The 54,558-nt window shown below is 63.7% G+C and carries 56 protein-coding genes, 1 tRNA gene and 1 pseudogene (2 of these 58 running past the window's edge); 25 read left to right on the top strand and 33 right to left on the bottom strand.

Translation table 11 applies throughout. The features are described 5' to 3' along the window. From ACZ9C1_RS17165 to ACZ9C1_RS17140, 6 genes are all read right to left on the bottom strand, one after another. Positions 1-7, bottom strand: partial view of a hypothetical protein gene (locus ACZ9C1_RS17165; RefSeq protein WP_277502266.1) — the beginning only. Its footprint begins 437 nt before the window's first position; only the first 7 of its 444 coding nucleotides appear in the window; its start codon is at positions 5-7; its stop codon lies beyond the left edge, outside the window. An 89-nt stretch (positions 8-96) separates the two neighbouring features. Next, positions 97-1,107 (bottom strand): polyphosphate kinase 2, encoded by a 1,011-nt coding sequence (gene ppk2, locus ACZ9C1_RS17160; RefSeq protein WP_258599713.1) that lies wholly within the window; start codon positions 1,105-1,107, stop codon positions 97-99. Positions 1,108-1,292: 185 nt separating this feature from the next. Then, positions 1,293-1,368 (bottom strand) — tRNA-Phe (locus ACZ9C1_RS17155). A 90-nt stretch (positions 1,369-1,458) separates the two neighbouring features. Then, a complete protein-coding gene (locus ACZ9C1_RS17150; protein ID WP_139674262.1) occupies positions 1,459-1,731 on the bottom strand; it encodes an oxidative damage protection protein in 273 nt (90 codons plus the stop codon). Beyond that, positions 1,728-2,795: an A/G-specific adenine glycosylase gene (gene mutY / locus ACZ9C1_RS17145; protein WP_217867970.1), complete on the bottom strand. Its 1,068-nt coding sequence runs from the start codon at positions 2,793-2,795 to the stop codon at positions 1,728-1,730. Before mutY ends, ACZ9C1_RS17150 begins: the two co-directional genes overlap by 4 nt. Then, the gene (locus ACZ9C1_RS17140) at positions 2,792-5,041 is read right to left on the bottom strand and encodes an AsmA family protein (protein ID WP_476254198.1); all 2,250 of its coding nucleotides are present in this window, start codon (positions 5,039-5,041) and stop codon (positions 2,792-2,794) included. Before ACZ9C1_RS17140 ends, mutY begins: the two co-directional genes overlap by 4 nt. A 391-nt stretch (positions 5,042-5,432) precedes the next feature. Between ACZ9C1_RS17140 and ACZ9C1_RS17135 the strand changes: the two genes are divergently transcribed. The 6 genes from ACZ9C1_RS17135 to hisF all read left to right on the top strand — a co-directional run bounded on the left by ACZ9C1_RS17135 (position 5,433) and on the right by hisF (position 10,384). After that, the gene (locus ACZ9C1_RS17135) at positions 5,433-7,091 is read left to right on the top strand and encodes an OFA family MFS transporter (RefSeq protein WP_277502264.1); all 1,659 of its coding nucleotides are present in this window, start codon (positions 5,433-5,435) and stop codon (positions 7,089-7,091) included. A 254-nt stretch (positions 7,092-7,345) separates the two neighbouring features. After that, positions 7,346-7,939, top strand: a complete 594-nt coding sequence (gene hisB, locus ACZ9C1_RS17130) for an imidazoleglycerol-phosphate dehydratase HisB (RefSeq protein WP_028688464.1) — start codon at positions 7,346-7,348, stop codon at positions 7,937-7,939. After that, positions 7,940-8,578 (top strand): imidazole glycerol phosphate synthase subunit HisH, encoded by a 639-nt coding sequence (gene hisH, locus ACZ9C1_RS17125; RefSeq protein WP_046853802.1) that lies wholly within the window; start codon positions 7,940-7,942, stop codon positions 8,576-8,578. It begins immediately after the preceding gene. After that, positions 8,579-8,839 (top strand): DUF2164 domain-containing protein, encoded by a 261-nt coding sequence (locus tag ACZ9C1_RS17120; protein ID WP_139674252.1) that lies wholly within the window; start codon positions 8,579-8,581, stop codon positions 8,837-8,839. A 27-nt stretch (positions 8,840-8,866) separates the two neighbouring features. Then, entirely contained in the window at positions 8,867-9,604 is a 738-nt protein-coding gene (gene hisA / locus ACZ9C1_RS17115) for a 1-(5-phosphoribosyl)-5-[(5-phosphoribosylamino)methylideneamino]imidazole-4-carboxamide isomerase (protein WP_102681808.1), read from the top strand. Between the two features lie 9 nt (positions 9,605-9,613). After that, positions 9,614-10,384, top strand: coding sequence for an imidazole glycerol phosphate synthase subunit HisF (gene hisF / locus ACZ9C1_RS17110; RefSeq protein ID WP_023629858.1), 771 nt, complete (start codon positions 9,614-9,616; stop codon positions 10,382-10,384). 116 nt (positions 10,385-10,500) lie between these two features. On the opposite strand, the gene choV is transcribed toward hisF, so the two are convergent. The 3 genes from choV to ACZ9C1_RS17095 form a co-directional block, all read right to left on the bottom strand. Further along, the gene (choV, locus tag ACZ9C1_RS17105; RefSeq protein ID WP_102681807.1) at positions 10,501-11,679 is read right to left on the bottom strand and encodes a choline ABC transporter ATP-binding protein; all 1,179 of its coding nucleotides are present in this window, start codon (positions 11,677-11,679) and stop codon (positions 10,501-10,503) included. Beyond that, complete coding sequence (gene choW, locus ACZ9C1_RS17100) at positions 11,676-12,524, bottom strand: choline ABC transporter permease subunit (protein ID WP_172670914.1); 849 nt, start codon at positions 12,522-12,524, stop codon at positions 11,676-11,678. Before choW ends, choV begins: the two co-directional genes overlap by 4 nt. An 81-nt stretch (positions 12,525-12,605) precedes the next feature. Next, a complete protein-coding gene (locus tag ACZ9C1_RS17095) occupies positions 12,606-13,553 on the bottom strand; it encodes a choline ABC transporter substrate-binding protein (protein WP_111531993.1) in 948 nt (315 codons plus the stop codon). A gap of 444 nt (positions 13,554-13,997) precedes the next feature. Here ACZ9C1_RS17095 and ACZ9C1_RS17090 point away from each other — a divergent pair, with 444 nt between their 5' ends. From ACZ9C1_RS17090 to ACZ9C1_RS17075, 4 genes are all read left to right on the top strand, one after another. After that, a complete protein-coding gene (locus tag ACZ9C1_RS17090; RefSeq protein WP_277502263.1) occupies positions 13,998-15,374 on the top strand; it encodes an L-serine ammonia-lyase in 1,377 nt (458 codons plus the stop codon). A gap of 389 nt (positions 15,375-15,763) precedes the next feature. After that, positions 15,764-16,870 carry a choline metabolism transcriptional regulator GbdR gene (gbdR, locus tag ACZ9C1_RS17085; RefSeq protein WP_476254197.1) on the top strand — a complete coding sequence of 369 codons (1,107 nt, stop codon included), beginning with the start codon at positions 15,764-15,766 and terminating at the stop codon, positions 16,868-16,870. A gap of 234 nt (positions 16,871-17,104) precedes the next feature. Further along, positions 17,105-17,878 (top strand): hypothetical protein, encoded by a 774-nt coding sequence (locus tag ACZ9C1_RS17080; protein ID WP_457378473.1) that lies wholly within the window; start codon positions 17,105-17,107, stop codon positions 17,876-17,878. Positions 17,879-18,104: 226 nt separating this feature from the next. Further along, positions 18,105-18,878 carry a hypothetical protein gene (locus ACZ9C1_RS17075; RefSeq protein WP_457378472.1) on the top strand — a complete coding sequence of 258 codons (774 nt, stop codon included), beginning with the start codon at positions 18,105-18,107 and terminating at the stop codon, positions 18,876-18,878. 149 nt (positions 18,879-19,027) lie between these two features. Here the strand turns inward: ACZ9C1_RS17075 and ACZ9C1_RS17070 are convergent, their stop codons facing one another. Next, positions 19,028-19,285 (bottom strand): hypothetical protein, encoded by a 258-nt coding sequence (locus ACZ9C1_RS17070; protein WP_277502260.1) that lies wholly within the window; start codon positions 19,283-19,285, stop codon positions 19,028-19,030. 326 nt (positions 19,286-19,611) lie between these two features. Between ACZ9C1_RS17070 and ACZ9C1_RS17065 the strand changes: the two genes are divergently transcribed. Next, the gene (locus ACZ9C1_RS17065; RefSeq protein WP_476254196.1) at positions 19,612-20,940 is read left to right on the top strand and encodes a hypothetical protein; all 1,329 of its coding nucleotides are present in this window, start codon (positions 19,612-19,614) and stop codon (positions 20,938-20,940) included. A 279-nt stretch (positions 20,941-21,219) separates the two neighbouring features. On the opposite strand, the gene ACZ9C1_RS17060 is transcribed toward ACZ9C1_RS17065, so the two are convergent. The 4 genes from ACZ9C1_RS17060 to choX all read right to left on the bottom strand — a co-directional run bounded on the left by ACZ9C1_RS17060 (position 21,220) and on the right by choX (position 24,642). Continuing rightward, complete coding sequence (locus ACZ9C1_RS17060) at positions 21,220-21,693, bottom strand: thioesterase family protein (RefSeq protein ID WP_277502258.1); 474 nt, start codon at positions 21,691-21,693, stop codon at positions 21,220-21,222. Positions 21,694-21,703: 10 nt separating this feature from the next. Next, complete coding sequence (locus ACZ9C1_RS17055; RefSeq protein WP_277502257.1) at positions 21,704-22,669, bottom strand: L-carnitine dehydrogenase; 966 nt, start codon at positions 22,667-22,669, stop codon at positions 21,704-21,706. Positions 22,670-22,689: 20 nt separating this feature from the next. Continuing rightward, the gene (cdhC, locus tag ACZ9C1_RS17050) at positions 22,690-23,574 is read right to left on the bottom strand and encodes a 3-dehydrocarnitine:acetyl-CoA trimethylamine transferase CdhC (protein ID WP_139674226.1); all 885 of its coding nucleotides are present in this window, start codon (positions 23,572-23,574) and stop codon (positions 22,690-22,692) included. Positions 23,575-23,697: 123 nt separating this feature from the next. Then, a complete protein-coding gene (choX, locus tag ACZ9C1_RS17045) occupies positions 23,698-24,642 on the bottom strand; it encodes a choline ABC transporter substrate-binding protein (RefSeq protein ID WP_476254195.1) in 945 nt (314 codons plus the stop codon). A gap of 146 nt (positions 24,643-24,788) precedes the next feature. Between choX and ACZ9C1_RS17040 the strand changes: the two genes are divergently transcribed. Then, the gene (locus ACZ9C1_RS17040; protein ID WP_277502256.1) at positions 24,789-25,736 is read left to right on the top strand and encodes a GlxA family transcriptional regulator; all 948 of its coding nucleotides are present in this window, start codon (positions 24,789-24,791) and stop codon (positions 25,734-25,736) included. A 79-nt stretch (positions 25,737-25,815) separates the two neighbouring features. Here the strand turns inward: ACZ9C1_RS17040 and ACZ9C1_RS17035 are convergent, their stop codons facing one another. Next, complete coding sequence (locus ACZ9C1_RS17035) at positions 25,816-27,012, bottom strand: class I SAM-dependent rRNA methyltransferase (protein WP_046853814.1); 1,197 nt, start codon at positions 27,010-27,012, stop codon at positions 25,816-25,818. A gap of 231 nt (positions 27,013-27,243) precedes the next feature. Between ACZ9C1_RS17035 and ACZ9C1_RS17030 the strand changes: the two genes are divergently transcribed. Together ACZ9C1_RS17030 and mutM are read left to right on the top strand one after the other, a co-directional pair. Then, positions 27,244-28,062 (top strand): HDOD domain-containing protein, encoded by an 819-nt coding sequence (locus ACZ9C1_RS17030; RefSeq protein ID WP_173862409.1) that lies wholly within the window; start codon positions 27,244-27,246, stop codon positions 28,060-28,062. A 3-nt stretch (positions 28,063-28,065) separates the two neighbouring features. Beyond that, a complete protein-coding gene (gene mutM, locus ACZ9C1_RS17025; RefSeq protein ID WP_023631621.1) occupies positions 28,066-28,878 on the top strand; it encodes a bifunctional DNA-formamidopyrimidine glycosylase/DNA-(apurinic or apyrimidinic site) lyase in 813 nt (270 codons plus the stop codon). 117 nt (positions 28,879-28,995) lie between these two features. Here mutM and ggt read toward each other — a convergent pair whose 3' ends face one another. The 6 genes from ggt to ACZ9C1_RS16995 all read right to left on the bottom strand — a co-directional run bounded on the left by ggt (position 28,996) and on the right by ACZ9C1_RS16995 (position 35,167). Beyond that, a complete protein-coding gene (ggt, locus tag ACZ9C1_RS17020; RefSeq protein WP_457378470.1) occupies positions 28,996-30,678 on the bottom strand; it encodes a gamma-glutamyltransferase in 1,683 nt (560 codons plus the stop codon). Further along, the gene (locus ACZ9C1_RS17015) at positions 30,678-30,929 is read right to left on the bottom strand and encodes a YfhL family 4Fe-4S dicluster ferredoxin (RefSeq protein ID WP_011531711.1); all 252 of its coding nucleotides are present in this window, start codon (positions 30,927-30,929) and stop codon (positions 30,678-30,680) included. Before ACZ9C1_RS17015 ends, ggt begins: the two co-directional genes overlap by 1 nt. Before the next feature lie 109 nt (positions 30,930-31,038). Next, positions 31,039-31,518, bottom strand: a complete 480-nt coding sequence (gene coaD / locus ACZ9C1_RS17010) for a pantetheine-phosphate adenylyltransferase (protein WP_023631729.1) — start codon at positions 31,516-31,518, stop codon at positions 31,039-31,041. A 111-nt stretch (positions 31,519-31,629) separates the two neighbouring features. Further along, positions 31,630-33,228, bottom strand: coding sequence for a GMC family oxidoreductase (locus tag ACZ9C1_RS17005; protein WP_139674217.1), 1,599 nt, complete (start codon positions 33,226-33,228; stop codon positions 31,630-31,632). 23 nt (positions 33,229-33,251) lie between these two features. Beyond that, positions 33,252-33,737, bottom strand: a complete 486-nt coding sequence (locus ACZ9C1_RS17000) for a twin-arginine translocation pathway signal protein (protein WP_102681796.1) — start codon at positions 33,735-33,737, stop codon at positions 33,252-33,254. Beyond that, the gene (locus tag ACZ9C1_RS16995) at positions 33,737-35,167 is read right to left on the bottom strand and encodes a coniferyl aldehyde dehydrogenase (RefSeq protein ID WP_476254194.1); all 1,431 of its coding nucleotides are present in this window, start codon (positions 35,165-35,167) and stop codon (positions 33,737-33,739) included. The genes ACZ9C1_RS17000 and ACZ9C1_RS16995 overlap by 1 nt, the downstream gene beginning before the upstream one ends. A 145-nt stretch (positions 35,168-35,312) precedes the next feature. On the opposite strand from ACZ9C1_RS16995, the gene ACZ9C1_RS16990 reads away from it, so the two are divergent. Next, a complete protein-coding gene (locus tag ACZ9C1_RS16990) occupies positions 35,313-35,978 on the top strand; it encodes a TetR/AcrR family transcriptional regulator (protein ID WP_102681794.1) in 666 nt (221 codons plus the stop codon). Positions 35,979-36,012: 34 nt separating this feature from the next. Further along, positions 36,013-36,867, top strand: coding sequence for a sulfurtransferase (locus ACZ9C1_RS16985; protein ID WP_476254193.1), 855 nt, complete (start codon positions 36,013-36,015; stop codon positions 36,865-36,867). Positions 36,868-36,937: 70 nt separating this feature from the next. Here the strand turns inward: ACZ9C1_RS16985 and ACZ9C1_RS16980 are convergent, their stop codons facing one another. Genes ACZ9C1_RS16980 through ACZ9C1_RS16965 form a run of 4 tightly spaced genes read right to left on the bottom strand, consistent with a single transcriptional unit; the run spans position 36,938 to position 41,446 of the window. Beyond that, the gene (locus ACZ9C1_RS16980; RefSeq protein WP_476254192.1) at positions 36,938-37,930 is read right to left on the bottom strand and encodes a hydrolase; all 993 of its coding nucleotides are present in this window, start codon (positions 37,928-37,930) and stop codon (positions 36,938-36,940) included. 60 nt (positions 37,931-37,990) lie between these two features. Beyond that, a complete protein-coding gene (gene rsmD, locus ACZ9C1_RS16975; protein WP_476254191.1) occupies positions 37,991-38,605 on the bottom strand; it encodes a 16S rRNA (guanine(966)-N(2))-methyltransferase RsmD in 615 nt (204 codons plus the stop codon). After that, positions 38,605-40,098 carry a M16 family metallopeptidase gene (locus ACZ9C1_RS16970; protein ID WP_476254190.1) on the bottom strand — a complete coding sequence of 498 codons (1,494 nt, stop codon included), beginning with the start codon at positions 40,096-40,098 and terminating at the stop codon, positions 38,605-38,607. The genes rsmD and ACZ9C1_RS16970 overlap by 1 nt, the downstream gene beginning before the upstream one ends. Further along, positions 40,091-41,446 carry a M16 family metallopeptidase gene (locus ACZ9C1_RS16965; RefSeq protein ID WP_102681789.1) on the bottom strand — a complete coding sequence of 452 codons (1,356 nt, stop codon included), beginning with the start codon at positions 41,444-41,446 and terminating at the stop codon, positions 40,091-40,093. Before ACZ9C1_RS16965 ends, ACZ9C1_RS16970 begins: the two co-directional genes overlap by 8 nt. Positions 41,447-41,680: 234 nt before the next feature. On the opposite strand from ACZ9C1_RS16965, the gene ftsY reads away from it, so the two are divergent. From ftsY to rpoH, 4 genes are all read left to right on the top strand, one after another. Next, positions 41,681-43,255 (top strand): signal recognition particle-docking protein FtsY, encoded by a 1,575-nt coding sequence (gene ftsY, locus ACZ9C1_RS16960; protein ID WP_476254189.1) that lies wholly within the window; start codon positions 41,681-41,683, stop codon positions 43,253-43,255. Continuing rightward, entirely contained in the window at positions 43,252-43,923 is a 672-nt protein-coding gene (gene ftsE, locus ACZ9C1_RS16955; protein WP_011531723.1) for a cell division ATP-binding protein FtsE, read from the top strand. The genes ftsY and ftsE overlap by 4 nt, the downstream gene beginning before the upstream one ends. Next, on the top strand, positions 43,920-44,948 hold the full coding sequence (gene ftsX / locus ACZ9C1_RS16950; protein ID WP_476254188.1) for a permease-like cell division protein FtsX: 1,029 nt from the start codon (positions 43,920-43,922) through the stop codon (positions 44,946-44,948). Before ftsE ends, ftsX begins: the two co-directional genes overlap by 4 nt. Before the next feature lie 111 nt (positions 44,949-45,059). Beyond that, on the top strand, positions 45,060-45,914 hold the full coding sequence (rpoH, locus tag ACZ9C1_RS16945; protein ID WP_023630664.1) for an RNA polymerase sigma factor RpoH: 855 nt from the start codon (positions 45,060-45,062) through the stop codon (positions 45,912-45,914). Positions 45,915-46,006: 92 nt separating this feature from the next. On the opposite strand, the gene mtgA is transcribed toward rpoH, so the two are convergent. Further along, a complete protein-coding gene (mtgA, locus tag ACZ9C1_RS16940; protein WP_476254187.1) occupies positions 46,007-46,717 on the bottom strand; it encodes a monofunctional biosynthetic peptidoglycan transglycosylase in 711 nt (236 codons plus the stop codon). Positions 46,718-46,781: 64 nt separating this feature from the next. Between mtgA and ACZ9C1_RS16935 the strand changes: the two genes are divergently transcribed. The 5 genes from ACZ9C1_RS16935 to ACZ9C1_RS16915 all read left to right on the top strand — a co-directional run bounded on the left by ACZ9C1_RS16935 (position 46,782) and on the right by ACZ9C1_RS16915 (position 49,609). Continuing rightward, the gene (locus tag ACZ9C1_RS16935) at positions 46,782-47,153 is read left to right on the top strand and encodes a DUF423 domain-containing protein (protein ID WP_198754712.1); all 372 of its coding nucleotides are present in this window, start codon (positions 46,782-46,784) and stop codon (positions 47,151-47,153) included. Between the two features lie 102 nt (positions 47,154-47,255). After that, on the top strand, positions 47,256-47,456 hold the full coding sequence (gene thiS / locus ACZ9C1_RS16930) for a sulfur carrier protein ThiS (RefSeq protein ID WP_038707614.1): 201 nt from the start codon (positions 47,256-47,258) through the stop codon (positions 47,454-47,456). Between the two features lie 53 nt (positions 47,457-47,509). Beyond that, complete coding sequence (locus tag ACZ9C1_RS16925; RefSeq protein ID WP_046853827.1) at positions 47,510-48,322, top strand: thiazole synthase; 813 nt, start codon at positions 47,510-47,512, stop codon at positions 48,320-48,322. A 9-nt stretch (positions 48,323-48,331) separates the two neighbouring features. Beyond that, positions 48,332-49,054, top strand: coding sequence for a tRNA (guanosine(46)-N7)-methyltransferase TrmB (gene trmB / locus ACZ9C1_RS16920; protein ID WP_139674188.1), 723 nt, complete (start codon positions 48,332-48,334; stop codon positions 49,052-49,054). 393 nt (positions 49,055-49,447) lie between these two features. Further along, a complete protein-coding gene (locus ACZ9C1_RS16915) occupies positions 49,448-49,609 on the top strand; it encodes a hypothetical protein (RefSeq protein ID WP_158539545.1) in 162 nt (53 codons plus the stop codon). 78 nt (positions 49,610-49,687) lie between these two features. Here the strand turns inward: ACZ9C1_RS16915 and ACZ9C1_RS16910 are convergent, their stop codons facing one another. The 7 genes and pseudogenes from ACZ9C1_RS16910 to ACZ9C1_RS16880 form a co-directional block, all read right to left on the bottom strand. Beyond that, entirely contained in the window at positions 49,688-50,014 is a 327-nt protein-coding gene (locus ACZ9C1_RS16910) for a DUF3392 family protein (RefSeq protein ID WP_011531731.1), read from the bottom strand. A gap of 9 nt (positions 50,015-50,023) precedes the next feature. Then, positions 50,024-51,203, bottom strand: a pseudogene (gene hemW / locus ACZ9C1_RS16905) (radical SAM family heme chaperone HemW). After that, complete coding sequence (gene rdgB / locus ACZ9C1_RS16900; protein ID WP_367857693.1) at positions 51,200-51,796, bottom strand: RdgB/HAM1 family non-canonical purine NTP pyrophosphatase; 597 nt, start codon at positions 51,794-51,796, stop codon at positions 51,200-51,202. The pseudogene hemW and the gene rdgB overlap by 4 nt, the downstream one beginning before the upstream one ends. Continuing rightward, positions 51,793-52,227: a DUF4426 domain-containing protein gene (locus tag ACZ9C1_RS16895; protein ID WP_110697351.1), complete on the bottom strand. Its 435-nt coding sequence runs from the start codon at positions 52,225-52,227 to the stop codon at positions 51,793-51,795. Before ACZ9C1_RS16895 ends, rdgB begins: the two co-directional genes overlap by 4 nt. A gap of 22 nt (positions 52,228-52,249) precedes the next feature. Further along, a complete protein-coding gene (gene metW, locus ACZ9C1_RS16890; RefSeq protein ID WP_110697353.1) occupies positions 52,250-52,870 on the bottom strand; it encodes a methionine biosynthesis protein MetW in 621 nt (206 codons plus the stop codon). Positions 52,871-52,877: 7 nt separating this feature from the next. Further along, positions 52,878-54,017 carry a homoserine O-succinyltransferase MetX gene (metX, locus tag ACZ9C1_RS16885; RefSeq protein WP_476254186.1) on the bottom strand — a complete coding sequence of 380 codons (1,140 nt, stop codon included), beginning with the start codon at positions 54,015-54,017 and terminating at the stop codon, positions 52,878-52,880. Between the two features lie 88 nt (positions 54,018-54,105). After that, on the bottom strand, positions 54,106-54,558 hold the 3' portion of the coding sequence (locus ACZ9C1_RS16880; protein ID WP_023630880.1) for a YggT family protein. Its footprint extends 138 nt past the window's final position; only the last 453 of its 591 coding nucleotides appear in the window; its start codon lies off the right edge, out of view; its stop codon occupies positions 54,106-54,108.

Raw genomic sequence — 54,558 nt, 5'->3', positions numbered from 1 at the left:
TGGCCATGGGTGGATCCTTGGGCTGACTGGTAAAGGCGCGTATTGAAGCGTAGTTGCGCGAGAAACCCAAGAGGCCGTCCAACGGCCCCAAAGTGTTCAGCTCACCAGCGCCTCCGGCTCATCTTCCTCGAACCCCCGCGAAGCCCGCCCGACCAGCAACGGATCCGGCGCATGCGCCACGCTGTGGTCCTTGCCTGGATAATCCAGCGAGTGCAGGAAGTGACGAATGCAATTGATCCGCGCGCGCTTCTTGTCATCTGACTTGATCACTGTCCATGGCGCATCGGCCGTGTCGGTATGGAAGAACATCGCTTCCTTGGCAGCGGTGTAGTCCTCCCACTTGTCCAGCGACTTGATGTCGATGGGCGAGAGTTTCCAGTGCTTGAGCGGGTCGTCGCGGCGGGAGATGAAACGGCGCAGTTGCTCTTCGCGGTTCACCGAGAACCAGAACTTGAACAACAGGATGCCGCTGTTACACAGCATGCGTTCGAGGTCAGGTGCCTGGCGCATGAACTCCAGGTATTGCAGTGGCGAGCAGAAGTCCATGACCTTCTCGACCCCGGCGCGGTTGTACCAGGAGCGATCGAAGAACACCATTTCACCGGCGGTGGGCAGGTGTTGCACATAACGCTGGAAGTACCACTGGCCCTTTTCCTGCTCCGACGGTTTCTCCAGCGCCACGATCCGCGCGCCGCGCGGGTTCAAGTGCTCCATGAAGCGCTTGATGGTGCCGCCCTTGCCCGCAGCATCACGACCCTCGAACAGCACGACGATGCGCTGGCCGGTTTCCTTCACCCAGTTCTGCACTTTCAGCAGCTCGATCTGCAGGTCGTGCTTGGCCTTCTCGTAGTCCTGGCGGCGCATGCGCGTGCGGTAGGGGTAGCTGGCCGGCAGGCGTGCCGAGGTGCTGTCCTCGCTGCTGCCCTTGCGCGCGTTGGCCACTTCCAGGGCGGCGGGCTGCTGGCTGACCTGGGTGATGATCTCTGGCGCGGCGGCGCTGGCGGCCGGCTTGCGTTGGCGCGGACGGCGGGTGCGAGGGGTGGGCTTGGCGCTGCTGCCGGTTTCGGCAGGCGACGGCAGGAGAAGGGTGGCGGATTCTTCGCTCATGGAGGTCCTTGCGGGGTCGTTCGAATGTCCACCTTCCATCCTATGAGCGCATGGCGAGTGGCTTTTTGATATCGATCAACCGGGCATGAAGGAGCTAGAAGAAAAATCGCAGGCAACAAAAAACCCGCACTAGGCGGGTTTCTTGTGTCGCTTCGGGTAACTTTGCAACCACCAGAAGCTGAAGGTGGTGCCCAGAGACGGAGTCGAACCGCCGACACGAGGATTTTCAATCCTCTGCTCTACCGACTGAGCTATCTGGGCGACGAGGTGCATTAAATAGATTTCCGAACCGATCGTCAACGACTTTTTTGAAAAAATTTAAATTAATTCCGTCGCTTACGGTTTTCGGGGTCAATTCGAGGGTGGCACGTAGCCTTCGGCCTGGGCGTAGTCTTGGCCTGCGAAGAACTTGTCCATCTCGGCCTGGATGAATTTGCGGTCCTCGGCATTCATCATGTTCAGGCGCTTCTCGTTGATCAGCATGGTCTGGTGGTCCTGCCACTCCTTCCAGGCTTTCTGCGAGATGTGCTCGAAGATGTCCTGGCCCTTGGCGCCCGGGTAGGGTGGGCGGTCGAGGCCTGGGAGCTCTTCGTTGTACTTGCGGCACTTCACGGTGCGGGTCATCGCTTCTCTCCTGCAATCAGTTCGTCGGCCGCGCGTTGCAGCAGCTTCTTGACCGGGGCGGCGAGGCCCAGGCGCGGCGGGGTGGCGAGGTTATACCAGAGCCAGTCGGGCTCGGCCACGTGCGCGCCGACGGGGTCGACACGCACCAGCCAAGGCTCGATGGCCAGCTGGAAATGGCTGAAGGTGTGGGTCAGGCCTGCCAGGGCCTGGCTGCCGGCCAGACGCAGGCCGTGCTGGTAGGCGAGGTCTTCGAGCTGCTCGAGGCTGTCCAGCTCCGGCAGGCTCCACAGGCCGCCCCACAGGCCGGTGGAGGGCCGACGATAGAGCAGGATCGCGCCTTCGTGGTTGGTCAGCAATGGCATCAGGGTCTTGCGCTGGGGCAGGGCCTTGCGCGGCTTGGGCTCGGGGTAGCGGGTCTCTTCGCCGTGCAGATGGGCTTCGCAGCCGCGCTGCAACGGGCAGATCAGGCAACTGGGCTTGCTGCGCGTGCACAGCGTCGCGCCCATGTCCATCATCGCCTGGGTATAGTGATTGGCCCGGGTCATCGGCGTGAAGCGCTCGGCACTGGCCCACAGCTGGTTAGCCACCTTCGGCTCGCCCGGGTAGCCGGCCTGGGCGGTGAAGCGGGCCAGTACGCGCTTGACGTTGCCGTCGAGGATCGGCGCGCGGATGCCCATGCTGATACTGGCGATGGCCCCGGCGGTGGAGCGGCCGATACCGGGCAGTTCGGTGAGCTGCTCGACGCTGCGCGGAAACTCGCCGCCATGTTGCTCGACGACGATCTTCGCGGCCTTTTGCAGGTTACGGGCACGGGTGTAGTAGCCCAGGCCCGTCCACAGGTGCAGCACCTCGTCCTCCGGCGCCTCGGCCAGCGCCTGCACGGTGGGCAGCGCCTGCATGAAGCGGTCGAAGTAGTTGAGCACGGTGCTGACCTGGGTCTGCTGCAACATGATTTCCGACACCCACACCCGATACGGGGTGATGCCCTGTTGCCAGGGCAGGTCATGCCGACCGTGCTGGTCGTACCAGTCCAGCACGGCGCTGGAGAACTGCTGGGGTGTCATCGCTTGAACAGCCCCTTCAATGCATCTTTGAGTTCAGGGCTCACCTTGTCTCCGAGTTTCTCTTCGAGCTTTTCATCGATCTTGTCTTTCAGGCGATTGCCGGCCAGCTTCGCGGCCACCTTGCCCAGGCCGTCCTGGTCCAGGCGGCACGCTTTGGCGCCCAGCTCCAGCGGGCCGCGGCAGCGCAGCGGCACTTCGACGCCGACATAGCGCTCGTTGACCTGGCAGGCCGGGTCGGGCATGGCGCGCTGGTCGCCTTCGACGACCACGCCGACGTTGTAGTCCATGCCCAGCACGCGCAGGTCGAGGTCGCCGTGGCCGTTGACGGTCAGGCCTGGGATGCGCACCTTGAGGTCCGGGTTGCTGGCCACGCCGTTACGCATTACCAGGCTGCCGCGCAACTCCTGGAACGGCGTGTCCTTGCCACGGGGCTCACCGCTGAGCTGCTTGCGGTTGAGGGTGGCGATGGCCTGGCACAGTTGCTGTTCCAGGTTGGCGTTGACCAGCACGCCGTCGTTGATGGTGAAGCTGGCATTGCCATTGAGCGTATCGACCAGCGCCTTCTGGCTGTTGCCAGTGGCGGTAAGGTCGCTGTTCAGGGTCAGCAGGCCCTTGACCGGCGGCGCCTGCTCCGGGGATTCGCGCTTGAGGAAGTGTTCCACTGGCACGCGGTTGATCTTGGTGTTCACGCCGATCTGCGGTACGGCAGGGCGCACATCCACGGTGCCCTTGGCCTCGAAGGTGCCGTTGTACAGGCCGCCGCGCAGGGTCTGCAGGGTGACCAGGCCGCCTTGGCCGCTGGCGGTCAGCTGTGCATCGCTGATCGGCAGCTTGTCCAGCGTCAGGGCGCCGAACGACAGGTCGGCCTGTAGATCGAGGGCGCGCAGGCGGTCGACCGGCAGCAGCTTGTCACTGCTCCAGGCAACTTGCGTCGGTGCGTCGGGTAGCGGCGTGGAGCCGGCGCCGGCGACGGCAGTGGCTTCCTGCTGCTTGACCTCGGCCTGGCGCGCTGCGGTGGCACCCTTGGCTTCCTCGCTCTTGGCCGGCAGGTAGCGGTCGGCGTCGAACTTGTCGCCCTTGAGGCGCACGCGCAGGGCCTGCTTGGCGAAATCTTCCACGGCGACACGGCCGGTGAAGGTGCTGTCGTCCAGCTTCACCGCCAGGTCTTCGAGGGCGAGGCTGTTCGGCGTGCCTTGCAGGCGGGTGACCAGTTCCAGCTTCTTGAACGCTGCCGCGTCCGCAGTGGCGGGCAGCGGGTGACCTATACCGTCGAGGAAGGTGCGCAGGTCGAACTGGGCGATGGACAGGCCGCCGCTGACCTGCGGAGCCTTGTCGAGGTCGCGCACGTTCAGCTCGCCCAGGGCGCGCAACTGGTTGGCCGAGACCTTCAGGCCGCTCCAGGAGGCGACATTGGCCGCCAGGTCGACCAGCACCTGGCCTTGGGCGGCGAAGGTCATGGTCTTGCCGGCCAGTGGCTCGCCCGAGGTCTCGCCAGACAGGCGCATGTCCTCTAGGTTGTAGCGCTTGAGAAGGCGATCGAAGCGCAGTTCGCCGGTCAACTCGGTACGCGCCTTCAGGTTCGGTTGGCTGGCGCTGAGGAAGGCGCTGGCCTTGAGCGGGATGTTCACGCCTTCGTGCACGGGGCCGGTGCTCAACTGAATGCTTTCGGCGCCGTAGGTTTGGCCGGCTTTCTCGTCGGTGTACAGCACCCGGGCGTTGTTGACGGTCAGGCTGTCGATGTCGAGCTTGACCGAGCGCTCGTTGCCTTGCGGTTTTTCCGCTTCGGCGGCTGCTGCTTCGCCTGGCGTGGCGGTCGGGGCATTGGCCACGGCCGGGTCGGGCAATGGCTTGCCGATGTCTTCCCAGTTGCCATGGCCGTTGGCATCGCGGGTCAGCGTCAGGTTGAGGCCTTCGACCCGTACGTCGCTCATCTGCACTTCACGGCGCAGCAGCGGCAGCACGCGTACCGACAGGCCGAGCATCTGCAGGTCGGCGAAAGGCACCTTGGGGTTGTTCAGCGTGGCGATGCTGGCCTCGTGCAGCTCCAGGCCCAGCCATGGGAACAGGCTCCAGCCGATATCGCCATTGAGGGTGAGCTCCACGTGGGCCTTGTCGCGGGCCAACTGGCGGATTTCTTCTTTGTAGTCGTTGGGATCGAAGAGGTGGGTCAGGGCGAAGCCCAGCGCCACGATGATCAGCAACAACCCGAGAAGCCCCAGCCCCAGGATTTTGCCGAACGCTTTCATGGGCGAGTCCTTGTAGTCCGATTATGAATTTCAGCGGCGAGTATAGCGCCGTGGGTATAGGCACTGCTTATCCGACATTTCGACAATTGGATTGACGGCAGTTCATTTGTTGCCTGCTCTGGCCTCATCGCGGTGCGCCGATGCGACTTGCCCTGCGATGAGGCCAGAACAGGCGGCACAACCTCACCTGAATACGCGAAATACCGATTCAGCTGACGAAAAAAACACGATATCAGATTGCTTCCATGTCACCCGCTGCTGGTAATCTTGCGCCCGCCCGTGGCGCCCCGCGACCCATTGTCGCGGGTGATGCCTGAACCGGCCGGGCTGCCTTGCGTGCAGCCATACAGAGCCGTCCACGCGCACAGCCCACCTACAAAAGGATCAATCCATGAACAGCAGTATCACGGCGGGGGCGGCGGCAAGCACGCCGGGCTTCCTGTCGAAGGAGCGCATCATCGCCCGCCCGGGCTTCAACCGCTGGCTGGTGCCGCCGGCGGCCCTGGCCATTCACCTGTGCATCGGCATGGCCTATGGCTTCTCGGTGTTCTGGCTGCCGCTGTCCCAGGCCCTGGGTGTCAGCGCGCCGGTGGCCTGCGCCGCCGACATGGGCTTCGTCGCGCGGCTGTTCAGCGCCGAGTGCGACTGGCCGATCTCCATGCTCAGCTGGATCTACACCCTGTTCTTCGTGTTCCTCGGCTGCTCTGCCGCGGTGCTCGGCGGCTGGCTGGAGCACGCCGGCCCGCGCAAGGCCGGCCTGGTCTCGGCACTGTGTTGGTGCGGCGGCCTGCTGATCTCGGCGATTGGCGTGAAGACCCACCAGCTGTGGCTGATGTGGCTGGGTTCGGGGGTGATCGGCGGGATCGGCCTGGGCCTGGGCTACATTTCGCCGGTCTCGACCCTGATCAAGTGGTTCCCGGACAAGCGCGGCATGGCTACCGGCATGGCGATCATGGGCTTTGGTGGAGGTGCCATGGTGGGCGCTCCTCTGGCCACCGCACTCATGGGCCACTTCGGCAGCGCGACCGAGGTGGGTGTATGGCAGAGCTTTGTCGCCATGGCCGCGATCTACTTCGTGTTCATGACTGCGGGCGCCCTGGCCTACCGCGTGCCGCCGACCGGCTGGAAGCCCGAAGGCTGGACACCGCCGGCGAAGAAAGCCAACGCCATGGTTACCGACCGTCACGTGCATGTGAGCGTGGCCTGGAAAACCCCGCAGTTCGCCCTGGTGTGGCTGGTGCTGTGCCTGAACGTCTCGGCCGGTATCGGCATTCTCGGCATGGCTTCGCCACTGCTGCAGGAAGTGTTCGCCGGCAAGTTGCTGGGCAACGAGCTGACTTTCAGTGAGCTGAATGCCGCGCAGCTGGCGCAGATTGCCGCGATCGCCGCCGGTTTCACCGGTCTGCTGAGCCTGTTCAACATCGGTGGGCGCTTCTTCTGGGCGTCGTTCTCCGACTACATCGGCCGCAAGAACACCTACTTCGCCTTCTTCGCCCTGGGCGTGGGCCTCTACAGCCTGGTGCCGAACATGGGCCACATCGGCAACGTGGCGCTGTTCGTGGCGGCGTTCTGCATCATCCTGTCGATGTACGGCGGCGGTTTCGCCACCGTGCCGGCGTACCTGGCCGACCTGTTCGGCACGCAGATGGTCGGTGCCATCCATGGTCGCCTGCTGACTGCCTGGGCGGCGGCCGGCGTGCTCGGCCCGGTGCTGATCACCTACCTGCGCGAGGCGCAGCTGGCGGCGGGCGTGGAGCGGGCCGCGGCCTACGACATGACCCTGTACATCCTGGCCGGCCTGCTGGTGCTGGGCTTTATCTGCAACATGCTGGTGCGCCCGGTGGCGGACAAGTACTTCATGACCGACACCGAACTGGCGGCCGAGCGCGCGCTGAGCCATGACAAGGGCGCCGATTCCGCGCGTTCGCTGGAGTGGCACGCGGCGCCGGGCAGCCTGCCGCTGGTGCTGGTGGCCTGGGCGGTGGTGGTGATTCCGCTGGCCTGGGGGGTGTGGATCACCCTGCAGAAGACTGCGGTGCTGTTTCATTGATGGATGACACGGCTGGCTGACTGGCTGGCTTCAAAGGCCCTGTCGCGGGGCAAGTCGCATCGGCGCACCGCCGCTCCCACGCCGATGCGACTTGCCCCGCGATGGGTTCAACAGAAAAATCTGCTTGTATAGACCTGTAGGTCTCTCCCACCCCCGTAATTACTAGTCCTGCCATATGTCATCCGCGTTTCAAGCCGGCGCGTTCTGGGCCTATAATGGAGCCCTTTTCGCCCAATGATTTTGCGGAGCTGGTGATGGTCGAACGTAAGGCTTCCGTCGAGCGCAATACCCTGGAAACCCAGGTCAAGTGCTCGATCAACCTCGATGGCAGCGGCAAGGCCCGATTCGAAATCGGTGTGCCTTTCCTTGAACACATGCTCGACCAGATCGCCCGGCATGGGCTGATCGACCTGGATATCGAGTGCAAGGGCGACCTGCATATCGACGACCACCATACCGTCGAGGACGTCGGCATCACCCTGGGCATGGCGTTCGCCCAGGCCATCGGCGACAAGAAAGGCATCTTCCGCTACGGCCATGCCTATGTGCCGCTGGACGAGGCCCTGTCGCGGGTGGTCATCGACTTCTCCGGCCGTCCGGGCCTGCAGATGCATGTGCCGTATACCCGTGCCACCGTGGGCGGCTTCGATGTCGACCTGTTCCAGGAGTTCTTCCAGGGCTTCGTCAACCATGCCCTGGTGACGCTGCATATCGACAACCTGCGTGGCCACAACACCCACCACCAGATCGAGACCGTGTTCAAGGCGTTCGGCCGCGCGCTGCGCATGGCCGTTACTCTCGACGAGCGCATGGCCGGGCAGATGCCTTCCACCAAAGGGTGCCTGTAAATGCAGACGGTAGCCGTGATCGACTATGGCATGGGCAACCTGCACTCGGTGGCCAAGGCCCTGGAGCATGTGGGCGCCGGCAAGGTATTGGTGACCAGCGATGCCGCGGTGATTCGTGAAGCCGACCGCGTGGTGTTCCCAGGCGTCGGCGCGATCCGCGACTGCATGGCCGAGATTCGCCGCCTGGGCTTCGACAGCCTGGTGCGCGAAGTCAGCCAGGACCGCCCGTTTCTCGGCATCTGCGTAGGCATGCAGGCGCTCCTCGAGCGCAGCGAGGAGAACGACGGTGTCGACTGCATCGGCCTGTTCCCAGGCCAGGTGCGCTTCTTCGGTAAAGACCTGAAGGAAGACGGCGAGCATCTGAAGGTGCCGCACATGGGCTGGAACGAAGTCGGCCAGACCATCGACCACCCGCTGTGGCATGACATTCCCGACCGTGCGCGTTTCTACTTCGTGCACAGCTACTTCATCGAAGCCGGCAAGCCGGGCCAGGTGGTCGGGCGCGGCCACTACGGCGTCGATTTCGCCGCGGCGCTGGCCGAAGGCTCGCGTTTCGCCGTGCAGTTCCACCCGGAGAAGAGCCATACCCATGGCCTGCAACTGTTGCAGAACTTCGTCGCCTGGGACGGGCGCTGGTAAATGAGCAGGTCGCGGACCAAGGCGCCAGTCATCACCCTGGCCCCGGAGCAAGAGCGCGAGGCGCTTGATACGCTCAAGCGCTTTCTCGAAGACCGCTTCGAGCTGGAGCTGGGGTCGTTCGAGGTGGCCGAGGTCCTCGAGTTGTTCAGCAAAGAGATTGCACCGCACTACTACAACAGGGCGATTGCCGATGTTCAGCTGCACCTCAAGGAGCGGTTCGAGAGCATCGAAAGCGACCTGTGGGCGCTCGAGAAGCCCTGAATTCCAACGATTAGACAGGTTGCCAAGATGCTGATTATCCCCGCTATCGATCTGAAGGACGGCGCTTGCGTGCGCCTGCGCCAGGGCCGCATGGAAGACTCCACGGTATTCTCCGACGACCCGGTGAGCATGGCCGCCAAGTGGGTCGAGGGTGGTTGCCGCCGCCTGCACCTGGTCGACCTCAACGGCGCCTTCGAAGGCCAACCGGTCAACGGTGAAGTGGTCACCGCCATCGCCAGGCGCTACCCGAACCTGCCGATCCAGATCGGCGGTGGCATCCGTTCGCTGGAAACCATCGAGCACTATGTCAAGGCTGGCGTCAGCCACGTGATCATCGGCACCAAGGCAGTCAAGCAGCCGGAGTTCGTTGCCGAGGCGTGCAAGGCCTTCCCGGGCAAGATCATCGTTGGCCTGGACGCCAAGGACGGCTTCGTCGCCACCGACGGCTGGGCCGAAGTGAGCAGCGTGCAGGTCATCGACCTGGCCAAGCGTTTCGAGGCCGATGGCGTCTCGTCGATCGTCTACACCGACATTGCCAAGGACGGCATGATGCAGGGCTGCAACGTGCCCTTCACCAAGGCCCTGGCCGAAGCCACGCGCATTCCGGTGATCGCCTCGGGCGGCATCCACAACCTGGGCGACATCAAGGCCCTGCTGGACGCCAAGGCTCCGGGCATTATCGGCGCCATCACCGGCCGTGCCATCTACGAAGGCACCCTCGACGTCGCCGAGGCCCAGGCCTTCTGCGACAACTACCAAGGCTGAGGAGCGACCATGGCACTGGCCAAGCGCATCATCCCTTGCCTGGACGTGGACAACGGCCGGGTGGTCAAGGGCGTCAAGTTCGAGAACATCCGCGATGCCGGCGACCCGGTGGAGATCGCCCGGCGCTACGACGAACAGGGCGCCGACGAGATCACCTTCCTCGACATCACCGCCAGCGTCGATGGCCGTGACACCACCCTGCATACCGTCGAGCGCATGGCCAGCCAGGTGTTCATCCCGCTGACCGTGGGCGGTGGCGTGCGCACCGTGCAGGACATCCGCAACCTGCTCAACGCCGGTGCCGACAAGGTGTCGATCAACACCGCCGCGGTGTTCAACCCGGAGTTCGTCGGCGAGGCGGCTGACCGTTTCGGTTCGCAGTGCATCGTGGTTGCCATCGACGCCAAGAAAGTCTCTGGCCCCGGTGAAACGCCGCGCTGGGAGATCTTCACCCATGGCGGGCGCAAGCCCACCGGGCTGGATGCGGTGGAGTGGGCGAAGAAGATGGAAGGCCTGGGGGCTGGCGAGATCCTGCTGACCAGCATGGACCAGGACGGCATGAAGAATGGCTTCGACCTGGGCGTGACCCGCGCCATCAGCGATGCGCTGGGGATTCCGGTGATTGCTTCCGGTGGCGTGGGTAACCTGCAGCACCTGGCCGACGGCATCCTGGAAGGGCATGCCAGCGCGGTGCTGGCGGCGAGCATCTTCCACTTCGGCGAGTACACGGTGCCGGAAGCCAAGGCCTACATGGCTTCGCGGGGGATCGTCGTACGCTGAACCACTGATTGGGGCTGCGTTGCAGCCCATCGCGGCTGAAGCCGCTCCTACAAGGATTACACGTTTCCTGTAGGAGCGGCTTCAGCCGCGATGGCCGCAAGGCGGCCCCAGTTAAATCACCCGTGATTCTTGCCGAGCAACGCGTGATACAACTCGGTATCCCCGAGTATCCCCACCACCTTGTCGTTATCCTGCAGCACCAGCTTGTTGCCGGTCTGGTAACGAATCTGCAGCGCTTCGCGCATGCCGATATCGGCGTGTACCACGGTTGGCCTGCGCTCCAGCAAGCCGACGTCCTGCCCCGGCGCCCAGTTCTGCATGTCCAGGCCATTCTGGCCCTGGCGTGCGCGCTTGAGCGAACCGCCTTCGCCAAGGTCCAGCCATGAGTCGATGCCCGGGTCCAGGCACACCGAACCGTTGACTCGCCGGCAATTGTCCAGGCTGCGCATCAGGCTGCGGCCACACAGCACGTTGAGCGGGTTGGTGTGGGCGACGAAGGTGCGCACGTATTCGTCGGCCGGGTTGAGCACGATCTCTTCCGGCTTGCTGTACTGGATGATGCGCCCGTCCTTCATGATGGCGATGCGGCTGCCCAGTTTCAGCGCCTCGTCCAGGTCATGACTGACGAACACGATGGTCTTGCTGAGTTTGCTCTGCAGGGCCAGCAGTTCGTCCTGCAGGCCCTGGCGGATCAGCGGATCGAGGGCCGAGAACGGCTCGTCCATCAGCAGGATATCGGCGTCCATCGCCAGCGCCCGGGCCAGCCCCACGCGCTGCTGCATGCCACCGGAGAGTTCGTCCGGTTTCTTGTTGCGCCACTGGGTCAGGCCCACCAGTTCGAGCTTTTCATCCACCAGCTTGCGCCGTTCCTTCTCCGGCCGGCCCTGCATCTCCAGGCCGAAGCTGATGTTCTCGCGCACCGTCAGCCAGGGCATCAGGGCAAACTTCTGGAACACCATGGCGATGCGCTTGGTGCGCATCATCTTCAGCTCTGCCGGGGTGCAGTGGGCGATATCGATGTGCTTGCCTTCGTGCTCGACGAACAGCTTGCCGCGGCTCACGGTGTTGAGGCCGTTGATGCAGCGCAGCAGGCTGGATTTGCCCGAGCCGGACAGGCCCATGAGCACGCATATCTCGCCCTTGTTGATGTCCAGGTTGGCCTTTTCGACGCCGACCACCAGGCCCGTCTGCTTGAGAATCTGCTCGCGGGTCTGGCCTTGGTCGAGCAGGGCCAGCGCCTCGCGCGGCTTGCTGGAGAAAATGACGTCGACGTCTTCGAAACGAATGATGCTCATGCCTCACCCCTTACCGGCAGCTCCGGTTGCTTGCAGATACGGTCGAGCATGATCGCCAGCAGCACGATGGCCAGGCCCGCTTCGAAGCCCAGGGAGATATCGGCGGTGTTCAGTGCGTTGACCACGGGTTTGCCCAGGCCGTCGGCGCCGACCAGGGCGGCAATCACCACCATCGACAGCGACAGCATGATGCATTGCGTCACCCCGGCAGCGATGCTCGGCATGGCGTGTGGCAGTTCGATGCGGGTCAACAATTGGCGACGCGAGCAACCGAAGGCCTTGCCGGCGTCCATCAGCTCCTGCGGCACGTCGCAGATGCCCAGATAAGTGAGGCGGATGGGCGCTGCGATGGCGAACACCACGGTGGAGATCAGCCCCGGCACCACGCCCAGGCCAAACAGGGTCAGGGTCGGGATCAGGTAGACGAAGGTGGGCACGGTCTGCATCAGGTCCAGCACCGGGCGCATGGCGGTGTAGAACATCGGCTTGTGCGCGGCGGCGATGCCCAGCGGCACGCCGATGACCACGCAGACCACCGTGGCGAAGGTAACCTGCGCCAGGGTTTCCATGGTTTCCTGCCAGTAGCCCAGGTTGAGGATCAGCAGGAACGAAAGGGCGACGAAGACGGTGAGCGCCCACTTGCGCTGTATCAGGTGCGCGAGGCCGGCGAACAGGGCGATGAGCACGAATGGGTTGAACCAGGTCAGGGCGCTGGTGACCCCATGGATCATGAATTCCAGGCCTGCGGCGATGGCGTCGAAGTAGCTGGCGCCATTCTGGGTCAACCATTCGACGAATGAGGCGATGTACTGCCCCAGGGGTATTTTCTGATCGATAAGCATGATAGCGAGCTTCCACCTGCAAAGATTGAAATCAGTCCGGGGTGGGCACGGTCCCACCCCGCGGTGTTGCCATGGCGTCTTGCGTTATTGCGTCAGTTTGGCCTTGGCCGCCTCAAGGCCGGGTTTGCCGTCCACGGTGGTCACGCCGGCGAGCCAGGCGTCGAGCTTGCCGGGGTTGTCCTTCAGCCATTTTTTCGCGGCCGCCTCGGGCTTCATCTTGTCGTCCAGGACATAGCCCATCATGGTGCTTTCATCCTTGAGCTCGAACGACAGGTTCTTCAACAGCTGGCCAACGTTGCTGCACTCCTGTGCATAGCCCTTGCGGGTGTTGGTCAGCACGGTGGCCTTGCCGAAGTCGGGACCGAAGTAGGCATCCCCACCGGTCAGGTACTGCATCTTGAAGCGGGTGTTCATCGGGTGCGGTTCCCAGCCGAGGAAGACGATCGCGTCTTCACGCTTCTGCGCCCGGTCGACCTGCGCCAGCATGCCCGCCTCACTGGACTGCACGATCTGGAAACCGGCGTCCTTCAGGCCGAAGGCGTTGTCGTCGATCATCTTCTGGATGGTGCGGTTGCCATCGTTGCCCGGTTCGATGCCGTAGATCTTGCCCTTGAGCTCCTGCTTGAACTTGGGAATGTCGGCGAAGTCCTTCAGGCCCTTGTCATACAAGGCCTGGGGCACGGCCAGCGTGTACTTGGCATTTTCCAGGTTGGCGCGCACGGTCTCGACGGTGCCGGCATCGCGGTACTGCTTGATGTCGTTCTCCATGGTCGGCATCCAGTTGCCGAGAAACACGTCCAGGTCCTTGCCGGTGGCCAGCGACTTGTAGGTCACCGGTACCGAGATCATGGTGGTGTGGGTCTTGTAGCCCAGGGCTTCGAGCACGACGCTGGTGGTCGCGGTGGTGACCGTGATGTCGGTCCAGCCGACATCGGAGAACCGTACCGTCTGGCACTGCTCGGGTTCGGCGGCCTGGGCCAACAGCGGAGCGGACAGCAACGCGACCAGCAACAGCGAGGGTGAACCTTTCATGGATGGACTCCTGTGATTTTATCTTCGGGTTCGCGTGGGCCGCCGGGCGTTCTCAGGGCTCCGGTCGACCAGGCCTGCAGAGGGCAGGATGCGAGGCCGTGCAATACGAGTCGCTTTCGATAATCCTCCAGCGTTCGGCAATCGCCTACTGGTGGCGTCGTATCCAGTACAGGACGGGTCGTATCCAGTACGGACGATGTCGCAACTGGATTTTTCCACCCCCATACCTCGGTTTTTGCGTCGTCCCGCCGCTGGAAAACGGCGCACGAAAGGCCCGTGCAGCGGCGGCGCTGCTGGACAAAAGTACGTCGGTTGCAGACGGCGAAGGGCTGGGCAAAAGCCCGATGATGCGAGCATTCAAGGCGGCTCGACTGTTTCAGCCTAGCAGTTGCTCCGCCCTGCGCCTGGCGCGCAGAGACAAGCCCAGCAAGAGGTGATTCGACAATGGCCATCAGCGTGTTCGACCTGTTCAAGATCGGTGTCGGGCCTTCCAGCTCCCACACCGTCGGCCCCATGCGCGCCGGCGCGCTGTTCGTCCAGGGGCTGCGCGAGCGCGGCGAGCTGGAGCAGGTGCGGCGTATCGAAGTGAGGCTGTATGGATCGCTGTCGGCCACCGGCGTCGGCCACGGCACCGACAATGCCACGATCATGGGCCTGATGGGCGAATGGCCGGACGCCATCGATCCCAGCCAGATCACCCCACGCATCGCCGACCTGCGCGAAACCAACGTGCTCAAGCTCGACAGTCGCCTGCCCATCGAGTTCGTCTGGGCCCGCGACATGCTGCTGCTGGACGAGAACCTGCCGTACCACCCCAATGCCATGACGCTGATTGCCGAAGGCGAGGCGGGCGAGTTGCACCGCGACACCTATTACTCGGTGGGTGGGGGCTTCGTGGTCGATGCCGCCCAGGCCGCCAGCGGCGTGCTGGACGCCGACCAGACCGTGCTGCCCTACGACTTCGACAGCGCCGCCGAACTGCTGCGCCTGTGCAAGCAAAACGACCTGCGCGTGTCGCAATTGATGCTGGAGAATGAAAAGGTTTGGCGCAGCGAAGCCGAGATCCGCGCCGGCCTGCTCAAGCTCTGGCAAGCCATGCAGGAGTGTGTGAACAACGGCCTCAAGCATGAAGGCATCCTGCCCGGCGGGCTCAATGTGCGTCGCCGCGCCGCCCGGCTGCACCGCAGCCTGCAGGAGCTGGGCAAGCCCAACGTGATCGGCTCGACCATGAGCGCCATGGAGTGGGTCAACCTGTTCGCCCTGGCGGTCAACGAAGAGAACGCCGCCGGCGGGCGCATGGTCACCGCGCCTACCAACGGCGCGGCGGGGATCATCCCGGCGGTGTTGCACTACTACATGCGTTTCTCCGACGCGGTGGACGAGTCCAATGTGGTGGACTTCTTCCTCGGCGCGGCGGCGGTGGGCATCCTGTGCAAGAAGAACGCCTCGATCTCCGGCGCCGAGGTTGGTTGCCAGGGCGAGGTCGGCTCGGCTTGCGCCATGGCCGCCGCAGGCTTGGCCGATGTCCTCGGCGCCACCCCGGCGCAGTTGGAAAACGCCGCCGAGATCGCCCTGGAACATAACCTCGGCCTGACCTGCGACCCGGTTGGTGGCCTGGTGCAGGTCCCGTGCATCGAGCGCAACGCAATCGCTGCGGTAAAGGCGATCAATGCCGTGCAGATGGCCCTGCGCGGTGATGGCGAACATTTCATCTCGTTGGACCAGGTGATCCGCACCATGCGCGACACCGGCGCCGACATGCACGACAAGTACAAGGAAACCTCCCGCGGAGGCCTGGCGGTCAGCGTCATCGAATGCTGATGCGCCGTTCTGGCCCGCGCGTGACCGATGCGCCACATTCTGGCGCATTGGTTGTCATCTACCGGCCGTCGCCTGTCGTTACCAGCAGGACCGTTGTCGGTGACACTTAAGTCTGTCGCATCTGGGCAAGCTTCCCACAAGTGCTACCGATTTGCTCAGGGGTGACGCGCAGAGGCGCTGGCCCGCCTGTTTGCGTTTGACGCAAGGCTGATTGCCCAGGCCGCTGGAAGGCGCATGCCGACGTCGCTTTTGGGTTTTATTGGATGGGCGTTCAAATTCAGGCATGCCATTTGCGTTGAGATTGGCAAAGCCCCTGCATACGAAACGGGGCCATTACAAGAACAGTGCTCGCCTGAGGCACACCCTGCATTGTGTGAGGAGAAATCGCGATGATGTCGTACACCTCCGGGACCCCAACCCAGAACCGCACAGCACCCCAGTCCATCGGCTTTCTCCTGCTGGACAACTTCACCCTCATTTCCCTGGCGTCGGCGGTCGAACCGCTGCGCATGGCCAACCAGCTGTCCGGGCGCGAGCTGTATCGCTGGCACACCCTGACCGTCGACGGTGGCCAGGTGTGGGCCAGCGACGGCCTGCAGATTACCCCCGACGCGGCCATGCACAGTGCCCCGCCGATAGACACCGTGATCGTTTGCGGTGGCGTCGGCATCCAGCGCACCGTCACCCGTGAGCACGTCACCTGGCTGCAAGCCCAGGCCCGCCAGTCGCGTCGCCTTGGCGCGGTGTGTACCGGCAGCTGGGCGTTGGCCTGCGCCGGGTTGCTCGACGGCTTCGATTGCAGCGTGCACTGGGAATGCCTGGCGGCGATGCAGGAGGCCTACCCGCGGGTGAACATGAGCACCCGGCTGTTCACCCTCGACCGCAACCGCTTCACCAGCTCCGGTGGCACCGCGCCGCTGGACATGATGCTGCACCTGATCAGCCGCGATCACGGCCGCGAGCTGTCGGCGGCGATCTCCGAGATGTTCGTCTACGAGCGCATCCGCAACGAGCAGGACCACCAGCGCGTGCCGCTCAAGCACATGCTCGGCACCAACCAGCCGAAGTTGCAGGAAATCGTCGCGCTGATGGAAGCCAACCTCGAGGAGCCGATCGACCTCGACGAGCTGGCGGTCTATGTGGCGGTGTCGCGGCGCCAGCTCGAGCGCCTGTTCCAGAAGTACCTGCACTGCTCGCCGTCGCGCTACTACCTCAAGCTGCGGCTGATCCGTGCCCGGCAACTGCTCAAGCAGACGCCGATGTCGATCATCGAGGTGGCATCGGTGTGCGGGTTCGTCTCCACGCCGCACTTCTCCAAGTGCTACCGCGAGTATTTCGGCATTCCACCGCGTGACGAGCGGGTGGGTTCGAACACAACCCAGCAAGTGGCGATGATGCCGATCCCGCAGGCCATGGCGCTGTCGCCGCATAGCGGGCCGATGGCGGCGCTGAGCCAGGCGCGCAATGAGTCGACCTTTGCCAGTGTGAGGCTCTGAACCCCGCGTTTTCGATGCGGGATAGCTGCAACCAAGCGCTTTCAATAGCGTAGTTGATTACTCTTCAGCCTGGTCGCTCATTGCGACCAGGCTTTTTTATGAGCTACACCTGATATTTCTACTAGTTGTTGATATCTATTTGCGGGCGAATAATGTCTGTGGCGAGTGTCCGAGTAACACTCCTAGTCCGGTAGTCTGAATTTTTTGTATTGTATTTGAGCGAGGTGAAGAAATATGAAAGGAAGATATTATTGCATTGCCTCAATTCTTGCGCTGGGTAACTTCATGATAGAGGCGGCGGCTGCGTCGGAGCCGTTAGCCGATAAAGAAGCGTACAACACAGTAGCGGTGACAGCATATAGGTCTAACTATATGCAAGGTGAAAGATGTACTGTTACTGCGCAACAGGCTTATAAAGTAGAGATGTGTGATGCCGCAAAAAATAAAGAGATCCGATCATTGATGCTTACACAGCTTCCTAATAGCACTATGACACTCTGCTTGACGACTGAATCAAATGAAAACGCACTGTGCATAACAGGTTCGCGCAATGGTAAGGAATTCCAGAGTAGGGAGCTTCTTACGCTGTATCCACTAAACCAAGTTAATCTCCAGCCTTATAGGGTCTCGTCGTATAATGCGGGTTTGTATGACAAGGTCGCTTATGTGACTTACTCGGCTGTAAGGGCCGCCACGGTAAGTATATATCCGCGGGTAGGTAGTTCGCCTCTTTGCAACTTCGCTGTTAACGAAGGAGGCGAGGTTGATGTCAGGGCAATGTGCCCTGGGACAGATTTTTCAAAGACGGATCTTCGCGTGTGGATCTCCGAAAGACCTGGAGCTAGAAAGTTATGTTTTGAAGGGGCGGCTAGTTCTGATAGTGCTTGCTACAGTACTACTAGATCGGAATTTGAGGTGCCGGAGCTGGGCGGGCCCGCCCGTGGCGAGGGGGTGAAGCTTGAGACGAAAGGGGATGTCAGAGGTAAACTGCAGAAGGTGAAGTTCTAGGCTCTGTATGAGAGAGATGTTGCAAACACTGCATGGTACGTGCCAGTGAGACCATGTTGGCGTAGCTTTTCGCGATTTTGTCGAGGCATTTCACGTTCAGGGGGCTCCCTTTCAGCTAGCCAAGCATGTGCTCGAGAATGCGCTGAGGCTCTTTGGACCGATCAATTTGTCTGGGTAAGTCAGATTGCGCTTTGCTTTGTCGAGCGCAGAGTGAAGAGAGGTGACTATGAAGTCCAATAAAATCATGGCGATGGTCGGGGCTATCTTGTGCATGGCGTCATCCGCTTTATGGGGCGCACAGCCCGGTGTCAAAGGCGAGTATGACTTCATTATGCAATTTAGACTGTTTGACGGTGATCAGAAGGAGCTTTGCAAAGTCAAATACTGGGAACTCGGTGAAGCGAAACCTTGCACATGGTCTGGTAACCCTGCTCAGTGGCTGGAGCTCTTTGCTGGCACTGATGATCGGGCCTCTAGTTTCGGTCGCGTGTGTGGAAAAAAACCTACAGGAGAAAGCCTGTTTTGCGTGATATTTGACCTGACTGGGGACGGTTATGGTGCTACGGGTCTTCTCTATCTCATTGAACAGGATGAAAGATCTAGCGTGGCTTTTTATCAGTATCAGCCTTCTCCCTACCCGGAAGTCGAATTGACCTATGAATCTGGGGCAATGTTCGTTGATTTGTATTCTCTCCCGAATTTGCAAGGAAATAAACTGTGTACGCTTGAAGTCAGGCGCGGCGCCTCCGTTCGGGCCTGTGGAGAAAGCGGTGAGCGTGCCCACTCTGCAAAAATAATCGGCCTTCCGAAAAATGGAAAGGCCTGTTTTCGAGCAGTGAAGGACGAGGCCAACCGGTGCTATGAGGGCGTTCGACACGACCATGGCGTCTATACACTTTCTATTCCGGACCTGAATAGCAAGACCGTGCCTAGGGCAGAAGTAACAAGTAAAGGTGATGTATTAGCAACCAAGTTGTACAGTGTTGACCTGTTGCAATAACGCTTATTTGTCGGGAACCGGCCGATTGAGCATTGCTCGGCTTGCACAGGGTCTCGACCTCGCTGCCGCTGGCGGTCTTGGAACGCCACCGTGGTACTGTGATGCCGCGGTGGGGTGAGCCCATTCAATTACGATGGCCAGTCAAAGCTTCAGGCGCGCTTGTTGAACTGCGCCAACGCCGGCAGCAACTGCTTGTCGATAGCCTGACGCACGGCCGGAAGGATGGTCGCGCTGCCGGTGTACAACTGCTCGACCATGCCCTTCAGTGCCCGCGCATTGGGCTCGGTCAGCCCGCGTATCACCACCTCGCAGGCCTGCTCGGCGCTGGCGCCGGCCGGAATGTCGAAACCCCGCGAGCGCAGTTGGCCCAGTAGGTCGTCCTGGTCGATCAAGTCCGCATGCATCATGACTAATGTCCTTCGCTGCTGTTGTTTGCCATCGATTCTGTGTCCGACGCACCAGCACGGCAAGGGCGGATTGTCGCGATGGCCGCTTTGGCTAAGAACAGGTCGTTTACGGCTAAATCGCCGAGGAAGGAAGGCCGCACACTGAAGTCATTCACGGCACCGAGGGTTTGGTCACCCTCACTGCATGCACAGTGGATGTTGCTCACTCTTGACCCCGGTATGCTCACGGCTTTCCGGGGTTGTTTTTTGGACGACCTATTAGTTCTGCTAGTTGTCGGCCGCCGTGCCTGCATCTCTAATGAGGTCATTCGAACAGGAGCAGCGGCATGGCCTCGCTATTAAGAATGATGTTAACAACGGCGTTAGCTATTTCCCTTCTTTCAGCTTGTTCCTTGGCCCAGCAGACATCGGTGCCGACGGCGCGTGCGGCGCCAGCGCTTTTCGAGCTTGGGCCCACAATGGACCGTCAAGGCTGGCTTGACATGCAGCGCAAAAGAAACCTTGCAGCTTATCTAAACGACTTGCTTGATGACCCTGCGAATCAGGAGATTCGTTTGGTGACCGTTTTCCCGGAAATTGTCGGGCATGGAACTCGAATGATTTCGGTGCTACTGCCGGGTGAAAATCAGGTGCACTATCAGCTTCGCTGGTTCGGTGATGACAAACCGGGTAAGTCCTATTGGTATGGCGACAGGCCGTCTGATCGTAAACAACGCTTCTCGTCATCTGCGGAAGTGGACGTCGATCCATCAAGCTGGGTGTCGCTGGTTCGCTATGGCGATAAAATATTTGGAGAGATACGTGTAGACGGACAACTTTACCGGCTCGATTATGTGGGGGCAGGGCAGCAGGTATTGATAAGAGTGGACGCTTCGAAATCCGTGCAGGCCCAGACTTGTATTCGAGTAGAAGACCCTGATCCGAGCCCCTCCGCCCATCCTTTTGTACGGCAGCAGAGCGCGCGATCGACGGCAGTTAGTACTATCCGGGTAATGATGATGAGTACTGTCGAAGCCCGTGCGGGTTTTTCCCGCAGGCCCGCAGACTATCCCAGCCTGTCAGATATCATGGAAGATCATCTGATTTTTGCAAATCGCCAGTTGCAGGACAGTGGTGTTGAAATAAAGTATGAATTTGCCGGGTATGTTGAAAGTATCGCCAGCGAAAAAGGCCTGACACCCAATGCGGTCTTGGACCTGATCCGTAAGGAAGGCAGCGATGTGTACACTCAGATGCAGGCTGCTCGTGATAGCTTACGCGCCGATTTGGTGCTCACCGCCATTATCGACCAAACGGTGTTCGGCAGGTATTACATAGCGAGACGTAAAGAGACTGGCTTCAGCACCTGGAACGTATTGGGTGATTACCTGGACATGGGGCATGTTATGGGTCACAACATCGGTGGTGAGCATTACTGGGAACCAGGCGATCCGGATAGTTTTGACCCGCCCTATCAGCACGGCTATCTACTCCCTGGCGGCAATGCCAGAACCATAATGACGGACTATGAAGACTGCCGGGGCTGCACGAGGCTCAACTACTACTCGAGTCCGCTAAAACAGTGGCAGGGTAGACCATTAGGCACGGCAGAGCGCCATGACGTGGTGCGTCGACTGAATGAGCAGCGGTCGGATGTTGAAAATTTTTATCCTTGATGGCTTATTTCTAAGATTCAACAGGTAGGGCGTAATAAAATTTTCAGCGCTGCAGGAGAATGCTGTGATGAAATTACTTACGAAGATTGGGCGTGTCTGCATGACCATTATTTATTCGGCAGGGCTTTATGCTGGCGAGCCGGTAAAACCGCGGGTGAGTCCGATTGCTTATAAGATATCAAAGTCGTTGGGGCACTGTACTCAGTCGACTATTTGCAGTGATCTACATATGTGACATGGCCCTCGCCAGTAAGGGAGGGCCTTTTTGCGAGCGGGTGTTCAACGTCGGGCAAGTGAGATGGACCGGCCGACAAAATCAGGGGGAAGTTCGGAATTCTGAGTTGCCACCCATTTTTTCAGTTTGTCCTTGCAGTCATCATCAAACGGCGCCGACTTCGGCCCCGACAGGTCCACATGCAGCAACATCTGCTCACTGGCCGCCAACGCCTCGTCAGACCCCTGCCGGTGCAGGCTGTGGTACAGGTGCAGGCGCTTCCTGTCGAAGCCGATGATCCGCGTCTGCACCCATACCTCGGTATCCAGTTTCACCTCATGCAGGTAGTTGATGTGTGCCTCCAGGGTGAATAGCGAATGTCCGCTCTGGCCGCGAGCATCGGCGTCCAGGCCGATACGCTCCATCAGTGCATCGGTGGCATAGCTGAAAATCAGCAGGTAATAGGCATCGCGCAGGTGGCCGTTGTAGTCGACCCACTCGGGCAACACTCGGGTGCGGTAGGTGATCAGGGCGGGCATCGTTTTCTCCTCAGTCGCTGAAGGCCATGCCGTGCTTGGCCTTGCTGGTTTTCACCGCTTCCAGCACCGCCAGCAGGGTGTCGTCACGATAACGCTCCAGCGCAGCGATGCTGCGTTCGCCCAATTGCTCCGAGGTGCCTTCAACCACGTCGTCAATCAGCTTGTCCGTCAGTTCCGGCGCTGGCAGGTAGGTCCAGGGTAGCTTCAATGCCGGGCCGAACTGGGCCATGAAGTGGCGCATGCCGGCATCGCCTCCAGCCAGGGTGTAGGTGAGGAACGTACCCATGAACGACCAGCGCAGCCCAGCGCCAAAGCGGATCGCATCGTCGATCTCGCCGGTGCTGGCGACACCGTCGTTGACCAGGTGCAGGGCTTCGCGCCATAGCGCTTCGAGCAGTCGATCAGCGATAAAACCGGGGACCTCCTTGCGCACATGCAGCGGGCGCATGCCCAGGCTGGTGTAGATGCTTTTCGCAGCTTCGACGGCTTCAGGGCTGGTCTTGCGACCGCCGACGATTTCCACCAGTGGCAGCAGGTAGACCGGGTTGAACGGGTGCCCCACCACGCAGCGTTCGGGGTGAGTCGCTGACTCGTAGAACTCGCTGGGCAGCAGCCCCGAGGTGCTGGAGCCGATGATTGCGTCGGGCTTGGCGGCGGCGCTGATCTTCGCATGCAGGTCGAGCTTGAGGTCCAGGCGTTCGGGGGCGCTCTCCTGAATGAAATCGGCGTCGCGCACGCATTCCTCGATAGTGGCCACGAACCTCAGGCGATCCTGCGATGCGCCGGGTGCCAAGCCTTGTTTTTGCAGCGCCGGCCAGGCGTTGGCGATGCGCTTGCGCAGCGCGGCCTCGGCACCGGACGCTGGGTCCCAGGCGACCACGTCGAGGCCATGGGCCAGGGCACGGGCGACCCAGCCGCTGCCGATCACGCCGCTACCCAGTGCGGCGAAAGTCTTGATGTCGGTGATGAAAGGCATATCTGGCTCCTGCGGGGATATTAGCGACGCTTGAGGTTCATCTTTTCCCGGCCTTCGGCCGGGGTAAGCACACGGCCACCCATGCGGGTGATGATCTCGGCGGCCCGCTCGACCAGCTGGCCGTTGCTGGCCAGCACGCCACGGTCCAGGTACAGGTTGTCTTCCAGCCCGACCCGCACGTTGCCGCCAAGCAGGACTGCCTGGGCAGCCATCGGCATCTGCATGCGGCCGATGCCGAAACCGGCCCAGGTGACGTTGGCAGGCAGGTTGTCGACCATGGCCTTCATGGTGGTGGTGTCGGCCGGGGCGCCCCACGGGATGCCCAGGCACAGCTGGAACAGCGGGTCTTGCAGCAGGCCTTCCTTGATCATCTGTTTGGCGAACCACAGGTGACCGGTGTCGAAGATCTCCAGCTCGGCCTTCACGCCCAGCTCGGTGATGCGCTTGGCGCCGGCACGCAGCTGCGCCGGAGTGGAGACATAGATGGCGTTGCCATCGCCGAAGTTGAGGGTGCCGCAGTCCAGGGTGCAGATCTCCGGCAGCAGCGCTTCGACATGGGCCAGGCGCTCCAGCGGGCCGATCAGGTCGGTGCCCGGGCCGAATTCCATGGGTGATTCGCCTGGGCCGATCTCCAGGTCGCCGCCCATGCCTGCGGTGAGGTTGACGATGATGTCCACGTCGGCCTCGCGAATGCGTTCCATCACCTCGCGGTAGAGGTTGACATCGCGGCTGAAGCGGCCAGTTTGTGGATCGCGAACGTGGCAGTGGACCACCGTGGCGCCGGCCTTGGCGGCCTCGACGGCGGACTCGGCGATCTGTTTCGGCGTGACCGGGACCAGATGGCTCTTGGCGACCGTGTCGCCGGCACCGGTGAGGGCGCAGGTGATGATGACGTCGTGGTTCATTGATCAGTTCCTTGGGGTGTCTTTGCTGGCCCTATCGCCGGCAAGCCGGCTCCCACAGGGTTGCCGATGAACCCTGGTGGTGTGGACGTCCGTGGGAGCAGGCTTGCCTGCGATGAGGCCGTGTCAGTTGGCGGTGAGCTTGAGGTTTTCCGCGGCCGGTTTGCCGTCGAAGGTGGTTACCCCGTCAAGCCAGCGGGCCTTGTCCTCGGGGTGGTCCTTGAGCCACTGTCGCGCGGATTCCAGCGCGTCCTTGTGATCGAGCAGCGGCTGCATCATCCGGCTCTCGTCCTCGGCGCTGAAGCTGAGGTTGGTCAGCAGGCGATGGGCGTTGGGGCAGCGCTGGGCATAGTCCGGCGCGGTCACCGTCCACACCGTGGCGCGGCCCTCGTCCGGGCCGAGGGCGTCCTGGCTGTCGCCGAGGTAGACCATGTCGATGTTCACGTTCATCGGGTGCGGCGCCCAGCCGAAGAACACCACCGCCTCCTTGCGCCGCACGGCGCGGTCGACGGCGGCGAGCATGCCGGCCTCGCTGGACTCGACCAGCTGGAACTTGCCGAGGTCGAACTGGTTCTTGCTGATCATCGCCTTGATCTGGGTATTGGCGCCGGAACCGGGCTCGATGCCGTAGAGCTTGCCGCCCAGCTCCTTGTGGAACTTGTGGATGTCGGCGAACGTCTTCAGGCCCTTGTCGGCCAGGTATTTCGGCACGGCGAGGGTGGCGCGGGCGTCTTCCAGACTGGGCTTGTCGAGCACCTTCACCTGGCCGGCCTGGACGAACGGGGTGATGGTCTGGGTCATGATCGGGTTCCAGTACCCGAGGAACATGTCCAGGCGTTTGTCGCGGATGCCGGCGAAGATGATCTGCTGCGAGGCGCTGGTCTGCTTGGTCTGGTAACCCAGGCCGTCGAGCAGCACCTGGGCCATGGCGCTGGTGGCGATCACATCGGTCCAGTTGACCACGCCCAGGCGCACATCCTTGCAGGCGGCGGGTTCGGCGGCGAAAAGCGGCGTGGCTACGGTAGTGCTGAGCGCGAGGGACAACAGGCTGCGGCGGATAAAGCGATGCATGGTGGCTCTCCATCGGCAGTGCGTATTGTTATCGGATCCGGCCTCTGCGGGCCGTGAGAACACGCTACGCTGGCAGCAGGGTGGAAAATCGCACCCTGGCGACCAACACTTGCACGGAGGCGACCACCTTTACCGCGGAGCACGCGATGCTGCAAACCATAGACTTCCTGTTGCTGCCAGGCTTCTCCGCCATGGGCTTCATCAGTGCCATCGAGCCGCTGCGCGTGGCCAATCGCTTCCGCGGCCCGCTGTACCGTTGGCGTGTGCTGAGCCTGGACGGTGGTGCGGTGCAGGCCAGCAATGGCATGTCGGTGAATGCCGACGGTGCGCTGGGGGAGGGTGAACACGGGCGCCTGCTGTTGCTGGTGGCCGGTTTCGAGCCACTGGCGTGCTATGGGTTGAAGTTGCAGCACATGCTGCGTCGTCTCGACCACGAGGGCGTGGTGCTGGGCGGGATCGACACGGGCGCCATGGTACTGGCCGAGGCCGGCCTGCTCGATGGTCACCGGGCCACCCTGCATTGGGAAGCACTGGAGGCGTTCAAGGAACGTTATCCACGCCTGCAGGCGACCCAGGAGCTGTTCGAGATCGACCGCCGACGCATCACCTGCGCCGGAGGCACGGCCTCCATCGACCTGATGCTCGACCTGATCGCCCAGGCCCACGGCAGCGAACTGGCGGTGCAGGTGTCCGAGCAGTTCGTGCTCGGGCGCATCCGCCCGCGTCAGGATCACCAGCGCATGGAGATTGCCACGCGCTATGGGCTGCGCAACAAGAAGCTGGTGAAGGTGATCGGCGAGATGGAGCGCAATACCGAGCTGCCACTCAACACCCAGGTGCTGGCTGATGGCGTGCAGGTGACCCGGCGGCAGCTGGAGAGGCTGTTTCGCCTGCACCTGGACGACACGCCCAGTGGCTTCTATCTGCGGCTGAGGCTGGACAAGGCACGGCAACTGCTGCGCCAGACCGACATGAGCGTACTGGAGGTGGGTGTCGCATGTGGGTTCGAATCGGCATCGTACTTCACCCGCTGTTATCGGGCACGGTTCGAGCGTTGTCCCAGGGAGGATCGGCGGCTGGCGGTGCCGTCATGACGCCTGGACCGGGTCGAGCCTCGGCAAGCCGGCTTCCACAGGTGCCGCGTAGCGCTAAACCTGTGGAAGCCGGTGCGGCTTAGCTGTTGGGCAGCAAGCGGCAGGTGATGCTCTTGATGTAGCGGGTCTCGGCGATGGCCGGGTGCACCGGGTGGTCCGGGCCCTGGCCGCCGCGCTCGAGCAGTTGCAGGTTGCGGTCCAGGTGACGGGCGCTGGTCAGCAGGATGTTGTGCAGGTCGTCCTCGGGCAGGTGCATCGAGCACGAGGCGCTGACCAGGATGCCGTCCTTGGTCAGCATGCGCATGGCCTGTTCGTTGAGACGACGGTAGGCGGCCTCGCCGTTCTTCAGGTCTTTCTTGCGTTTGATGAAGGCGGGTGGGTCGGCGATGATCACGTCGAAGCGCTCTTCGGCGGCTTTCAGCTCGCGCAGGGCTTCAAACACGTCGCCTTCGATGCAGGTCAGTTTTTCGCCGATGCCATTGAGCGCGGCATTGCGCTCTACGCCGTCGAGGGCGAAGCCCGAGGCGTCCACGCAGAACACTTCGCTGGCGCCGAACGCGCCGGCCTGCACGCCCCAGCCACCGATGTAGCTGAACAGATCGAGCACGCGCTTGCCCTTGACGTAGGGGGCCAGGCGGGCGCGGTTCATGCGGTGGTCGTAGAACCAGCCGGTCTTCTGGCCTTCACGCACCGGGGCTTCGAACTTGACGCCGTTCTCTTCCAGCGCGACCCAGTCCGGCACTTCGCCGTAGACGGTCTCGACATAACGCTCCAGGCCTTCGGCGTCGCGGGCGGCGGAGTCGTTCTTGAACAGGATGCCGCTGGGCTTGAGCACCTGCACCAGCGCGGCGATCACCTCATCCTTGTGCGCTTCCATGGTGGCCGAGGCCAGCTGGACCACGAGGATGTCGAAGAAGCGGTCGACCACCAGGCCTGGGAGCAGGTCGGAGTCGCCATACACCAGGCGGTAGCACGGCTTGTCGAACAGGCGCTCGCGCAGCGACAGGGCCACGTTCAGGCGGTGTACCAGCAGCGACTTGTCCAGCGGCAGCTTGGCATCGCGCGACAGCAGGCGGGCGCAGATCAGGTTGTTCGGGCTCATGGCCACAACCCCCAGCGGCTTGCCGTTGGCAGCTTCGAGAATGGCCTGCTGGCCGGCCTTCAGGCCTTGCAGCGGGGTCGCGGCAACATCGACTTCATTGCTGTAGACCCACAGGTGGCCGGCGCGCAGGCGGCGGTCGGCATTGGCTTTGAGGCGAAGGCTGGGCAGGGACATGACGTCGCTCCGGGAAAAAAGAGCGGGATTATACCGTGTTGGCCCCAGATTCGCTGGTGGGTGCGACCAAGTGGTCTGCGCCCACGGCTAAAGAAATTCTGGGATCCAACGATCCACTGCTAGTTGCCCTGCCGGCGTACAGGGTTAGAATCCCCCTTCCCCAGCGAGAATGCACGTATGTCCCAGGAACTCACCGCCGAACAGATCCAGCAAGCCCTGCAGGGCATCACCATCCCGCCACAGCCGCAGATCATGGTCGACCTGCAGTTCGAGCAGTACATGCCCGACCCGGACCTGGAGACCATCGCCAAGCTGATCGCGCAGGACCCGGGCCTGTCCGGCGCCTTGCTCAAGCTGGTCAATTCGGCGCAGTTCGGCCTGGCGAACAAGATCGGCTCGATCCAGCGCGCGGTAAACCTGCTGGGCAGCCGCTCGATCATCAACCTGATCAATGCCCAGTCGATCAAAGGCGAGATGAGCGACGAGACCATCGTCACCCTCAACCGTTTCTGGGACACCGCCCAGGACGTGGCCATGACCTGCCTCACCCTGGCCAAGCGCACCGGCATCCAGGCCGTGGACGAGGCCTACACCCTGGGCCTGTTCCACGATTGCGGCGTGCCGTTGATGCACAAGCGCTTCCCCAACTACATGGAGGTGCTGGAAGAGTCCTACGCCAAGGCCAATGACGAGATCCGCGTGGTGGACACCGAGAACCGCGTGTTCAACACCAACCATTCGGTAGTCGGCTACTTCACTGCCAAGTCCTGGCGCCTGCCGGAACACATCAGCGCGGCCATCGCCAACCACCACAACGCCCTGGCGGTGTTCCGCGACGAGTCCTCGCGCAATACCCAGACCCAACTGAAGAACCTGCTGGCGGTGCTGAAGATGTCCGAGCACATCTGTGCCTCCTACCGCGTGCTGGGCAACCAGGCCGTGGACCACGAGTGGGACGTGGTTGGCCCGCTGGTGCTGGACTACATCGGCCTGACCGAATACGACTTCGAGCAGCTCAAGCAGAATATCCGCGAACTGGGCGGGCACTGAGCCATGCCGGAACTGCCAGAGGTCGAGACCACGCGGCGCGGCATCGCGCCTCATTTGCAAGGCCAGCGGGTCAGCCGCGTGGTGGTGCGTGACCGACGCCTGCGCTGGCCGATCCCGGAAGACCTGGACGTGCGCCTGTCGGGGCAGCGCATCGTCAGTGTCGAGCGCCGTGCCAAGTACCTGCTGATCAACGCCGAGGTCGGTACCCTGATCAGCCACCTGGGCATGTCGGGCAACCTGCGCCTGGTCGAGCTGGGTTTGCCGGCGGCAAGGCACGAACATGTGGACATCGAGCTCGAGTCGGGGCTGATGCTGCGCTACACCGACCCGCGCCGCTTCGGGGCGATGCTGTGGAGCCTCGATCCACTCAATCATGAGCTGCTGATCCGCCTGGGACCTGAGCCGCTGACCGACCTGTTCGACGGTGAGCGCCTGTTCCAGCTGTCCCGGGGGCGCTCGATGGCGGTCAAGCCGTTCATCATGGACAACGCGGTGGTGGTCGGCGTGGGCAACATCTACGCCACCGAGGCCTTGTTCGCCGCCGGGATCGACCCGCGCCGCGAAGCAGGCGGGATTTCACGGGCGCGCTATCTGAAGCTGGCGATCGAGATCAAGCGAGTATTGGCGGCGGCCATCGAACAGGGCGGGACCACCTTGCGGGACTTCATCGGTGGCGATGGCCAGCCGGGCTACTTCCAGCAGGAGCTGTTCGTGTATGGGCGTCGTGGGCAGCCGTGCAAACTGTGCGGCACCGAGCTGCGCGAAGTGAAGCTGGGCCAGCGGGCGAGTGTGTTCTGCCCGAAATGCCAGCGTTGAGTTCCGAGGCCGCGTTGCGGCCTATCGCCGGCAAGCCGGCTCCCACAAGTTGAAAGCATGCTTGGCCCCTGTGGGAGCCGGCTTGCCGGCGATAGGGCCGGTACAGGCGAGAGCGGATCAGTCGACGATCGCCGCCCGCCCCACGCCCCGCGGATCACTGGCCGCCTCCACAGTCCCGCCAGCCTTGTCCCAATAAAGCACCTGCTGATTGCCGTACTGACGCCCGACATCCTTCAACCGATACCCGCGCCCTTCAAGCTCGGCCTTCTGCCGCGCACTGAACGTGCCCGGCTCATGTTCCACCACATCCGGCAGGTACTGATGGTGATAGCGCGGTGTCGCCGGCCACTCGGCCACCGGCCGGCCCTCCAGGAACCCCAGCACCGACAGCAGCACCATGCTGGGTATGCGGCTGCCGCCCGGAGTGCCAAAGGTGGCGAACTGGCTGGGGCTTTCGATGAAGGTCGGGCTCATGCTCGACAGGGGACGCTTGCCCGCCGCCACCGCATTGGCCTGGCTGCCGGCCAAGCCATAGCTGTTGCTGCCGGCTGGGTCGGCGGCGAAATCGTCCATCTCGTTGTTCAGCACCACACCAGTCCCAGGCACGCTGAACGCCGCGCCAAATGGCAGGTTGACCGACAGCGTGGCGGACACGGCGTTGCCGTCACCATCGATCACCGCGAAATGAGTGGTGTGGTCGCCTTCTCGCCAGGCCGGTGAGGGCGGCAGCGCGGTGCTGGGGGTGGCCTGGTGCACATCGATACTGTCGGCCAGCCCAGTCAGGTACTGGCGCGCCAGTAGCCGGTTGATCGGGTTGCTCACATAGTCCGGGTCGCCGAGCAGGCCGCGGTCGCGGTAGGCGCGGCGCAGCACTTCGATCACATAGTGGCTGCGTTGCACGGGCTCGGCGCTCTGCCAGGGCAGGCGCTGGAGCATGGCCAGGCTTTGTGCCAGGGCCACGCCGCCGGCCGAAGGCGGCGGGCTGCTGATCAGTTCACGCTGGTCGGCCAGTGGATAACGCAGCGGTTCACGCCACGCCGTACGGTAGCCGGCGAGGTCGTCGAGGGTCCAGATACCGCCGGCCTGGCGCACGCCTTCGACCAGGCGGCGGGCCATCGGGCCACGGTAGAAACCGTCGCGGCCCTGCTCGGCCATGGCTTGCAGGGTGGCGGCCAGTTCGGGTTGGCGGATCAGCGTGCCCAGGGCCGGCACGTCGTGGTCACTGAGGAACAGCCGTGCGCTTTCGGCATCGTCGCGCAGGGCACTCAGGCGCATGGTGGCGCGATCGCGATAGATGCGGTCGACGGCGAAGCCCTGGTTGGCCAGGCGGATGGCCGGGGCCAGGCTGTCCTTGAGCGGTAGCTTGCCGTGGGTGCTGGCGAGGTCGGCCAAGGCCTGGGGCAGGCCGGGGATCGCGGCGGCCAGCGGCCCGTTGATCGACAGGCCGGGCTGCACCTTGCCGTCCTTGAGGTACATGTCCGCACGGGCCGCGGCCGGGGCGCGTTCGCGCGCATCGAGGAAGGTATACCGTGGCGTGGCGCCGCTCTCGCGCAGCAGGAAGAAGCCGCCGCCACCCAGGCCCGAGCCATAGGGCTCGACCACGGCCAGCGTGGCGCTGATGGCCACGGCGGCGTCGAAGGCGTTGCCGCCTTGTTGCAGGATCTGTTGCGCCGCCGAGGTCGCCTCGCTGTGCGGGCTGGCGATGGCCGCACGCCCGGGGCCTTGCGCCTGGGCGGCGCACGCCAGCAGGGCCAGGCAGGCGCCTAGGGCTGCGCGCTGTAACGCGGCGACGAACGGCATCAGGCCTTGCCGGTGATCCGGCGGTACTTGGCCATCAGCTCGTCTTCGGTTTCCGGGTGGGCCTCATCCAGGGGGATGCAGTCTACCGGGCAGACCTGCTGGCACTGTGGCTCGTCGTAGTGGCCCACGCACTGGGTGCACAGGTTCGGGTCGATCACGTAGATCTCTTCGCCTTGCGAGATGGCGGCGTTCGGGCACTCGGGTTCGCAGACGTCGCAGTTGATGCAATCGTCGGTGATGATCAGGGACATGGGGACTCCGGCCTGGGCATCGGGCCCGGGCATGTTTCAAAGCGATGGGCGCAATTGTGCCGGATTCGCGCCCGCAGTGCACGCGGGCGCGACATCGTGACCGCGAGGGTTACTTGCGGAAGCGCTCGGTCAGTGCGTCGGCCACGGCCGGGTGCACGAACTTGCTGATATCACCGCCCAACGCGGCGATTTCCCGGACCAGCGTCGAGGAAATGAACGAATAGCGCTCCGATGGCGTGAGGAACAGGCTCTCGACGTCTGGCGCGAGCTGGCGGTTCATGTTGGCCAGTTGGAACTCGTATTCGAAGTCGGACACGGCACGCAGGCCGCGCAGGAATACGTTGGCGCCTTTTTCCTTGGCGAAATGCGCCAGCAGGGAGGAGAAGCCGATGACTTCGACATTGGGCAGGTGCTTGGTGACCTCGCGGGCCAGTTCGACCCGCTGTTCCAGGGGGAACAGCGGGTTTTTCTTCGGGCTGGCCGCCACGGCGATGATCACATGGTCGAACAGGCGCGAGGCGCGCTCGACCAGGTCTCCATGGCCTTTGGTAATGGGGTCGAAAGTACCCGGGTACAACACTCGGTTCATCGCGTCATCCTGGCTGGAGTGCGTTGGGGAGTCGGATGGTAGCGCAGCGATTGCGCCCGGCCAAGTCGTGAGGCCGGCTGATGGCACTATAGACAGCGTGGCTATTGGCTGTCATGCGCCACGTGCCAGGCGGCCGATCAGCGCATCGCTGAGCAGGGCCGTCAGGGCGTACACCGACAGCTGCGGGTTGGCGCCAATGCTGGTGGGGAACAGCGAACCGTCGTGGATCGACAGGTTTTCCAGCTGGTGATGCCGGCCCAGGCTGTCGCACACGGCCTGGCGCGGATCCTCGCCCAGGGCGCAGCCGCCCATGACGTGGGCGCTGCCCAGGCGCATGCGCAGCAGTTCCAGGGGCAGGCCGTCGATCAGCGCCTGGGCTTGTGCCGGGTCGCTGACATAGCGAGCATCGCCATGCACCGGCATCACATGGCGGGCACCGGCGGCGAACTGGATCTGCGCCATGCTGTGCCAGGCCCGGCGCAGGCCGTCGCGCAGATAGTCGGTGACGGGGTAGTCCAGCACAGGCGAGCCATCGCCGCGCAGCTCTACCTGGCCGCCGGGGCTGTCGGGGTGGAAGCCGTCGCGCAACAGCGCCAGCATCACATGGGTGTGGGGCAGTTCGGCCATGCGCTGGGCATTGTCCTGGCCATGGCCGCCGAGCAGGGTGCTGGCCAGGGCCGGGTGCAACGGTGGTACTTCGAGTTTGTAGCCCACTGGGCCGGTGACACCGTCCTGCCACTGGAACTGGTCGCTGTAGATCGATTGCGGCGCCCCGTAGTACGGGTCGATCTTCGCTTCGAACTGTGCTGCGCTGAAGTTGACCAGGTGCAGGAAGGTGCGCTTGCCCAGGCGCTGGTGCGGGTCAGGCGCGTCTGAGCGCAACAGCAGTGCCGGGCTGTTGATACCGCCGCCGGCAAGTACATAGTGGCGGGCGCGTACGCGAACCTGGCGGCCTGTGGGCTGGATACCCCGGGCGTCCAAGGCCTGGCATTGCAAGTGGTCGATGCGCTGGCCGTCATGATTGAACCGCTCGGCACGGGCCAGGTAGAGCAGCTCGCCGCCGTGCTCCAGGGTAGCCGGGATGCTGGTGACCAGCATCGACTGCTTGGCGTTGACCGGGCAGCCCATGCCGCAGTAACCCAGGTTCCAGCAGCCGCGCACGTTGCGCGGAATCACCGCCCAGCGGTGACCAAGCGCCTCGCAGCCGCGACGCAACACGTCGTTGTTGGCATTGGGCGGCATCGCCCAGGGGCTGATGCCCAGATGCTGTTCCATGCGCTCGAACCACGGCTTCAGGGTGTCGTTGTCCAGGCCCTTGACCCCATGCTCGCGAGCCCAGTGTTCCAGGGTCTGTGGCGGTGTGCGAAAGCTCGATGTCCAATTGACCAGGGTAGTGCCGCCCACCGCCCGGCCCTGCAGAATGGTAATGGCGCCGTCTTTGCTCAGACGGCCCAGGCCCTCCTGGTAGAGGTCGGCGTAGGCTTCGTGCTCGAGCAGGTGGAAGTCGCTGCTGGTCTTCAGCGGCCCTTCCTCGATCAGCAGCACCTTCAAGCCAGCGGCGCTGAGCCCTTCGGCGGTGGTGGCGCCGCCTGCGCCGCTGCCGATGACGGCGACGTCGGCAGTGAGGGTCAGGTCCTGTTCCAGGCGTGAGCCATCGTGGGTGATCCAGCCTCTTTCGAGGCCTAGGCGGAATGGGTCGGGGGCGGGCATTTGGCGGTGCTCTTGTCTGGTGTTCAGATCTTGGGTGGGCCGGGGTAGCCGCACGCCGCCCAGGCCTCGGGGCGTTCGTACCAGGCCATCAGCAGCAGTTGCAGCAACGAGGCGTGACCCTGGCGCAGCAGGTTCAACGAGCTGTCGCGCCAGCGTTCGAGGAAGCGTTCAACCTCGGCACCGGTGGCATCGGCCCAGCCGCCCCAGACCCCGGTCAGTGGTCCGCGAGTGAGGGACAGGGTGAGCACGTCGAACAATTGTCGGGTCAGCTTGAGCATGGCGGGCGACAGCGCCGCCAGCTTGTGGTCGAGGCTTTGCAGCACAGACGCCGTGGGCGCCTGGGTACCGGCCAGCACGACGGGAATCAGTGCCTGCAACAGCGGCAGGTCGTCGTCGCGCAGCGCCTGGTAACCAGCCGACGGCCTCTGCTGGCTACAGCCGATCAGGCTGGTCGCCCCCAGAAACAGGCTGGCGCCCAGGCCGAAGCGCAGCAGGTCGCGGCGCTGCATCAGCGGATGAACAGCTTGTAGACCAGCCGTTGCAAGGCCTTGCCATAGGGCGGGTAGATCACCTTGGCGGCATTGATGCGTTGCTTGGCCAGCACGGCCTTGGCCTTGCTGAAGGTCAGGAAACCTTCGTGACCGTGGTAGTGGCCCATACCGGACGGGCCGATGCCGCCAAATGGCAGGTCATCCTGGGCCACATGCAGCAGGGTGTCGTTGAGGCAGGCACCGCCGGAGTGGGTGTCGCGCAGTACCCGGGCCTGCTCGCCACGGTCATAGCCAAAGTAGTAGAGCGCCAGGGGCCGAGGTCGCTGGTTGATGTAGGCCAGGGCGTCGCCCAGGCGCTCGTAGGGCACCACGGGTAGCAGGGGGCCGAAAATCTCGTCCTGCATCACCTGCATGCTGTCGTTTACGTCCAGCAGCAGGTGAGGGGGCAGCCGGCGACCCTGGCGCGGCTCGTCGGGATAGAGGTCGATCACCTGGGCTCCCTGCTCGCGGGCATCGTCCAGCAACCGGTTCAGGCGGCCAAGCTGGCGCTCGTTGATGATCGCGCTGTAGTCGGGGTTGCCGGTCAGGCGCGGATAGAGGCGGCGCACAGCGCGCTGGTAGGCGTCGGCGAAGGCGCCCAGGCGCTTGCGGGGCACCAGCACGTAATCGGGGGCGACGCAGGTCTGGCCGGCGTTGAGGGTCTTGCCGAAGGCGATGCGTTCGGCGGCGGTGTCCAACGGCACGTCGGCCGAGACGATAGCCGGCGACTTGCCGCCCAGCTCAAGGGTCACTGGCGTGAGGTTTTGCGCGGCGGCCAGCATCACATGGCGGCCGACGCTGGTGGCGCCGGTGAACAGCAGGTGGTCGAAGGGCAGGCGGGCAAAAGCCTGGCCGACTTCCACCTCGCCCAGCACCACGCTCACCAGATCATTGGGGAACACGCGCTCGAGCAGGTTCTTGAGGGCCTGGCCACTGGCCGGGGTCGACTCGCTGAGCTTGAGCATCACCCGGTTGCCGGCGGCCAGGGCGCCGGTCAGTGGGCCGATGGCGAGAAACAGCGGGTAGTTCCACGGCACGATGATCCCCACCACGCCCAGTGGCTGGTATTGCACCCGGGCGCTGGCGGGGTGGAAGGCCAGGCCGACCTTGCGCCGTGATGGACGCATCCAGCGGCCCAGCTGTTTCTCCGCGTCGCGCAGGCCCATGACCGACGGCATCAGTTCGGCGAGCAGGGTTTCGTCACGGCTGCGGCCACTGAAGTCGGCATCGATAGCTGTAATCAGGTGCTCCTGGTCCGCCAGCAGCGCCTCGCGCAGGCTTTTCAACCACTGCCGGCGTTGCGTGGCCGGGGGCATCGGGTTGCCGGCGAACGCCTGTCGTTGAGCGTCGAACGTCGCTTGCAGGTCGAGGTCGGATTGTACGGGGGGAAGTACGGCAGGCGAGGTCATGGCGGCTCCGGGGCTGACGAGTGAATAGAGCATATACTCTAACTGGTACCATCGTGCACCTTTTTCACTTGATCGGCGGTGCACCCGACGGGCTGGAAGCCGTAAGATGGGCCCGATCCTTACACGCTGGAGACTGGAGCTGAGCATGGCCCCGCGCATGAAGACCCGAGAGCGCATCGTGCAGAGCAGCCTGGAGCTGTTCAACCAGCAGGGCGAGCGTTGCGTCAGCACCAACCACATTGCCGCGCACATGGAAATCTCGCCCGGCAACCTGTACTACCACTTCCCCAACAAGCAGGCGATCATCGCCGTGCTGTTCAATCAGTACGAAGCGCTGGTCGACAGCTTCCTGCGCCCGCCCCAGGGCCGCACCGCCACCGTCGAAGACAAGCGCTTCTACCTCAAGGCGCTGCTGGCGGCGATGTGGAACTACCGCTTCCTGCACCGCGACCTCGAGCACCTGCTCGACAGCGACCCGGAACTGGCGGCCCGCTATCGGCGCTTCTCGCAGCGCTGTCTGCAGCAGGGGCAGGCCATTTACCGCGGCTTTGTCGAGGCCGGCATCCTGAACATGGACGCCGCGCAGGTGGAGTCGCTGACCATCAACGCCTGGATCGTGCTGACTTCCTGGGTGCGTTTTCTCAGCACCACCCGCGAGCATTCCGCGCACCTGGGTGAAGAAGCGTTCAAGCGCGGCGTCTATCAGGTGGTGGTGCTGGAGCTGGGGTATGTCACCCCGACCGCGCGTGCCGCGGTACAGGCGCTGTGCGCTGAGTTCCATGTCCCGTTCAACCAGGCCCTGGAGCATTGATCCGGGGTTTCGAGCCATTCATCAGGAGATTGTCATGCCCCTCGCGCAATTGATCACCCCGCAACAGCTGGCCGAACGCCTGGACGCGCCCGGCCTGGTGATCCTCGACTGCCGCTTTGCCTTGGAAGATGTCGACTATGGCCAACGCAGCTACGCCGAAGGGCATATTGCCGGGGCGCACTTCGCCGACCTCGAACGCGACCTGAGCGGGCCGGTGCTCAAGGGCAGCACAGGCCGCCACCCGCTGCCCGACCCACAGCGGCTGGTGGAGCGCCTTCGCGAGTGGGGTGTGGACAACGACAGCCAGGTGGTGCTCTACGACGACGGCCCCGGCGCCTTTGCCGCCCGTGCCTGGTGGCTGCTGGCCTGGCTGGGCAAGCGCGACGCGGTGTTCATCCTCGATGGCGGCCTGAAGGCCTGGCACGCCGCCCACCTGCCGCTGAGCCTCGACCCGCCGGTACGGCGCGAAGGCAATTTCAGCGGTGAGCCGGACATGGCGCTGCTGATCGATGCCGCCCACCTTGCCAAGCGCCTGGACGACCCCGCGATGACCTTGATCGACGCGCGCGGCATGCCGCGCTTCCGTGGCGAGGTCGAGCCGATCGACCCGGTGGCCGGGCATATCCCTGGCGCCCGATGCGCGGCATTCACCGACAACCTTGGCGCGGATGGGCGGTTCCTGCCAGCCGCCCAGCTGAAACAGCGTTTTGCCGAAAAACTGGGCGACCGAGCGCCGGAGGACCTGGTGGCTTATTGCGGCTCTGGCGTGACGGCTTGCCACAACCTGTTTGCCCTGTCGCTGGCGGGTTATCCGCTGGGGCGGTTGTATGCCGGGTCGTGGAGTGAGTGGATCAATGATCCGAGGCGCGGCGTAGCCACTGGCGAGTGAGTCCTGATGTGGGATCGGCGTAGCGCCGCGCCCACAAAGCCTTCCTTCACCTGATGATCCTGGAGGGGGCCTATCGCCCTTCCATCAGCCACTGCGGAATCCGCCGCTCCAGGTAATACCCCGGATTGCGCAGGCTGCCCTCGACGAACCCCACATGCCCACCCCGGCTGTGCAGTTCGAACTGCGTCTGTGCCGCCAGCTCACCGGCATTGGGCAGACTGTGACCAAACACGAACGGATCATCGTTGGCGTGGATGATCAGCGTCGGTGTGCGGTTCTCGCCCAGGTAGTAGCGGCTGGAGGCGCGCCGGTAGTAGTCATGGGCATCGCTGAAGCCATTGAGGGGCGCGGTCACCTTGCCATCGAAGTCCCAGAACGTGCGCAGGTTGCGCAGCGAGCCCAGGCGTTCGAGGGTGGCCAGCCCTTCATGGTGGCCCTTGTCGCGGAAGTGCTGTTGCTTGTCCTGCACGTAGGCCAGCATCTGGCGCATGAAATGCGCCTGGTAGACCTTCGAGAAACCCAGGCCGATACGGTCGGCGCACTGGTCCAGGCGAAACGGTACCGACACCGCTACCGCTGCCTCCAGCTGGCTGGCCGCGCCGCTTTCCCCCAGGTACTTGAGCAGCACATTGCCGCCCAGCGAATAGCCCACGGCATAAAGCGGCGCCAGCGGCCGCTGCGCCCGCAGGTGACGGATGGTTTCGGCCAGGTCTTCGCTGGCCCCGGAATGGTAGCTGCGCGCCAACAGGTTGGGTTCGCCCGAGCAACCGCGCCAGTTCAGCGCGACACTGGCCCAGCTGCGTGCCTTCAGGGCCAGTTGCAGGCCTTTGACATACGGCGAATTGGACGACCCGGTCAGGCCATGGAGTACCAGCACCAAGGGCGCATCGGCCTGGTGCGGGCCGTGCCAGTCGAGGTCGAGAAAATCGCCGTCCGCCAGCCATAGACGCTCGCGATTGCGCGGCAGGTCCGGGAGCTTGCGCCAGAGTGGCCCCCACAATGTCTGCAAGTGGGGGTTGGACAGGCCGGCGGCTGGGCGGAAGGTGGCGGTGAGGCTGGGCATGCTGAGCGGCTCGTGATGTGCCTGCCTAGAGTGCCATGAAACACCGCCCTCGCGCCTGTGCTATTGGTCGCCAGCCGCGCGCCGCCACAGGGCGTAATGCACCTGGCCGGTCTTCTTCTCGCGGTGCAGGCGCCAGTTGCCCGGCATCGGCAGCGAAGAGGGCACGGCTTCGCTTTCGGTGTAGATCCACGCCTGCTCGCGCAGCCACTGGCCCTGCTCCAGCAGGTTGCAGGTATTGGCCAGCAAGTCCTGGTGGAACGGCGGGTCGAGGAACACCACATCGAATTGCTGCTTGGCCGGGCCTTGCAGGTAGCGCAGGGCGTCGGTCTGCAGGATCTGCCCGCGTGGGCAGCGCAACACTTCGAGGTTGTCCTTGAGGTTGGTGGTGGCCGCAGGGTTGCTGTCCAGCGCCACGGCATCCTTCGCGCCACGGGACAGCGCTTCGAGCACCAGGGCGCCGCTGCCGGTGAAGGCATCGAGCACCAGGGCGCCCTCGATGTAGGGCGCCAGCCAGTTGAACAGGGTTTCGCGCACGCGGTCTGGGGTCGGGCGCAGGCCTTCGCCTTCCGGCACGGCCAGGCGACGGCTGCGCCATTCGCCGGCGATGATGCGCAACTGGCCGGGGCCCTTGCTGGCGCCCGGGGCCGGGCGCGCGGGAGTGTTGGGTCTTGCCATTAGTGCTCCGGTACGCCGAGCGGCTGCTCGGCGGGTTTGTCAGTGGGGGCCGGCAGCGGTTGCTGCGCCACCTTCGGGCCGACGGTGACGATCACCAGCTTGTCCGCCGCGAGATGCTTGTTCATGGCGGCCTTGACCTGCTCGACGCTCAGTGCCTGGGACTGCTGCATGAAGTCCTCCAGCCAGCTCAGCGGCAGGTTGTAGAAGCCGATCGCGCCCAGCTGGCCGACAATGCTGGCGTTGCTGGCATTGGACAGCGGGAAGCTGCCGGCCAGCTCGCGCTTGGCATCGTCCAGTTCCTGCTGGGTCGGGCCGCTCTTCAGGTAGTCGGCCAGGATATCCTGGACCAGCTTGAGCGTGCCCTCGCTGAGTTCGGCGCGGGTCTGCAGGTTGATCATGAACGGGCCGCGCACCTGCATCGGGCTGAAGACCGAGTACACGCCGTATGTCAGGCCGCGTTTCTCGCGAACCTCGCTCATCAGGCGGGTGCCGAAGGCGCCACCGCCGAGGATCTGGTTGCCCAGCGACAGGGCCGGCCAGTCCGGGTCGTTGCGGTCGATGCCCAGCTCGGCCAGCATCAGGTGAGTCTGCTTGGACGGGAAGTCGATATGCGTAATCCCCGGCTTGGGCTCGACCGGTTGCTCCGGCTTGGCCAGTGCAGCGCCCTTGGGCAGGCCGGCGGAGACCTGCGCGGCGATGGCCTCGGCTTCGCCGCGGCTGAGGTCGCCGACCAGGGCGATCACCGCGTTGCCGGCGGCGTAAGCCTTGCCGTGGAAAGTGCGCAGCTGGGCCAGGGTGATGCCTGGAATGGACTCGGCGGTACCGTCGCTGGGGCTGGCATAGGGGTGCTGGCCATAGAGATTGGCGAACAGCGTCTTACCGGCAATCTTGCCCGGGTTCTGCTTCTCGTACTCGAAGCCCGCCAGCAACTGGTTCTTGATGCGCTTGAGGGCGTCCTCGGGGAAGGTCGGCTGGCCCACCACCTCGGTGAACAGTTTCAACGCCTGCTCGCGTTTTTCCGTGGCGCTGAGGCTGCGCAGCGAGGCCACGGCCATGTCGCGGTAGGAACCGTTGCCGAAGTCGGCGCCCAGGCCTTCGAAGCCTTCGGCAATGGCGGTGACGTCCTTGCCGGCCACGCCCTCGTTGAGCATGGCGTTGGTCAGAGTGGCCAGGCCTGGGGTGCCGCCGTCCTGGCTGCTGCCGGCGGCGAAGGTCACGCGCAGGTCGAACATCGGCAACTCGCGGGCCTCGACGAACAGCACCCGGGCGCCTTCGGCAGTGGTCCAGTGCTGGATGTTCAACTGGCGTCGGCTGGGGGCCTTGCCGTCCAGTTCGGCCAGCGATTGCAGGGTGTTGGCCGGGCGGGCCGCGGCGTCGGCCTGGCTTTGGCTGTCGGACTGGGCAGGGCGCGCCAGCAGCGCGGCGATGGCCACCACCAGCACGATGATCGCCAGGCCGAACAGGGTGTAACGGGGTGCGCTGCGATCACTCATGAGCGGACTCCTCGGGCAGTACATGGGCAACGCTCAGGCGTTCGCGGGTGAAATAGGTGCGGGCGGCGGCCTGGATGTCCTCCGGGGTCACGCGCTTGAGGTCGTCGAGTTCGCTGTCGATCAGCTTCCAGGACAGGCCGACCGTTTCCAGTTGCCCGATGGTGGTGGCCTGGCTGCTGATCGAGTCGCGGTCGTAGACCAGGCCGGCGATCACCTGGGCGCGTACGCGCTCGAGCTCTTCGGCGGTCGGTGGCGTGGTCTTGAGCTCGTCGAGCAACTGCCAGATGCCTTTCTCTACTTCGGCCAGGGTCTTGTGTTTCTGCACGTTGGGCGTGGCCGAGATCATGAACAGGCTGTCGCCGCGGGTGAAGGCGTTGTAGCTGGAGGAGGCACCGGCCACCAATTCCTGGCCGCGCTCCAGGCGTGCCGGCATGCGGGCGCTATAGCCGCCGTCGAGCAGGGCCGAGATCAGCCGCAGGGCGTTGACGCTGCGCGGGTCCTTGGCGGTGGCCAGGGCCGGGACATTGAAGCCGTAGATCAGGCTGGGCAATTGCGTGCGCAGGTGCAGGGTGAGCAGGCGCTGGCCCGGCTCGGCCAGTTCCAGCGGCAGTTTGCTCGGCGGCACGGCGCGTTTGGGGATGGGGCCGAAGTACTTCTGCGCCAAGGCCCTGACCTCGTCCGGCTTGACGTCGCCGACCACCACCAGGGTGGCGTTGTTCGGGGCGTACCAGGACTCGTACCAGTGACGCAGTTCCTCGACCTTCATGCGCTCGAGGTCGGCCATCCAGCCGATGGTCGGCGTGTGGTAGCCGCTGGCCGGGTAGGCCATGGCGCGGAACAGCTCGAAGGCCTTGGCATTGGGCTGGTCGTCGGTGCGCAGGCGGCGCTCTTCCTTGATCACCTCGATCTCGCGGCTGAATTCGTCGGCTGGCAGGCGCAGGCTGGCCAAGCGGTCGGCTTCGAGCTCCAGGGCCACCGGCAGGCGATCGCGGGCCAGCACCTGGTAGTAGGCGGTGTAGTCGTCGCTGGTGAAGGCGTTTTCCTCGGCGCCGAGATCGCGCAGGATGCGCGAGGCCTCGCCGGGGCCGATCTTGGCGCTGCCCTTGAACATCATGTGTTCCAGGGCATGGGACAGGCCGGTCTGGCCCGGCGTCTCGTAGCTGGAACCGACCTTGTACCAGATCTGCGAAACCACCACCGGCGCCCGGTGGTCCTCGCGCACGACCACTTTCAGGCCGTTGTCGAGGATGAATTCGTGGGTGGGTTGCACATCGGCGGCGAAAGCCGCCAGCGGCAGGCACAGCGTGCCGAGCAACAGGCCAGCGGCGCGGCGGGCTAGAGCATTCATACGGTGTTCAACCTGTTCGGCGGCCCGCTTGGGTTTAGCGTCGGCGGGCCAGGAGGTGCTAGGATACTGATCCGGTTGCCTGGCGACCATGCCTGTCGCCGTTCTGGCCTGCAGGCCCTTACGACAAAACGTTGCGCATGAACCCGCTGGCTTCACAGTAGTCTGTTCTGCGTGAGTTAAGAATTCCCGATGCGCCGCTGCTGGCCCATCGCTACCCTGAGATAGCCGTCTTCCATGTTTGGTTCCAACGACGACAAAAAAGCGCCGGCCGCGGCTGGCGAGAAGAAAGGCCTGTTCAGCTGGTTCCGCAAGAAGCCGGAACAACCTGCCGCCGAACAGCCGCAAGCCCCTGCACCGCAAGCTCCCGTCGAGCAGACCGCACCGGTTGCCGAGCCGTCGCAGGCACCTGTTCCTGAACCGGTGGTTGCCACCCCGCAGCTGGAGCCCGTGCCAGAGCCGGTGGTTGTAGCGCCGCAGCCGGAGCCTGTGCCAGAGCCGGTGGTTGTAGCGCCGCAGCCGGAGCCCGTGCCAGAGCCGGTGGTTGTAGCGCCGCAGCCGGAGCCCGTGCCAGAGCCGGTGGTTGCTGCACCGCAGTCGGAGCTCGCTCCAGAGCCGGTGGTTGCAACGCTGCAACCGGTCGAGGTCGAAGTAACTGCGGCCCCGGTCAGCAACCTGGTCTTGCCTGTCGCTGAAGAACCGGTGGCATTGGTCGAGGACCTGGAACCCAAGGCGCCGCCCGTCATCCCTGCCCGGCCGTCCGTCGAAACGGTAGCCGCTGCCATTGTCGCTCCAGCACCGGTTGTCGAAACCGCGCCGGTCGTTGTGCCGGCTCCAGTCGACCCTGAGCCTGTCGTCGTGGCGGCCCCCGAGCCGGCCAAACCTGGTTTCTTCGCCCGCCTCAAGCAGGGCCTGTCGAAGACCAGCGCCAGCATCGGCGAGGGCATGGCCAGCCTGTTCCTCGGCAAGAAGGTCATCGACGACGACCTGCTCGACGAAATCGAGACCCGGCTGCTGACCGCCGACGTCGGTGTCGAGGCCACCTCTACCATCGTCCAGAACCTGACCCAGAAAGTTGCCCGCAAGCAGTTGGCCGACGCCGACGCGCTGTACAAGTCGCTGCAGGAAGAGCTGGCCGCGCTGCTGCGCCCGGTCGAGCAGCCGCTGAAGATCGAGGCGCAGAACAAGCCCTACGTGATCCTGGTGGTCGGTGTGAACGGCGCCGGCAAAACCACCACCATCGGCAAACTGGCGAAGAAGCTGCAACTCGAGGGCAAGAAAGTCATGCTCGCGGCCGGCGACACCTTCCGCGCCGCCGCGGTGGAGCAGTTGCAGGTGTGGGGCGAGCGCAACCAGATCCCGGTGATCGCCCAGCACACCGGCGCCGACTCGGCTTCGGTGATCTTCGACGCGGTGCAGGCCGCCAAGGCCCGTAATGTCGATGTGCTGATCGCCGACACTGCCGGCCGCCTGCACACCAAGGACAACCTGATGGAAGAGCTGAAGAAGGTCCGTCGGGTCATGGGCAAGCTTGATGTCGAGGCGCCGCACGAGGTGCTGCTGGTGCTCGATGCCGGTACCGGGCAGAACGCCATCAGCCAGGCCAAGTATTTCAACCAGAGCGTCGAGCTGACGGGCCTGGCCCTGACCAAGCTGGATGGTACCGCCAAGGGCGGCGTGATCTTCGCCCTGGCCAAGCAGTTCAACATCCCGATCCGCTTCATCGGTGTGGGCGAGGGTATCGACGACCTGCGCACCTTCGAAGCCGAACCTTTCGTCAAGGCGCTGTTCGCCGAGCGTGAACCTTCATGATCCGATTCGAACAGGTAGCCAAGCGCTATCCCAACGGCCATGTCGGCCTGCACGAACTGAGCTTCCGGGCGCGTCGTGGCGAGTTCCTGTTCGTCACCGGTCATTCTGGCGCCGGCAAGAGCACCCTGCTGCGGCTGCTGCTGGCCATGGAGCGTCCGACCAGCGGCAAGCTGCTGCTGGCCGGGCAGGACCTGGGCCAGATCAGCAACGCGCAGATCCCGTTCCTGCGCCGGCAGATCGGCGTGGTGTTCCAGAACCACCAGTTGCTGTTTGACCGCACGGTGTTCAACAACATCGCCCTGCCGTTGCAGATTCTCGGGCTGTCCAAGGCCGAGATCGCCAAACGCGTCGACTCGGCGCTGGAGCGTGTGTCGCTGAGCGACAAGGGCGAACTGTTCCCGGCCGACCTGTCCACCGGCCAGCAACAGCGGGTCGGCATTGCCCGGGCCATCGTGCATCAGCCGGCCCTGCTGCTGGCGGATGAACCCACCGGTAACCTCGACCCGCGCCTGGCCGCCGAGATCATGGGCGTGTTCGAGGACATCAACCGCCTGGGCACCACGGTACTGATCGCCAGTCACGACCTGGCGCTGATCGCGCGCATGCGCCACCGCATGCTGACGCTGCAACGCGGCCGCTTGATCGGCGATGGGGAGGCCGGGCAATGAGCACCACACGTACACCAAAGGTTTCCGAGCGGGTCGCGCCGAAAGCCGCTGATCCGCAGCCATCGAAGAAAAAGCGTGGCGATCATGATGACGATGGTCCGGATTTGCGCAGCCTCCTGCACGCCTGGCTGGAAAGCCACCGTGCCAGCCTGGCCGACAGTTTGCGCCGCCTGGGCAAGCAGCCGATCGGCAGTTTCTTCACCTGCCTGGTGATGGCCGTGGCGCTGAGCATGCCCATGGGCCTGTCGTTGTTGCTCAAGAATGTCGAGAAACTCGGCGGCTCCTGGCAGCGCGCGGCGCAGATCTCGCTGTACCTCAAGCTCGATGCCAGCAGCCGCGATGGCGAGGCCCTGCGTGACGAGATCAAGGGCATGCCCGGCGTCGCCGAGGCGCAGTACGTCAGCCGCGAGCAGGCGCTGGAAGAGTTCCAGCAACAGTCGGGCCTGGGCGAGGCGCTGCGTGAACTGCCGGACAACCCACTGCCCGGCGTGGTGGTGGTGACCCCGACCGAGGTCGACAAGCCAGCCCTGGAGGCTTTGCGTCAGCGCCTCTCCGAGCTACCTCGCGTGGAAGCGGCGCAACTGGACCTGGTGTGGGTCGAGCGCTTGGCAGCGATCCTCAAGCTGGGTGACCGGTTCGTCTTCGGCCTGGCGGTGATGCTGATTTCTGCGCTGCTGTTAGTAATCGGTAACACAATTCGTCTACATATCGAAAACCGTCGGGTCGAGATCGAAGTGATCAAACTCGTTGGTGGCACCGACAGCTACGTACGGCGCCCTTTCCTGTACATGGGTGCCCTGTATGGACTGGGTGCGGGCGTGCTGGCCTGGGGCATCCTGGCGTTCGGCCTGAACTGGCTGAACGACGCGGTGGTCGGGCTTTCCGGCCTGTATGGCAGTGATTTCGCCCTGGGTGGCGTACCAGCCTCGGATGGACTTTCACTCTTGATCGGGGCGGTACTGTTGGGGTATATCGGTGCATGGATCGCAGTCGCTCGTCACCTGAACGAGCTTGCACCGCGATAAATGTTTCATGGCCAGTATTGACAAATTTTTCATTCTGGAACTTGTACAACGGTTCCTTGTCTATGCTGGCAGTGCCCAAAAGGCATGAGTCTGTAAGCCGGAGGTACTTGAATGACCAATTCGTTGCAACCTGCCTATGCCCTGGTTCCCGGTGCAAACCTGGAAGCCTATGTGCACACGGTCAACAGCATCCCCTTGCTGACGCCGGAGCAGGAGCGTGAACTGGCCGAGCGTCTCTATTACGAGCAGGATCTCGAGGCCGCTCGGCAAATGGTGATGGCCCACCTGCGTTTCGTCGTACACATCGCGCGTAGCTATGCGGGCTACGGGCTGGCCCAGGCCGACCTGATCCAAGAAGGCAACGTTGGCCTGATGAAGGCGGTAAAGCGCTTCAACCCGGAAATGGGCGTGCGTCTGGTGTCCTTCGCCGTGCACTGGATCAAGGCCGAGATCCACGAGTTCATCCTGCGCAACTGGCGCATCGTCAAGGTGGCCACCACCAAGGCCCAGCGCAAGCTGTTCTTCAACCTGCGCAGCCAGAAGAAACGCCTGGCCTGGTTGAACAATGACGAAGTCCATCGCGTGGCCGAGAGCCTGGGTGTCGAGCCGCGTGAAGTGCGTGAGATGGAAAGCCGTTTGAGCGGCCAGGACATGGCCTTCGACCCGGCGGCGGAAGCCGACGATGACAGCGCCTTCCAGTCGCCTGCGCATTACCTGGAAGACCACCGCTACAACCCCGCCGTGCAACTAGAGGACGCTGACTGGAGCGACAACTCCACCAGCAACCTGCATGAAGCGCTGCAGGGCCTGGATGATCGCAGCCGCGACATCCTCTACCAGCGTTGGCTGGCCGAAGAGAAGGCCACGCTGCATGAGCTGGCAGAAAAGTACAGCGTGTCGGCCGAGCGTATTCGCCAGCTGGAGAAGAACGCGATGAACAAGGTCAAGGCATTGATCACGATCTGATCGGCGCCCTGGCTGGATTGAAAAGCCGCTGCTCTCGGAAGAGGCAGCGGCTTTTTTGTGTGTTGAAGCTGACTGGGGCGTGGGAGCGGGCTTTAACGCCTGCGCGAAGCATCCAGCTGCATCAGGTAGCTCGGCCCGCCCAACTGGCTCATCTGCCGGCGGATCCACCCCGCACGGCTTGCCACATAGGCGCTGGGGCGGCTGGCACTCCACTTGATCGGGCTTGGCAGCACGGCCGCGAGCTGTGCGGCCTGTTGTCGCGTCAGGCGGCTGGCATCCACGCCGAAGTGATAACGCGCCGCCGCCTGGGCACCGAACACGCCCTTGCCCCATTCGGCACTGTTCAGATACACCTCGAGTATCCGTTCCTTCGACCAGAACAACTCGATAAGGGCGGTGAACCAGGCTTCCAGCCCCTTGCGCAGCCAACTGCGCCCGGACCACAGGAACAGGTTCTTGGCCACCTGCTGGGTCAGCGTGCTGGCGCCACGCACTTTGCCGCCACGCTCGTTGTAAGCCAGCGCCGCCTGGATCGCGGGGATATCGAAGCCCCAGTGGCTGGCGAACTTCTGGTCTTCGCCGGCGATGACCGCCACCTTGAGCTCGTCGGAGATACCTTCCCACGGTGTCCAGTCACGTTGCAGGTCGATCGGCTCGCCGCTGGCCCATGACTGCACCTTGCGCTCGACCATCAGCGCGGTGCCGGGCGGCGGCACCCAGCGCAACACCAGGACCACGGCGATGCTGCCAGCTGCGAACCAGAGCAGGGCGCGGGAAAGGCGGCGAAGAAGGGATGACAGCATGGTGATGGCTTGGCCGGACCGTTGGAACGGGCCATTATACAGACCCCTCCCGAGGAGTCGTCCCATGCTTCGCAGCTTCCTGATGCTCGCCGCGTTCTTCGGCTTTACCGGCGTTGCCCTCGGCGCCTTCGCCGCCCATGGCTTGAAAAGCCGCCTCAGCACCGACTACCTGGCGATCTTCCATACCGGTGTCACCTATCAGCTGGTGCATGCCCTGGCGATCCTGGGCGTGGCGGTGCTGTCGGCGCACTTGCCCGGGCGCCTGGTTGGCTGGGCAGGTGGCTTGTTCGCCGTGGGTATCCTGCTGTTCTCCGGTAGCCTCTACGCCCTCACGCTCAGCGGCCTGGGCAAGCTCGGCATGATCACCCCGGTGGGCGGCCTGTGCTTCCTTGCTGGCTGGTTATGCCTGGGGCTGGCCGCCTGGCGGCTGGGCTGACCGGTCGGTCCACAATCGCGACTAATGGCGTGTGTCGCCCTTGGGTTGCAGGGCGGATCGGGGCTAGAATGCGGGCCCCAAAGAACAATGGTGGCCGTGCGCATGCGCATTCAATTGAACGGTGAACCTTACGAACTGCCCGCGGGCGAGAGCGTCGCGGCGCTGCTGGGCCGGCTGGAGCTGGCCGGCCGCCGGGTGGCGGTGGAACTGAACCTGGACATCGTGCCGCGTAGCCAGCATGAGAGCACGCAGCTCAAGGACGGCGACCAGGTCGAGGTGGTCCACGCCATCGGTGGCGGCTAACCGCCCCTGAAACCTCGCCAGCAAAGTCCCGCAATCTTTCCTGAGGAACAACGATGAGCAACGTTCGCAGCGACAAGCCCTTCATCCTGGCCGGGCGCACTTTCCAGTCGCGCCTGCTGGTCGGCACCGGCAAGTACCGGGACATGGAAGAAACCCGCCTGGCCACCGAGGCCTCGGGTGCCGAGATCGTCACCGTCGCCGTGCGCCGTACCAACCTGGGCCAGAACGCGGGTGAGCCGAACCTGCTCGACGTGCTGTCGCCAGACAAGTACACCATCCTGCCGAATACCGCCGGTTGCTTCGATGCGACGGAAGCGGTGCGCACCTGCCGCCTGGCCCGTGAACTGCTCGATGGCCGCAAGTCCCATGAGTCCAGGACGCTGGTGAAGCTGGAAGTGCTGGCCGACCAGAAAACCCTGTTCCCCAATGTGATCGAAACCCTCAAGGCCGCCGAAGTGCTGGTCAAGGAAGGTTTCGACGTGATGGTCTACACCAGCGATGACCCGATCATCGCCCGTCAGCTGGCCGAAGCCGGCTGTATCGCCGTCATGCCGCTGGCCGGCCTGATCGGCACCGGCCTTGGCATCTGCAACCCGTACAACCTGCAGATCATCCTGGAAGAATCCAAGGTACCGGTGCTGGTCGATGCCGGCGTGGGTACAGCCTCCGACGCCACCATCGCCATGGAAATGGGTTGCGAAGCGGTGCTGATGAACTCGGCCATCGCCCATGCCCAGCAGCCGGTACTGATGGCCGAAGCCATGAAACACGCCATCGTTGCCGGTCGCATGGCCTATCTGGCCGGTCGCATGCCGAAAAAACTCTATGCCAGCGCCTCTTCGCCGCTGGATGGTCTGATCAAGTAAGAGCTCCTGATGACTGAATCGCAAGAAACGCCGATCTCCGAAGACGGCGAAACCCGCCCGCACCGCCGTATCAAGAGCTTCGTGATGCGCGCTGGGCGCATGACCGAAGGCCAGCAGCGCGGCCTTGACCAGGGCGGCCCGCAGTTCATCCTGCCGCTGGCCGACAGCCCGGTGGACTATGACCAGGTGTTCGGCCGTTCGGCGCCGCGCACCCTGGAGATCGGCTTCGGCATGGGTCACTCGCTGCTGGAAATGGCCGCCGCTTCGCCCGAGCTGGACTTCATTGGTGTCGAAGTGCACCGCCCGGGTGTCGGCGCGCTGCTCAATGGCGTGCTGACACAGGGGCTGAAGAACCTGCGGGTGTACGACTGCGATGCCATCGAAGTGCTCAACCGCTGCGTGGCGGACAACAGCCTTGACCGTCTGATGCTGTTCTTCCCCGATCCTTGGCACAAGGCGCGTCACCACAAGCGCCGGATCGTTCAGCCGGAGTTCGCCGAGCTGGTGCGCAGCAAGCTGAAAGTCGGCGGTGTGTTCCATATGGCCACCGACTGGGAGCCCTATGCCGAGCACATGCTTGAAGTAATGAAAGTGGCGCCAGGCTATCGCAACCAGGCGGCTGATGGCGCCTACGTGCCGCGTCCGGAAGAGCGGCCGATCACCAAGTTCGAGCGTCGCGGTGAGCGCCTTGGGCATGGGGTGTGGGATCTGAAGTTCGAAAAGGTGAGCTGAGCCGGGTTCGTTCGGTGCTGCCCTTCAAACCTGCGAAATTGCAGGTACAAAAAAACCGCCTTGGCAAGGGCGGTTTTTTTATGCGGGCTTTGGGTTACGAATCCTTGGCCTGCGTACTTTGGTTTCACTGGAGACAACCCACGGGTGAAATATTAGGGCAGCCTCAAAACAGCGTCAATCATGGAAATATTCGGCATTATCTGTGACTGAGCTGGTAACAGTCTTGAACTTTCGATTGTCGTAAGATCGCTGCGCTCTCATGTGAGGATATCCAGTGGCGGGCCGGGAAACCAATGACTTTGCTGTCTCGGCCCCTTCGACGCGGCCTACGAACCGCGCCGGTGTGATTTTCGAAGGGCCATCCACCTGGCCACTTCACTGGCGATAACCCACATGATCACTGAAGGCGTCGAAGTGCCGGTCAGACGCTGGAAGATTGGCCCAGCCAGCACGGAGGCCAAGGCATATGAAGCGTTTGCTGAATACGCTGAGCCGCGTCTGGAAGCTCATTCGGATCCTGATCATTTTCAGGACCGTCAGGGACTTCCTGCGTGATCACTTCGACGATGCCCGTTAAGGGGTTGGTCGGGTGAGAAGCCGCCCTGGCCTGCCAGGGCGGCTTTTAGCGGACGCTCACCCCCGCCGATCAGCGACCACGCCGATCAAAACCAGTACCACCAGTAGCACCGGCGCCAGCGCATAGTTGTTGAACTGACCCAGCCCCTTGACGATCCACGGCGTCGCATAGATCAGCGCGGCACCGCTGCCGATCATCACCAGCAGTGCCATGAATGGCACGCGCAGGGCGCCGGCCAGGCCGCCCAGGCGCCCCTCGACCCAGCCTTTGATATCGGTGCCGAACAGCACCAGCAGGCAGCCCACCAGGGCCAGCGAAATCTCTGAGAGGTTGCTGCGGCTCCAGCGGGAAACGGTCGAGAGCAGGTCAAGTACCAGGTCCATGGGTCATCCTTAATTCAAGAAGTACTGCAGCAGGTCGTTGAGGAACAGTTGGCCACGCGGCGTGGCGGCCAGACGATCCGGTTCGACCCGCAAAAGGCCTTTTTGTTCGGCTTCACGGCGGGCTTCGGCCAGTTGTGCAAGAGGCAGGCCGGTACGCAGGTTGAACAGCTCGGCCTCAACTCCGTCGGTGAGGCGCAGCGCGTTCATCAGGAACTCGAAGGGTAGCTCATCGGCCGGCAACAGCTTCTCGCCGGCCTTGAACGGCTTGGACGGGTTCAGGTAGTCCTTGGGCAGGCGGGTCTTCCAGGTGCGTAGGATGCGCCCGTCCGGGAACGACAGCTTGCCGTGGGCGCCGGCACCGATGCCGATGAAGTCGCCGAAGCGCCAGTAGTTCAGGTTGTGCCGCGCAGCACTACCGGCTTGGGCGTAGGCGCGAGACTTCATACTGGCGGTAACCGTGGTCCGCCATCAGCGCCTGGCCGGCTTCCTGGATATCCCAGAGGATGTCGTCCTCGGGCAGCTCAGGCGGCTGGTTCCAGAACACCGTGTTGGGTTCCACCGTCAGCTGGTACCAGGACAGGTGCGTCGGCGCCAGCTCGATGGCCTGGCGCAGGTCGCCCAAGGCGTCGTCGAGCGACTGGTCTGGCAAGCCGTGCATCAGGTCCATGTTGAAGTTGTCGAAGCCCGCGGCGCGGGCCATATCGGCGGCTCGCACCGCTTCGGCGCCATTGTGGATGCGCCCGAGTCGTTCGAGCTTGGCGGGCTGGAAACTCTGCACGCCGATGGACAGCCGATTGATGCCGGTCTGGCGGTAGGCCTTGAACTTCTCCTGCTCGAAGGTACCCGGGTTGGCCTCGAGGGTGATCTCGATGTCCGGGGCGAACGGGATGCGTTGCTCGATACCGCGCAGCAGGCGCCCAAGCGCGTCGGCGCTGAACAGGCTCGGGGTGCCGCCGCCGAAGAAGATCGTGCTGATCGGACGGCCCTGCACGGCATGCATTTCCTGGTCGAGGTCGGCGAGCAGGGCGTCGATGTACTCAGCTTCCGGCAGGGTCGGGCCGGCCTGGTGCGAGTTGAAGTCGCAGTACGGGCATTTGCGCACGCACCAGGGAATATGGATATAGAGCGACAGCGGCGGGAGTTCGGGAAGGATCAGGCCCGCCGGTTGTACCAACAGCTTTTCGCTCATGCCAGGCCCAGACGCTGACGCAGCAAGGCCATGGCGCGGGCGCGGTGGCTGAGTTGGTTCTTGTCGACAGGGGCCAGGTCGGCGCTGGAGCATTTGCGTTCCGGCACCCAGAACAGCGGGTCGTAGCCGAAGCCATGTTCGCCGCTGGCTTCGAACAGGATGCTGCCGTGCCACAGGCCTTCGCAGAGGATCGGCAGCGGGTCGTCGGCGTGCCGCACCAGGGCCAGAACGCAGACGAATTGAGCGCCGCGCTGGTCTTCAGGCACATCCTTGAGCGCATCGAGCAGCTTGGCGTTGTTCGCCGCGTCGCCCTTGCCGTCGGCATAGCGTGCCGAGTAGATACCCGGCGCGCCGCCGAGGAAGTCCACCGCCAGGCCCGAGTCGTCGGCCAGGGCCGGCAGGCCGGAAATGCGCGCGGCGTTGCGCGCCTTGAGGATGGCGTTCTCGACGAACGACAGGCCAGTCTCCTCCGGCTCAACCTGGCTGAATTCACCAATCGAGCGCAGGTTCACGGACTCGCCGAGCATGGCCTGCAGTTCCTTGAGTTTGCCGGCGTTATGGCTGGCCAATACGAGTTGCTGGAAATTCATCATTCGCCTGGGAACACTTCCTGGTTGAAGCTGAGTTTATTGCTGACGCCGCCGCTCTCGACGTTGAGGTCGAAGGTGACGGTCTCGGCCTGGTCGATCTTGAACTGTGCGATGTAGTACACCGCACCCTGATCGGTAATCTGCTTGAACGACAACGGACTGCTGCGCCCGGTGAGATCTTTCACTGTGCCGCTGACTACCGCCATCGCGGGTTTGCCGGCCTTGAGCACGGCGATGTTGAGCACGCCCTGGTTCTTGCTGCGGGTCAGGCCCGTGGCGGCAGCGATGTCGGGTTGCAGCATGCTTGAGGTGAAGGCGCTGTAGTGGACCGTCACATCACCGAACACTTCCTTGCGCTCGGGCCTGGCGGCATCGGCAGCCAGTACCGGCAAGGCCAGGCACAGGCTGATCAGAAACAGTGCTAGTCGACGCATGATGCCATTCCTCCGTTGAGGGTCAGACCGCGAGCTGATGCTCCTGCAGGCCCGGGCTGCTGACCCGATAGATACCGATCTCACCTAGAAGATTAGGCCAAAGCCGGCCGCCCAACCCGTTACGGTGCAGGTGGTCGACGGCAAGGCGGTCGAGGACCTTGGCCTTGCGCTCGTGGCACAGGTTCTCGAAGTCCTCGAAGGTGCAGAAGTGGATGTTCGGCGTGTTGTACCAGGTATACGGCATGAAGTCCGAGACTGGCATGCGACCCTTGGTCGCCAGGTACCAGCGGCAGCGCCAGTGACCAAAGTTGGGGAAGGTGATGATGCACTGGCGGCCCACCCGCAGCATTTCGTCGAGGATCCGGTCGGGGTACTCCACGGCCTGCAGGGCCTGGGTCATGACCACCACGTCGAAGCTGTTGCTGGCGAAGTTGCCCAGGCCCTTGTCCAGGTCCTGTTCGATGACATTGACGCCCTTGGCCACGCAGGCGGCGATGTTGTCGGCGTCGATCTCCAGGCCGTAGCCGGTGACGTTCTTGCGTTCACGCAGCGAGGCCAGGAGTTCGCCGTTGCCGCAGCCCAGGTCGAGTACCCGGCTGCCGGCGGGGATCCAGTCTTGGATGATTTCCAGGTCGGCTCTCATGGGGTCCTCAGACGGCGATGCGGTTCATGTAGTTGGCGAAACCCTGCATGTAGCGGGGGGTCGGGATGAGGAAGGCGTCGTGGCCAAAAGGCGAGTCGATGTCCAGGTAGCAGACGTTCTTGCGCGCGGCCATCAGGGCGTCGACGATCTCCCGCGAACGGGCCGGCGAGAAGCGCCAGTCGGTGGTGAACGACATGATGCAGTAGTCCGCCGTCACATGTGCCAGGGTCGCCGCCAGGTCACCGCCGTGGGCGGCGGCCGGGTCGTAATAGTCCAGTGCCTTGGTCATCAGCAGGTAGGTGTTGGCGTCGAAGCGCCCGGAGAACTCCTCGCCCTGGTAGCGCAGGTAGCTCTCGACCTGGAATTCGACGCTGTGGAAGTCGTAGTTGAGCTTGTCGCTCTTGAGCTCGCGGCCGAACTTCTCGCCCATCGAGTCGTCGGACAGGTAGGTGATGTGGCCGACCATGCGCGCCAGCATCAGGCCGCGCTTGGGGATCACGCCCTGGTCCTGGAACGAGCCGCCGTGGAACTCGGGGTCGGTGAGGATGGCCTGGCGCGCCACTTCGTTGAAGGCGATGTTCTGCGCCGACAGCTTGGGCGCCGAGGCGATGTCCACGCAATGGCGCACCCGATCCGGGTAGGTGATGGTCCATTGCAGCGCCTGCATGCCACCCAGGCTGCCGCCGACGATGGCGGCCCAGGTATGGATCCCCAGGCGATCGGCCAGGCGCGCCTGGCTGTGCACCCAGTCTTCCACGGTCAGTACCGGGAAATCGGCGCCGTAGGGCTTGCCGGTGGCCGGGTTGAGGCTGCTGGGGCCGGTGCTGCCATTGCAACCGCCGAGGTTGTTCAGGCTGACCACGAAGAAGCGGTTGGTGTCGATCGGCTTGCCGGGGCCGATGCAGCTGTCCCACCAGCCCGGCTTGCGGTCGGTGGCGGCATGGTAGCCAGCGGCATGATGGTGGCCGGACAGCGCATGGCAGATCAGCACGGCATTGCTGGCGCTGCTGTTGAGGGTGCCATAGGTTTCGTAGATCAGCTCGTACGAGGCCAGGGCGCGGCCACAGGCCAGGGCCAGCGGTTCATCGAACCGGGCGATCTGCGGTGTTACCAGACCGACGGAATCTTCGGGAAGGACAGTGGACATCGACCCTGCTCACGCTTGACGGAGGCGTAAGTCTAAAGAGCGCTACCCCCAGCGGCAAGCAAAGGCTTGCCGCTGGATGCAGGGTCGGTCAGATCATCCGCCACAGCTCTTGCGGCATACCGGCGTAGGCCGCCAGCTGGGGCATGAGGAACGACTGGATCACCTGGATGGCGATGAAGGCGAAGATCGGCGAGATGTCCATGCCGCCGAGGTTCGGCACCAGGCGGCGGAACGGCGCCAGCACCGGTTCGCTGATCTGGTAGGCCAGTTCTGCAGCCGGGTTGTGGCTGTTCGGCGCGACCCAGGAGACGATCACCATGACGATCATCGCCACCCAGAAGATCTTCAGGAACAGCGAGGTGATGCCCAGGATCGACCACATCAGCAGGTGCAGGACGTCGCCGAAGGTGCCGTAGGTGACCATCAGCACGAAGGCCATCAACAGCGCCTGGATGATGATCGACAGCAGCAGCGAGGAGGTATCCAGGCCAGCGATGCTGGGGACCACGCGGCGCAGCGGCTTGAGCAGTGGCTGGGTGGC

It is taken from the genome of Pseudomonas sp. TE21435, from assembly GCF_056279265.1.
This window is presented reverse-complemented; position numbering and strand designations above follow the sequence as displayed.

Coding starts and splice junctions, on each gene's coding strand:
- ppk2 (WP_258599713.1), bottom strand. CDS start 1,107: ATGAGCGAAGAATCCGCCACCCTTCTCCTGCCGTCGCCTGCCGAAACC.
- ACZ9C1_RS17150 (WP_139674262.1), bottom strand. CDS start 1,731: ATGACCCGCACCGTGAAGTGCCGCAAGTACAACGAAGAGCTCCCAGGC.
- mutY (WP_217867970.1), bottom strand. CDS start 2,795: ATGACACCCCAGCAGTTCTCCAGCGCCGTGCTGGACTGGTACGACCAG.
- ACZ9C1_RS17140 (WP_476254198.1), bottom strand. CDS start 5,041: ATGAAAGCGTTCGGCAAAATCCTGGGGCTGGGGCTTCTCGGGTTGTTG.
- ACZ9C1_RS17135 (WP_277502264.1), top strand. CDS start 5,433: ATGAACAGCAGTATCACGGCGGGGGCGGCGGCAAGCACGCCGGGCTTC.
- hisB (WP_028688464.1), top strand. CDS start 7,346: ATGGTCGAACGTAAGGCTTCCGTCGAGCGCAATACCCTGGAAACCCAG.
- hisH (WP_046853802.1), top strand. CDS start 7,940: ATGCAGACGGTAGCCGTGATCGACTATGGCATGGGCAACCTGCACTCG.
- ACZ9C1_RS17120 (WP_139674252.1), top strand. CDS start 8,579: ATGAGCAGGTCGCGGACCAAGGCGCCAGTCATCACCCTGGCCCCGGAG.
- hisA (WP_102681808.1), top strand. CDS start 8,867: ATGCTGATTATCCCCGCTATCGATCTGAAGGACGGCGCTTGCGTGCGC.
- hisF (WP_023629858.1), top strand. CDS start 9,614: ATGGCACTGGCCAAGCGCATCATCCCTTGCCTGGACGTGGACAACGGC.
- choV (WP_102681807.1), bottom strand. CDS start 11,679: ATGAGCATCATTCGTTTCGAAGACGTCGACGTCATTTTCTCCAGCAAG.
- ACZ9C1_RS17095 (WP_111531993.1), bottom strand. CDS start 13,553: ATGAAAGGTTCACCCTCGCTGTTGCTGGTCGCGTTGCTGTCCGCTCCG.
- ACZ9C1_RS17090 (WP_277502263.1), top strand. CDS start 13,998: ATGGCCATCAGCGTGTTCGACCTGTTCAAGATCGGTGTCGGGCCTTCC.
- gbdR (WP_476254197.1), top strand. CDS start 15,764: ATGATGTCGTACACCTCCGGGACCCCAACCCAGAACCGCACAGCACCC.
- ACZ9C1_RS17080 (WP_457378473.1), top strand. CDS start 17,105: ATGAAAGGAAGATATTATTGCATTGCCTCAATTCTTGCGCTGGGTAAC.
- ACZ9C1_RS17075 (WP_457378472.1), top strand. CDS start 18,105: ATGAAGTCCAATAAAATCATGGCGATGGTCGGGGCTATCTTGTGCATG.
- ACZ9C1_RS17070 (WP_277502260.1), bottom strand. CDS start 19,285: ATGATGCATGCGGACTTGATCGACCAGGACGACCTACTGGGCCAACTG.
- ACZ9C1_RS17065 (WP_476254196.1), top strand. CDS start 19,612: ATGGCCTCGCTATTAAGAATGATGTTAACAACGGCGTTAGCTATTTCC.
- ACZ9C1_RS17060 (WP_277502258.1), bottom strand. CDS start 21,693: ATGCCCGCCCTGATCACCTACCGCACCCGAGTGTTGCCCGAGTGGGTC.
- ACZ9C1_RS17055 (WP_277502257.1), bottom strand. CDS start 22,669: ATGCCTTTCATCACCGACATCAAGACTTTCGCCGCACTGGGTAGCGGC.
- cdhC (WP_139674226.1), bottom strand. CDS start 23,574: ATGAACCACGACGTCATCATCACCTGCGCCCTCACCGGTGCCGGCGAC.
- choX (WP_476254195.1), bottom strand. CDS start 24,642: ATGCATCGCTTTATCCGCCGCAGCCTGTTGTCCCTCGCGCTCAGCACT.
- ACZ9C1_RS17040 (WP_277502256.1), top strand. CDS start 24,789: ATGCTGCAAACCATAGACTTCCTGTTGCTGCCAGGCTTCTCCGCCATG.
- ACZ9C1_RS17035 (WP_046853814.1), bottom strand. CDS start 27,012: ATGTCCCTGCCCAGCCTTCGCCTCAAAGCCAATGCCGACCGCCGCCTG.
- mutM (WP_023631621.1), top strand. CDS start 28,066: ATGCCGGAACTGCCAGAGGTCGAGACCACGCGGCGCGGCATCGCGCCT.
- ggt (WP_457378470.1), bottom strand. CDS start 30,678: ATGCCGTTCGTCGCCGCGTTACAGCGCGCAGCCCTAGGCGCCTGCCTG.
- ACZ9C1_RS17015 (WP_011531711.1), bottom strand. CDS start 30,929: ATGTCCCTGATCATCACCGACGATTGCATCAACTGCGACGTCTGCGAA.
- coaD (WP_023631729.1), bottom strand. CDS start 31,518: ATGAACCGAGTGTTGTACCCGGGTACTTTCGACCCCATTACCAAAGGC.
- ACZ9C1_RS17005 (WP_139674217.1), bottom strand. CDS start 33,228: ATGCCCGCCCCCGACCCATTCCGCCTAGGCCTCGAAAGAGGCTGGATC.
- ACZ9C1_RS17000 (WP_102681796.1), bottom strand. CDS start 33,737: ATGCAGCGCCGCGACCTGCTGCGCTTCGGCCTGGGCGCCAGCCTGTTT.
- ACZ9C1_RS16995 (WP_476254194.1), bottom strand. CDS start 35,167: ATGACCTCGCCTGCCGTACTTCCCCCCGTACAATCCGACCTCGACCTG.
- ACZ9C1_RS16990 (WP_102681794.1), top strand. CDS start 35,313: ATGGCCCCGCGCATGAAGACCCGAGAGCGCATCGTGCAGAGCAGCCTG.
- ACZ9C1_RS16985 (WP_476254193.1), top strand. CDS start 36,013: ATGCCCCTCGCGCAATTGATCACCCCGCAACAGCTGGCCGAACGCCTG.
- ACZ9C1_RS16980 (WP_476254192.1), bottom strand. CDS start 37,930: ATGCCCAGCCTCACCGCCACCTTCCGCCCAGCCGCCGGCCTGTCCAAC.
- rsmD (WP_476254191.1), bottom strand. CDS start 38,605: ATGGCAAGACCCAACACTCCCGCGCGCCCGGCCCCGGGCGCCAGCAAG.
- ACZ9C1_RS16970 (WP_476254190.1), bottom strand. CDS start 40,098: ATGAGTGATCGCAGCGCACCCCGTTACACCCTGTTCGGCCTGGCGATC.
- ACZ9C1_RS16965 (WP_102681789.1), bottom strand. CDS start 41,446: ATGAATGCTCTAGCCCGCCGCGCCGCTGGCCTGTTGCTCGGCACGCTG.
- ftsY (WP_476254189.1), top strand. CDS start 41,681: ATGTTTGGTTCCAACGACGACAAAAAAGCGCCGGCCGCGGCTGGCGAG.
- ftsE (WP_011531723.1), top strand. CDS start 43,252: ATGATCCGATTCGAACAGGTAGCCAAGCGCTATCCCAACGGCCATGTC.
- ftsX (WP_476254188.1), top strand. CDS start 43,920: ATGAGCACCACACGTACACCAAAGGTTTCCGAGCGGGTCGCGCCGAAA.
- rpoH (WP_023630664.1), top strand. CDS start 45,060: ATGACCAATTCGTTGCAACCTGCCTATGCCCTGGTTCCCGGTGCAAAC.
- mtgA (WP_476254187.1), bottom strand. CDS start 46,717: ATGCTGTCATCCCTTCTTCGCCGCCTTTCCCGCGCCCTGCTCTGGTTC.
- ACZ9C1_RS16935 (WP_198754712.1), top strand. CDS start 46,782: ATGCTTCGCAGCTTCCTGATGCTCGCCGCGTTCTTCGGCTTTACCGGC.
- thiS (WP_038707614.1), top strand. CDS start 47,256: ATGCGCATTCAATTGAACGGTGAACCTTACGAACTGCCCGCGGGCGAG.
- ACZ9C1_RS16925 (WP_046853827.1), top strand. CDS start 47,510: ATGAGCAACGTTCGCAGCGACAAGCCCTTCATCCTGGCCGGGCGCACT.
- trmB (WP_139674188.1), top strand. CDS start 48,332: ATGACTGAATCGCAAGAAACGCCGATCTCCGAAGACGGCGAAACCCGC.
- ACZ9C1_RS16915 (WP_158539545.1), top strand. CDS start 49,448: ATGATCACTGAAGGCGTCGAAGTGCCGGTCAGACGCTGGAAGATTGGC.
- ACZ9C1_RS16910 (WP_011531731.1), bottom strand. CDS start 50,014: ATGGACCTGGTACTTGACCTGCTCTCGACCGTTTCCCGCTGGAGCCGC.
- rdgB (WP_367857693.1), bottom strand. CDS start 51,796: ATGATGAATTTCCAGCAACTCGTATTGGCCAGCCATAACGCCGGCAAA.
- ACZ9C1_RS16895 (WP_110697351.1), bottom strand. CDS start 52,227: ATGCGTCGACTAGCACTGTTTCTGATCAGCCTGTGCCTGGCCTTGCCG.
- metW (WP_110697353.1), bottom strand. CDS start 52,870: ATGAGAGCCGACCTGGAAATCATCCAAGACTGGATCCCCGCCGGCAGC.
- metX (WP_476254186.1), bottom strand. CDS start 54,017: ATGTCCACTGTCCTTCCCGAAGATTCCGTCGGTCTGGTAACACCGCAG.